Below are 57,671 nucleotides of genomic sequence, written 5' to 3' on the forward strand. Positions count from 1 at the left end.
TTTAAAAGCAGCTTGTACATCTTTGCTCTTAGATGTTGTTTCTAATTTCACATAAATGGTTCTGCCATAGGCTACATTTGACACCATAACAGGCGGAGCCGCATTACTTATCCCTTTACGAGTTAACTCACCGAAAGTAACACTATTATCAAAAAGATCAGATGGATTGTTAGGTAGTTCAGCACTTACGGTATAAAATATTTGCTTATATGCCGCAACCATCACTTTTTTCTCTCCATTTGCAACTGCATTAAAGTCAATGTTTAGACTGTTATCAAGATATTTAGCGTTGACATTAAGAGCACTTGCGATTTGTGATTTACTATACACCATGGACTCTGTATACTGCATTCTTGCAGGTAACGAATGTGTTGATGCATACTTCTCATTCCAAGTAGACACTAAATCATCTACTGCTCCAGACACATTACCATATGTCGGATTCTGGACAGATATCGTATTTTCTTTCCTCATTCCAGGTAAGTCTATACTAATATTTAAAGGTTTTCTCTTAGCCACTAATAAACTAGGTTGATTATCGGCAAAAGCTTTATTTGCAAGTTGTACTGCTCCTGGATACGTACGATTAGCTACAGAATCAATAATCGAAATATCGACCGGTGACGTTGTAAGTGATTTTTTTTCACGCTCAACTACTACAAATTTACCATTTGAATTGATACTTTCTTTCGGAACAAAACTCTCTACTTTATCACCATTTACTGCTAAAATATCTCTACTATCATACTTTAAATTTGCTATACCATTATTAATGTCACTAGCATTTTTTGTTGCATCAGTTGCATTACCTGTTTGCGTTTCCGCGAAAGAAATAGATGAATAATGAATAGTGCATAAACTAACTAATACACATGCTAGGAATTTTATTTTTTTGTTACTTTTCGTAATTTTCAGAAAAATCACCCCGTTCTTTTTTTATATTAAATATGATAATGATTGCTAATTAATAAACTTACATAAATGCTTTTAAAAGTTCTTGAACTAACGGAATTACCCCACCTAAAAATTTCAAAACTGCCATTGCGATTTCCATATTGCTTCCTCCTCTTTGTTGTATTAAAGATGTGTTGAATATTTATGTCTTCATTATAATAAGCTTTTACATTTGCATCAATTCATTTTTATATGCAATATTACATATTGGAGGAAGAACATTTTTTTGCTAGATTGATGATGGAATAGAACCATATGCCCATCACCCTGAAGTTTTGGTGTCCCCCACAACGATAAAAACAAATCACTTCATGTGACACCTAAATCCAACGTTAAGATTAGTGCACAATTTAATAGAACTTGGAGATAATAGTGTCTAGTATTCAGCAAATGATTTTGAAACAAACAGACGCACAATATTAGCCATTGTGGGATAAACAGCATAAGTGAATCACTTTATTTTGAAGTTCCTCTAGTTATGCTCCCTTTAATAAATGATCAGCACACAATCGCTGGACGAGTATACGAACTTGGTGCAGGGTTTATGTTACATATTCAGCAATTATCGGTCGAGGATTTAAAACATGCCGTCAATGGGGTGTTGCAGAGCCCTTTTTAACTAAGGTGCTAGTCTGACAAATTCATCTATAAATTCCATAATCAAAGCATAAATGATAAGACTTATAGGTAATACATTTACAACTAAAGCGAAAATTCTTTTACTTAATTTCTCTGTGCTGAACATTGAAAGAATGCTTACAGGTACATTAAATATAGAAAGATAGAATGTGAGTAATACTAACATTCTTATCATATAATTCCCACTATCGTCTACACTACTTAATAAATTGTAAATTGGTAAGATAATAATCGTAGCAATCGCTGTCAAAGAGGATATTTTAGTAAATACATTCAAATTTCTCCTTACCAATCCTTTCACCTCTCTTTTATATTCATTACAATGCTCCTATAAGTTCATTCATTTTTTTACAGGTAGAAATAAGCATTTGCTCCATTCGTTCCTCTTATATTAAAAGGCATGTAGTACTCCCCTCTTAAAAATATTTCAAATCAAAATGAAAAAACGTTTTGAAATATAAATTAAATCTATCAATCCATTACAACAAAAATCTATAAATATCAGAATTTTCTTTTTATTAAAGGTTATCCTCCAAACAACCTCGAACATTGTAAGAAACATACATAAGGAGGTTGATCTATTTTGTTTCGTTCCTTTACAAATGGTTGCGTCGCCTTAGTGCAACGTTTCTTGCCAGAACCGTTTATTTTATCATGTTTATTAACTGTTTTTGTTATCTTCTTCGGCATGTTTGCAACTCACCAAACACCGGTCGAAATGATTAATCATTGGGGTAATGGCATTTGGGGACTTCTCGCCTTTTCTATGCAAATGGCACTAGTACTTGTCACTGGATCTGCTTTAGCGAACGCTCCTCTTATTAAAAAGGGGTTAACGAAAGCTGCCAGGCTACCGAAAACGAATGGCCAAGGTATTATTGCCATTTCAATTGTAAGTTTACTTGGCGCATACATAAACTGGGGATTTGGTATTGTTGTATCTGTTTTATATGCAAAAGAAGTTGCAAGACAACTTGAAGGATTAGATTACAGATTAGCAATTGCTTCTTCTTACTCTGGATTTCTCATTTGGCATGCGGGTCTTTCCGCTTCTATCCCTCTTACGTTAGCTACGGGCGGTGAAACGTTAATTAAAACGACAGCTGGAAGTATTAAAGAAGCGATTCCAATAACAGAAACGTTATTCTCACCATACGCTCTCGTTCCAGTTATTATCTTTCTCATTACGATGCCACTCATTAACCGGGCAATGCATCCCGATGAAAAACATACGGTAACAGTAGATCCTAGCGTATTTCATGAAGAAGCTGCTGCTCAAGAACTAGAGCCAAAAACAGTCGCTGAGAAAATGGAAAATAGCATCATTATTACACTTTGCGTTGGGTTATTAGGTCTCATTTATATTTTCAATTACTTTTATACGAAAGGTTTTAACCTTACACTCGATATCGTTATTTTTATGTTATTAATTGCTGGTCTTATTTTTCACCGGACTCCAATTCAATATATTCGCGCTTTTTCAGACTCTACAAAAAGTGCTTCTGGCATTCTACTTCAGTTTCCGTTTTACGCAGGAATTATGGGTATGATGATTGGAGTAAATAGTGAAGGACTTTCTCTTGGAGGAGCTATTTCTAATTTCTTTATTAGTATTTCAAACGAAACGACTTTCCCGCTCTTTACTTTTTTAAGTGCTGGCATCGTTAATATTTTTGTTCCATCTGGTGGCGGTCAATGGGCTGTACAAGCACCCATTATGATTCCAGCTGGTGCTGAACTTGGTGTACCTGCTGCAAAAACAGCGATGGCAATTGCGTGGGGCGATGCTTGGACGAATTTAATTCAACCTTTCTGGGCATTACCAGCGTTAGCGATAGCTGGTTTAGGTGCTCGTGATATTATGGGATTTTGCGTTGTGAACTTACTATACGCAGGATTTATCATTAGTTTATGCTTCTTATTTATTTAAACGAAAAGCTAGTTTTATACTAGCTTTTTTACATAATAAATCATTTACCCCGCATTAACAGGCAGTAAACTCCCACCCATACCAGCTAGAGCAAAGCGGTTAGGTGGGAAATCAACTGCCTGTAAATGCCCGATTGGTGAAGGCTAATAATCAGTGGGAAGAACAAAACCCCCACAGATTAAAGTTTCACTTTATTTCCCACGCAATTTATAATCGTCTTCCACTCTATCTCCGTAAGGTTTAATGCCTCAAATGCAAAAAAATCTTTACATACTTTTTCAATGAGATGTGGATTTTCACTCAAGAAATTCCACTGTAACGCTTTAGGAAGAAAATGTACTTCATATTCTTTACTTCCCCGTACTACCTCATCCACTTCTCTTTCACAAATTCCTCTTATTAAATAATCGTTTCTTACTCGTATTTGAACTTGTTGAAACGTTTCGCTACATTTCTTCAATTGAAGTAAACACGTAATATACGTACGAAAAAGTTTATCATCCATATTACAACACTTTATAATACGATCAATTTCATTCATAATGTACGAGCCTTTTCTTCTATTTGTAATAACCACTTTTCCCGCTTCTCTCGTTTACTCGTTTTCACAGATTGAAAAACAGATCGTTTTATATCGCGAATGCCGCAAAAACGTAACAAACCTCTCTTCATCATAATCCAATCTGCTGATCGATATAATAGGGCGACGTACCATAACGGTGAATCTAACGTATTAATTACCCACGCCTTCTTTCCTTTCAATAAGCCCTTCGGCAAGGCACCTTCATATTTATAAGCAAATCCAGCTACGAAAATGCGATCAATAAACCCTTTTAAAATAGCAGGCATCCCCCACCACCATATCGGATATATGAATAAAAGAGTATCTGCTTCTGCCACTAACGTTCTGTACCAAGCTGTTTCTTCTTCATTTACTAAATCACGTCTTTTTTTCTCTTCATTAAATACAAGGACTGGATCAAATTGTTCCTTATATAAATCAAGTACCGTAACCGAATGATTTGTTTCTTGTAATCCTTTTTGCACATGCTTTAAAATCGCCGCGTTAAAACTGGAAGGACTAGGATGAGCGTATACAATTAGTACATTCACTACAAGACAACTCCCTCTATGGTTAAAGTTTCCCCTTCTTTAACATCTTCTCTACAATTTGTACGTTTTTCGAACTTTGTAACAAACGGTTTAATACGGTAAGTAACTCTTCCTTGTTTAAATCTTTCAGTTTCTCTTTCACCGTACGCTCACCAGCACCTTGAATATCATAAACAACTGCCGCCATATGCTTGCAAAGATTCTCATAAGGACACTCGCAGCTACTTTCTGTAAAATCTTCAAGATCAATAATCACTTCATAATTTCCTGCATTTCCAGTAACGAAAGCAATTACTTTCTTGTCTTGTATTTCAACATCTTCTACATGTCCATCTTCATAATATTCATATCCCTTATCTATAATGTACTTTGGGATCCATTTCGTTATATCTTTTAATAAGTAAGCGTACATATTTGCACCTCTTCCTTTAATTCCCTTTTGACTTCAAAAAACCTGCATGTTATTCTAATAACTGTCAAGTAGCGAGTCTACGTGACAAAACGACTGACACCTATTCGGCGGAGGTGTCTCTTTTCATTTGCAGCCGATATGAATTGCCTCTTTCAGGCACATTCAATTTTTGACACTACACACTCAACACCATTCCCTGTATCAGGCTGCATTAGCAGTCTTTTACTCTACATACTTCGCTATTTCAAGAAAAAAAGAGAGACTAGCTCCCTTTTCTCGCCTTATAAAATACCCCTTTTTCAGTATAGAGATATTCATCATCAGCTAATGTAATTTTCCCATCCAGTTTGAGTTCATCTAATAGTCTTGATAAATAAAATTGATGTAACATTTTTTTCGTGAATTTTCCTTCATGATGCGAAACGATATGTTCTTGAATATCTAATAATGATATTGGCTTATCTTGCTCTATCATATATTCATAAACTGTACTACGCAGTTTTACGTATTTTTCGAGTGTCACAGTAATCCGCAACCCCTTTCTTCTTAATATAAATTTTCGTAATCGGTTTTTTTGCAACAAAAAAACCTCTCCGATAAGAAGAAGTTACGTATATATCTTCGTCTTATCTCCCAGAACAAATATGTTCTGCTGGAATTAGCACCTGCATCGCGGTTGCTGGGTTTCATCGGGCCAGTCCCTCCACCTCTCTGGATAAGAAAATATTCACTTAAATCTTACTATACGTAATTTCATTTCAATTGTCAAACAAATACAACAAATTATATTTTCTTTCTTCCTGTTCATACTATACATATATGAATATGCAAGGAGGATTATGAAATGCACGAAAATGCTCGCGGATATGTACAAGATTCTTTTCAATCATTACAAGAAGCAAAACACTGTTTAGAAGAAGCATTACAGACTGTTGAAAAAGATTTTAATCGTGCTCGTATTGAGCAATCTCTTTATGCGATCGAACAAGCTATTCAACGCTGCGATTACACGGTTCACATTTTAGAACAAGATTGAAAAAACTTCCCATCATAAGGTGGGAAGTTTTTTCAAATGGCATACTTCATAATTATTGCCGTTATGATTAAAAAATATACAGAATTAACAATTTCTAAAATCCCTACTTTTATGATAGAAATTGTTTTGCCATACAACATAATTGCTCGAATGACACTTGGTATAAAAATAAGAGAGCACCATGGATTGATAGCAAATACGATGACCGTTAACACGATATGATACCCCCAAGATATAAAACGATACTTCGGATTATTTTTCTCACGAATCATCGTTTTCACATAAAACGTACTTCCTAAAAAATATAAAAATGAAATAAGCGCAATAAATAATGCTGTTTTATCTATAAGTTTCATTGAAAAATAATAACTAACTAAACCACCTATACAGAAAACGATGATTGCGCAAATGTCATTTAACAGTGCTCTTTCATTCTTTTGGCGAGCGTAATACATATTTACTATAAATAATGGAATCATTGCTGCTACGAATAAAAGAACTCGCCATTCATATAATAGAGAAATCATCCCAAATACGAACGCAATAATAAAATATAAAATTGCTGCATGTAAAAACTCTTTTTTTCGTTTTTGTTTTATGTATATGAGAAATGGATACGTAGCTAAATAGATAAAGAACCAAGCTAAAAACAATGGAATATGATAAAAAGTAGGTTTCCCAAGTATGACACTTAATAGAAATGGGATAATAAGCATGGCCCATGCACCATGTTGCTTCGGAATAACTAACTTCATTAACTATACACCTCCCTCTTGAAAGAAGTTCTCACCTACTATTATACAAATAATTTTATATACTAACGGATGTATATTGGATCTATTTTTTGACAATAAAAAATGCTCCTTACAATATGTAAGAAGCATGAAAGAGGCAAACGAATATGTAAGTCGCGACCCTACCTTATATAAGTATGCTTTTCTATGTCATGTTATGCTCATCTAATATACCGTATTTCTTTTTAAACCTTGTGAGAATCGTAATCCACGAAGTACTAAATAGTAGTAGGAAAATAACATTTGAAATCGCATGACTTAAGTCAAAGTAAAAACTCGCGACATAGTACGCAATGACGGTTTCCCACGTTGCTTCTCGTATAAAACCGAGAAGTCCCCAGAAGTTCATAATCCAACCAAATAAAAATCCAACAATTAATCCGTATAGGAGTCTTCCCCAGAGCTTTTTCATGAAAAATGTATTACGTAATAGTCCAGCTATAAAACCAATCATACCCCACGAAAACATTTGCCACGGCGTCCACGGACCTTGTCCTAAAAAAATGTTCGATACGATAGCGGCTGTTGCCCCGATCATAAAACCAGTTTCACTCCCAAACACGATTGCAGAAACGATAATGACAAAGGAAGTTGGTTGTACACTTGGTAAAATAGAAAATGGTACGCGGCTAACCGCAGCAATTGCTGCTAACACGGCAACGAGAACAATTTCACGTGAAACAAACGCCTTCCTTTCAAAACGGATATAAAAAGGTAACATAATAACAGCTAATAAAAACAAACTACTTACCATGTAATAGCCGTCCATGAGGAGTGTAGTAAAGAGTAATGTGCCTATTATAAACGCAAAAATACATATTATGAATGCAACATATCGTTTGGACACGCTTCGTACACATCCTCCCACGTTAATGCATATGGTAATTCTTTTCGAATGAATCGATTAATAGATGTTGTATAAAAGAAGTTACCGCTAAAAAATTCTTTCGGTGCATCATTCATAATGACTGTTCCATCAAATAACATCATGCACTGATCAACATATTTCGCTGCGAACTCAATATCATGAGTCGCCATTACAATGGTTGTACCTTCTTTTTGTAATTTCCTAAATAGCTCTCCTACTCTTTCTTTCTTCCATGGGTCTAACCCCTTTGTCGGTTCATCAAGTAGTAATAGCGTTGGTTTTGATAATAACGTTGTACATAATGCAAGTAGTTGTTGCTCTCCCCCGCTACAATCATGTGGATGGCGCTCTTTAAGCGAATGTAACCAAAACTGTTTCAACATATCTTCTGCTATTTCTTTTCCTTGTTCTCCATATAATTCACGAGCACGTTCATAAACTTCTTGCCACACTGTATCAAATGTAAAATGATAATACGGATGCTGTGATACATACCCGATCCTTTTAAATCGTTCTTTCGAATCAATTTTATGTATCACTTTACCATGCCACTTTACTTTCCCTCTTCTCGCTTTTTGCAATCCTGCTAAAATCGTTAACAGTGTAGACTTCCCAGTACCATTTTTCCCAACGAGCGCTACCCATTTTCCTTTTTCAATCGCAACTGTTAAATCTCGTAAAATAAGCGGACTATTTTTTTCATATTGAAAAGAAATATGTTCTGCACTTAACATTACTTCTTGTTTTTTACGTTGTACCATCTGCTCATTCACATATGATATCGCTGAAAAATCATTCATTTTCATTTGTGCTTCTCGCACTGTAAACGGAATATCTCTCGCATTCCATTCTAAAAACAACCTTGGAATTTGCGGAATAAATGGACGGAAGTTTTCCACTTCCCACATTTTCGCTATAACTGTTTTAGGACTACCATCATAAACAATTCGGCCGTTATCCATACAAACAACGCGTGTTGCAAGTGGTATCACTTCATCTAAACGATGTTCACTTAAAATAATCGTAATTCCAAGTTCTTCATTAATACGTTTTAACAACCCTAAAAACTCTTTCGCAGCAATCGGATCTAATTGCGCCGTTGGTTCATCTAATAATAATAGTTTCGGCTGCATAACTAATACCGCAGCTAAATTGACAAGTTGTTTTTGCCCACCAGATAACGTATGAACAGATTGATGCAATAAATCTTGAAATCCTAAGAAGCTAATGAGCTCGGCTATTCGTTTTTGAATAATGTGTGATGGTAATCCGATATTTTCTAAAGAAAATGCTAATTCTTGAATCACTGTATCCATTACGAGCTGATTTTCTGGGTTTTGAAATACCATGCCAATTTCTTGCGCAGATAATAAATCAGGTACTTCCTCTAATAATACATCTTCATAAAACATCTCTCCCGAACGCGTGCCAATTGGAAGTAACTCCTTTTTAAAATGTTTTAATAATGTCGTTTTCCCAGATCCGGATCCTCCAGCTAGCGCTATAAACTCTCCTTTTTGAATAGAAAGAGAAATATGCTGTAACGCTTTTTCATTTTCATCAGCATATACAAATGATAAATTGTTTATTTCTGCATGCGCCACCATATCCATTCCCTTCCTTCCATTATGATTGGTAAACTAATAAACAGCGTAAATGCTACAAACATCATTCCATCGTATTGCTGGAATAGAATAGATTCGACTTTCGGATAAATGATCAATTTTCCTCCGCCATACTTACTACATATGATAGCAGTTATAAATAAAATCATTAAATAACTGAGCGTATACCAATCACGTTTTTCCATTCTATACCGAATATACGTCGTACGTTTCGTTACACCAAATCCACGAGCTTGCATAGAATCTGCCGTTTGAAGTGCATCTTCTAACGAGCAAATTAATAATACTTGCAGTAACTGCATGCCATTTTTCACTCGTTCAACAATTGAACCTGAATCTACCTGCACACCTTTTGTCTTTTGGACGAGTGTTATTTTCTGTAATCGTCTAATAAACAAAGGAACAAACCTCACTGTAATCATCGTTAACAATGCAACTTTCGGTGAAATTCTCGAAAACAAATATAAAAATTTATGACTTGAAATAACATCATTATACGAAGCAAACGTAAACATAATCGCAACTAGTAATAACCCCATTACTACTCCAAACATAATTGCCTCCAGCTTAATACGGCTATCACCTAACCAAAATAACGTAGTTCGACCTCTATGTGTTAATAACGAATTAAATAAAATTACCATAAAAAAGAATACGATTGTGCTCGGTAACATCTTTCTTATCTTTTCGCTATTTCCTTGTATCACATTTAAAATAACGATTAATAAAATTGCTCCAATTAAAAAAAGAGGATGAAGACACATCATACATAGTATCATCACCCCAATATAATAGAAAAAATTCACAAAAGGATGTAAAGAAGAAAAACTTATTTTCATAGTCCTTTACCGAATGCCTTTCTTATTTTAATACATATACCCACTCAATTGTATCTCCTGGTTTTACTGTAACTACACCAGCACTACGGTTCGGAAATGCACCATTCACACGATATTTCCAGCCACTAGTATCGGCAATATCTTTTTCATATAAATCATTAATACCTTTTACATAAATGCTATCTTTTGATCCACTTGCATCAACATCTAATCCTGTACGCTGCAACACTTTATAAACAGTATCGCCTTCTTGTACATCAACCTTTTTCGCACCTAATAAGTACCCTTCATGTCCTTTTACGGAGATAGTAACTTGTTTTACCTGTGGTTTAGGTACCGGTACTGTATCTATTTTTGGTGGTACAGGAGTTGGTACGGGCGGAGTCGGTATCGTTTTATTCTCTTTATTCGGATCTACCTTTTGCTCCTGCTTTGGTGTTTCTTTCGGCTGATTGACAACCTTTGCTTCTTCTTTTACTTCCTGTGCTTTCGGTTGCTGTTGTTTCTCTTCGTTTGCTTTTTGTTGTTCTGGTTGTTTAGTAGCAGATTGCTCCTGAGGTTTCTCTTCTTTCTTTACTTCAGGTTGTTCCTGCGGCTTTTCCTCTTTCGGCTTCTCTGCTACTTTTTGTTCTTGTTTCTCTTCTTGTTGTTTCTGTTCCGGCTCAGCTTGTTTCTCTTCCGGTTTCACTTCTTCTTTCGGTTCTTCTTGTTTTGCTACTTCTTCTTGCTTTGGCTCTGCTTTCTTCTCCGGCTTTACAGCCGCCTCTTCACATCCGGCAAGTAGGCCGAGTGAAAGCATTAAAGAAATGAACCACTTCATCTTACTCATGTTCTCTCTCACCTTTCATATAAAAATTAGGAGCAAATCATTGCTCCTAATTTTTGTTAAGCTGCTTTACGTCTCCATAATACATATGCAGAAGCAATACATAATACACCCATACCTACTTCTGTAGCTGTACTATGAGAAGATGCTCCTGTTTTCGGTAGCATGTTTTCATTTTTAACTGGTTTATTATCTACAACAACTTTTACATCTTCATCTTTTGTTTCTTGTTGTATTTGTTTTTGTTCTTTCGGTTCTTCAGTAATTTCTTTTTCTATTACCTTATTTTCTGGCTCTTCAATCGGTTTCGGCTTAATTACTTCATCACCGCCTACATTAGACCAGTCATAAATAGACTTTCCGATTTCTTTAAATTGAACTAACGCTAAAAGAGCTTGCTCTGTAGCCATTCCGTTACCATTTTGATCACTTGGTAACCATTTAAATTCACCATTTGGAAGTTGATATGACAGCAGACTTTGCACTGCCTTATGAAGACGATTTTGATCTACATCTTTAACAAGTGATAATCCAATAATTGCTTGCGCAGTACTATTAGAATTCTCTTGTCCATCAGCAGAAAAACCACCATTTTTTAGCTGTTCGTTATATAAATACGCAACAGCTTTTTGTACAGCTGGTTTCACATCTGATCGATCTTGATAAGGTGCTAACGCGGATAAAACCATACCTGTTACATCGACGCTACTAGCACTATCTTTACTACCTGAACTAGTATAAGTCCAGCCACCATCTGTATGTTGCGTGTTTAAAATTGCATCTACTAAAGCAACTCGATTCCACTTTGCTTCGACTGGAATTTCATATTTATTCGTATCAAAGGCAAGTAACGCAAATGTATAACCTGTAACAGAATTTACTTTATCAGATTCATACAATTTTTGAACTAAGTTATGTCCGCCTACCTTTTTAGGGTCTGCACTCATTGCATTCATCATAATAATCGTTCTAGCTACATCTGTTGCTGAAAAACGATTTATACGCTTTTCCACTTTTTCTGTTACTGCCTTAACATAATTTAATTGCGCCTCAATTGGTACATTCTTTCCAGAACGTGAAAGCCCTAGAGCTACCCAATCACTCTCTATTCCATCTTGTAACATCTTTTCAGACGTTTTAGAAATTGCTTCGTTTACTTGCGCTGCTGGAACTTGAATGTTCTCTTGCTTTGGTTGTTCTGGTGTTTTTGTTCCATCTGGATTTTCCTGTTTTGGATCATCTGTTTTTGGCTCTTCTGGTTTCTCTTGTTTTGGATCATCCGTCTTTGGTTCTTCTGGTTTCTCTTGTTTTGGATCATCCGTCTTTGGTTCTTCTGGTTTTTCTTGTTTTGGATCATCTGTTTTTGGTTCTTCTACCGTTTTACAAGTACCAAATTTATCTAATGTTTGTTGTAATGTTTCTTGACTCATATTGCTCCAGTCTGAAACAAAACGGAAAACAACAACATCTCCAGATTTTAATTTATAACTATCCGCTCCAACTTCTGCAGATTTATCATTTACATCATACAGCCAGCCACTTGTAGCCCCGGCCATTAGCCCATCAATGCCTTTTACATACGTTCCAAACGACATCGTTTCAGCTTCTACTTTGTCCCCCATGACTTTTTGCAGCAAACTTAAAGCTGTTTCCCCATCTTTAATTTGCTCTTCTTTCGGACATAACATAATGCCATTTTGTGATTCACCAACAATTGCAAGTTTTGCTGTATTTCCTTCAGCAAACGTAATATGTACTGTATTCGCAAAAGAAACAAATACAAGTATAACTGCCATTAACGACGTAAGCAGCCATTTTTTCAACATTGCCATCCCAAAATTTCCTCCCTTACTACTATTCACACAAAAAAAGACCCTTCAAGGGCGTGCAATTGACACTCTTTTTTTGTAAGTGTCGAACAAACTGTGCAACACCTCCTACCCGCATCATTCGCGGCTATATTTGTATAGGAAAAATAATTTTGTTCATGAACGTATCATTGTGATAACATTCACTTTTTTAGGCACGACTTACTTCCATTTAAGTTATCGTAAAACGATAAACCTATACATTCTGTTAATTTTAAATTTCTGTATTATTTTACTATTGACAAAGAATTTTGTCCATGCTTTATCGGATTTATTTTCTAAGAATAGTAACTTACTAACCTTTAACGACGCAAACTTTTTTCACTAATAATGACGCCATCTTCATCCACATAAACATAATCATTTGGCTTCCATTCTACTTGTCCAAATTGCAATGAAATATTTCGTTCTCCTTTCCCTTCTTTTACACTTCTATTTGGCATCGTCCCTAACGCTAAAATACCAATATTAATATTCTTTAGTTCACTAGAATCACGAACATATCCATTTACAATAATTCCTGCCAGCTTTCTTTCCTCTGCAATAGCTGCCAAATTATCACCGAGTAACGCACAATTCGTAGACGCTCCACCATCAACAACTAATACCGTTCCTTCCGGTAATGTTTGTAATCCTTCCTTCACTAGTACATTATCATCCTTCACTTTCACCGTTGCAATTTTCCCGTGGAATTGTTCTTTCTTCCCAAAAGATCGAAAAGACTGGCGACATATTTGCAACTCCTTTTCAAACTCATCACATAGATCCGTAGTTTTCCACATCTTTTTCCCTCTTTTCCTTTTACTTTCTATTTAACATATTCTTGGATTATTTTCGTTTCCCTGTCTAATGTTGCAATAATTTGTATGTGTAGGAAAAGGATACAGAAACTATTGCCTTAAGAAGCAAGCTTTATTATAATCTATTTCACAGATAAATTTCAGAATATTAAAAATTAACCAAGTGAAAAAGGAGGGATTTTATGCAATTACAAACTGAGGTAAAAAAACAACCTAGTAAACGAAAGTTTAAAATGCCTGACGCGTACGTACTACTATTTTTTATTGCCTTACTTTGTGCAATAGCTACTTATTTCGTTCCTGCTGGAGAATTTAAAAGAGTAACAAACGGGACTGTTACAACGACAATACCAGGAAGTTATCATTCTGTTCCACAATCGCCAGTAGGGTTTGTTTCTTTTTTTACCGCTATTGAAAAAGGAATGACACTTGCTGCTCCTATCATCTTCTTAATTTTATTTACAGGTGGAGCCATTGCCATTCTTGAAAAAACAGGTGCTCTTGACGGTTTAATCTATCATGTGATTAACAAATTTCGGAATCAGCAATTACTTTTCATTTGTATTGTCGCCGCACTCTTTTCTCTTCTCGGAACGACTGGCATTATCGTTAACTCAGTTATCGGCTTTATCCCCATCGGCATCATCGTTGCACGCACATTGAAATGGGACGCTATCGTTGGCGTAGCAATTATTTATTTAGGCACTTATGCTGGTTTTAATGCTACTATATTATCTCCCTCACCTTTAGGCATTTCACAAAAAATCGCAGAACTTCCGATGTTTTCAGGGATTGGGTTACGTACAGCAATCTATATCTCTTTTTTAATTGCTACCATTTTGTATATTAATTGGTATATAAAACGTTTAAAAAAATCGAATAAAGGAAGCATACTCGGCGATAACTGGTTTCCAAGTAATGCTCTTTCAAGAGAGAGAGAAATAGAGAAAACTGAAGTTCCTTGGACAATACGTCACAAATTAATTTTACTCGTCTCAGCTTTATCATTAATTGTATTTTTAATAGGGGCTTTTCGACTACATTGGACAGATGCAGAAATGACCGCTACTTTTATTTTCATCGCAATTACAGCAGGAATAATAGGCGGTATGAAAGCGAACGATATCGCTTCTACTTTTCTAGCAGGCTGCCAAAATCTCATATACGGTGCTTTGATCGTCGGAATGGCTCGCTCTATTTCAGTCATTCTAGAACAAGGCAAATTACTTGATACAATTGTTAATCAACTCGCACAGTCTCTCGAAGGATATAGCCCTGTATTTGGCGTTATCGGTATGTATGTAAGTAGTGCCGCATTACATTTCCTCATTTCATCCGGGACAGGAGAATCTGTTATTTTCATTCCGATATTAGCTCCATTAGCTGATTTCATGCACATTACACGCCAAGTTACAGTACAAGCTGTTATGCTCGGCGAAGGTGTAGTGAACTGTTTAAATCCAACTTCCGGTGTTTTAATGGGGGTACTCGCAGCGAGCGGCATTTCTTACGGAAAATGGATTCGATTTATGGCTCCTCTTGCATTCATTTGGTTTATTATTGGACTTATTTTTCTTATTATTGGAGTGAATATTGAGTGGGGGCCGTACTAAAAGGTTTACAATATACTTAACTTGATAAATAAGAAATACCGTTTCCTACAGGTATTTCTTTTCATCAATGATGATACAAAAATATCTATTCTATTTTCCTCTCCAATCCTATGAAAATTATTGATTCTAGTATAGATGTAAGAAGGGATTGATCATTATGATCAATCCCTTCTTACAAAATATAATACCTTTACAAATCTTAGTTCCAAATTTTATTTACCCATTCCGGATGATCAATAAAAGGATTGCGATTATGTTGATATTTTGTAAAAATTATTTCATTACGCTTTCGCTCTAAATCATCGACCGGATCTTGTTCATTCCATTTTAGTAATACAGATAGTTTCCCAATGTACGGATCTTTATTGTTATTCACCTTTTCATTGAGTTCCAAATCTATTTCACCGCTATCCCCTTCGTAACGAACAGCCATGTAAAACAGCATTCTAGCGATGTCTCCTTTTACACTATCACGAGGTTCCCAAGAATCACTATCATATTTACATTCTGTCGCTTCCGAATGATTCACACCACCATTATCAAAATCCAGATTTCCACGTGAACTATTTACAGATACATCCGTCGCTCTTAAATGATGCAGATCTGTTCCAGGTCCTGCAGCCGTTCCAAAATCACCATGAGATTTTGCCCAAACATGCTCTCGGTTCCAGTTATTAACTCCTGAACCATTCGTAAGTTTCCCTTGCGAACGCCCAGTATATAAGAGTATTACATTGTTTTTATTATTTGGATCTTCATCCGTATCTCTTAGCGCTTCCCAAACCGCACTGTATGATAACTTTGTATGATCATCAATAATATTATGAAGTTCCTTCTTTAGTTCCAAACCCGTTTTTCCTATTGCATTATTATAATATGTATCGTCATAGCTTTTTACAGTCATCTCTTGTGGTGATACAGAAGCTACTTCACCATGTATAGTATCTGTAAATGATAGAGATGCAGAACCTAAAATAAAAAATGAAGATAATGTAACCATAGCAAGCTTTGTATTTCGAAACTTCATATACCCATTTCCCCTTTAAAATATAATTTGAAGTCATTTACTAAAAATGTTCTCCCTAAAACTACGAAAACGTTTAAAACTCCATTCCCCTTCTCTTTTTATTTAATACAAAACCCTAATCAGTCTGTATCATTTCCATACTTTTGGTTTATCTACTTTTCAAACAAATTCACTTTTCACAAGGAATATCCTTCCCTAGTAAAGATTATTAAGCTATTCTTTACAATTAAAAAGTAGTTTAATGTTAACTTATAAATTTCAATTTTTTTATGCAATTATGCATATTTAATAAATTTTTCAAAGAAAACCGTGCAATAAAACAGATAGAGTCTAGGACAGCAATCGTACAAATCGAGATGATAGCTCGGCTCTTCCTTTTTCCATAACTGTCTTTATTTTTTGTGTAAAACTCTTCTTTCTCTGAAAAATAAGTACAAAAATAGATTGGATACCATGTAGGCACCAATCTATTTTTATTAAAGAAACTGTGTTAATTCTGCATTGACAACACGTTGTGCAGTAATGATAACACTTTCAGCTGTTATTCCATAAACACTATATAGTCCACCAGGTTGATTCGGAACAATTTGAACTTCATATTCTAATGCTTGTCCAAAAGCAGGATGAACTAAACTTAGAGTTTCAATAGTAGAAGCATTAGAATTCACATTGAAATTCACCTGTTCAATTAATACTATTGAACCGTCAAGTCTAAAAACTCTAGCTACTCCAGTAAGCGGGCCAGCAGTACGGTTAAGAATTTTCACCCTAACTCTATTTGCATTAGCAGGTTGATTTCCCAAGTTTTCAATAGGACCTGTAGTAAAAGCCATTTTACATTCACCTCCATTATATTATTACGATATTCAATGTTATATATTAACGCTATAAACTAATTAATCAATTTTTTCTAAATAAAAAAGCTCATTTCTTATATTTTTCAATAAGAAACAAGCTTTTCTTTTTCAACTATCATTCCTAAAGTAAATCTATCTGTCTCGGAAACTTTTGGAGCTAATTGACATTTATGTTGAGCATACAACTACTTCTATTTATTTGGCATCGAAGCTATATACTTTTTAACTACTTCATATACATATTCTTGATTTGCCGCTGCTGTATTTGGATTGTATTTTCCGCCGTTTGTTTTATTGTTAGATAATACTCTAATTCCTAAAAATGGTACGTCATAAGCTTTTGCGATTTGCGCTGCAGCAGCGCCTTCCATTTCTTCTACAGATGTACCGTATTTTGTATGGAACCACTTAATTCTATCAACTTCATTATTCCAAACGTCTGCTGAACCTATCGTACCCTCAACCACTTTACCTTTTGTATATGTATCTTTCACTGCATTAGCTGCTGCAAGTAAATCCTTATCTCCCTCGTAGTATCGGATTTTCTCAGCATTTGGATCTTCTCCTGCACTTCCTTCAGAAGCCATTAAATCCATAGATATCCATTTTGTTGGCTCAATCCCTTGATTCTCATCCATATTTGTGGTTTTTAATGAACCTATATTTGCAACTTGTTTTCCTAACACAATATCAAATACGTTTAAATTAGGATCATGGCCACCCGATGTTCCTTGGTTAATAATCGCTATAGGCTTATATTTTTCAATAGCCACTGCTGTAGCGGCTGCTGTATTTTCCATTCCTTTACCTGTTTTCGCAACGATTACAGGATAATTGTCGACAGTTCCTTTATAAAATACAAATGTTCCAGACTTTTCTTCTTTCACATTTTTTAACCTTTTCGCAAATTTTTCTGCTTCTATCGGCATTGGACCTTGAATTAAGATAGGCTTTTCGTTGCTTTTTGCCTCAACAACTTGTTTTGGACTCGCATTACATCCCGCAAGTATTGAGGATGACAATGCAATAGTAGTTACTAGGGCAGCACATTTTTGTAACATATTGTTCTTCATAAATAATCTCTCCTCTTTCTCTTGTTGTTTCATATACTCGATGTTTTCGCCCAAAGAAAAAAGTTCTAGAAATTGTAGAAGAATCTCTACTTTCTAGAACTACGGTAGTCAAAGTTAATGAAGCAAAAGACGAGGTCAATGCTACATTATAGAACGGTAGCGGCTCCATACACAAACCGACCGAATACTTTAACCCGTAGTCCAGTTCTTTCATTGGGAACTAGGTAGAAACGCTCGGACCATATTACCGAGTATATACGAGTGATGTTATTCAAAATTATTATATGGATAATATAACAAACTATTAGTGTAGACGCAATATAAATATGAACATTATTTTATTTCATCCTAAAAAACGTTCGTCTTTAAAGTGTTTTATACTGAAAAAATCTTTTTTTTGATGTTTTATACCGTAAAAAACATAATCCGTATACTTAATTAGATCATCCTACAACAACCGTTAAGAAACATCTATCTAAAATAAAAAGAAGTTCCATAATATTTAGAACTTCTTCCCCTATGTATATTTACTTCGTTATCTCACCAAACTGCGCTCTCGTTACTTTCGCCAAATCTTCCACTTTCAGCTCAATTTGTATACCAATTTTTCCGCCGCTTACAATGATCGTTTCAAGCGATTGAGCACTTTCATCGATACATGTAGAAAATAACTTCTTCATTCCGACTGGTGAACAACCGCCGCGAATATACCCTGACACTTTCGTAATATCTTTAACAGGTATCATTTCAATCTTCTTTTCACTTACTGCTTTTGCGGCAGCCTTTAAATTCAGTTCCTCATCTACTGGAATAATAAACACATGATAATTTTTACTATTCCCTTGAGCGACTAAGGTTTTATATACTTCTCTTACTTCTCGTCCAATTTTCTCGGCTACTGACACGCCATCAATTTTCCCATCGTCTGGATCATATGACATCATCGAATATTCAATTTTTTCTTTATCTAATATTCGCATCGCATTCGTTTTATCTTTTTTCATGTGCTTCTCCTTAAAAGGTTATTTCATATTATTAAGTTTTCTTTTATTATACACCCTTTTCCATTTCTCCTACATAACTTCACGCATTTTTCAAAACTGAAAATATTGATATTTCAAAAATCATCTGATATAATTTGGAAAAACTTATGTTAAGGAGAGATTTGTAATGCGAAATTTTAATACTTCTTTCCAACTTCATCATCATACGTAACGCCGTGTATCCGAAAAAAATTTTTTCTTCGTGGGTACAGGGCTTTTCCTGTTTACCCACGAAGCGTTCATAAAGCTATGTGGGTATTTTTATACCCGCATAGCTTTTTTTAATTTAAAAAAGGAGTGATTACAGTGGAAATGAAAAATGTAAAAGGAACAAAGGACTATTTACCAGAGGAGCAAGTGCTGCGAAATAAAATTAAAAGAGCGTGTGAAGATACGTTTGAACGTTATGGCTGTAAACCGTTAGAGACACCTACGTTAAATATGTATGAACTTATGTCTTACAAGTATGGCGGTGGTGATGAAATTTTAAAGGAAATATATACACTTCAAGATCAAGGAAAACGTGAGCTTGCTTTACGTTACGATTTAACAATTCCATTCGCAAAAGTCGTGGCGATGAATCCAAATATTCGTCTACCTTTTAAACGGTATGAAATTGGGAAAGTATTTCGAGATGGTCCGATTAAACAAGGGAGATTTCGTGAGTTTATACAATGCGACGTTGATATAGTCGGTGTTGAGTCTGTCATGGCAGAAGCTGAACTTATGAGCATGGCGTTTGAACTGTTCCGAACGTTAAACTTAGAAGTAACGATCCAATATAATAACCGAAAATTATTAAACGGTATTCTTCAGGCGATTAACATCCCTACTGAATTAATGAGTGACGTAATATTATCATTAGACAAAATTGAAAAGATTGGGATTGATGGTGTACGGAAAGATATATTGGGGCGCGGAATTACTGAAGAAATGGCTGATACGATATGTAATACCGTATTATCTTGTCTAAAGCTTACAATTGCTGACTTTAAAGAAGCTTTCAATAATCAACTCGTTACCGATGGAATAAACGAATTACAACAATTACAGCAATATTTAATTGCTCTTGGAATAAACGAGAATGCTATATTCAATCCGTTTCTAGCACGAGGACTCACAATGTACACAGGTACCGTATATGAAATCTTTCTAAAAGATGGCTCGATTACATCTAGCATCGGTAGTGGTGGTCGTTACGATAATATTATCGGAGCATTCCGTGGTGATAATATGAACTATCCAACAGTCGGTATTTCATTCGGTTTAGACGTTATTTATACAGCACTCTCACAAAAAGAAACAAAATCCTCTACAGCGGACTTATTTATTATCCCACTCGGGACAGAATTACAATGCTTGCAAATTGCCCAGCAATTACGATCCACTACTTCATGGAAAATTGAACTTGAACTAGCAGGACGCAAACTAAAACGCGCCCTTAATTATGCCAATAAAGAGAACATCCCTTATGTACTTATTATTGGTGAAGAGGAACTTAGTGCAGAAACCGTTATGCTAAGAAATATGAAAGAAGGTAGTGAGGTGAAGGTTCCTCTTGCTTCTTTAAGTAATTATTTATAATAAAAACCACCCTCGTTTGGGTGGTTTTTCTATTTTATAGATAACCTATAATTAGTTTACATAAAATGATTATAATCTACTCAAAACTACAAATATATAATATCCAATTACCTATTATTTTTAGTAATATATAGATATAGATTGTTTTAGGAGGATTTACTTTGAAAACCTACATCCAAGCACTAAAGTGGACTACAGGAATCGCTCACCTTTTATTACTTCCTTGTTATTATTTATTTTCAAGTCTTGTTAACCAATATGAGATACCTTTACTACTTCACTACTTTTTTATTAGCTAAAAAAGAAGGCATGGATACGTACGTTCATTATATCGGTATTATCACTACTCTAGTTGCCTTTCATCCTTATATAGCAATCGTTCTACATATTATAGCAGCAATCTTCCTTTTATTAGACGCTACTTCCACTACTAAAAATGAAGTTTTTAACTCATAGTAGGATAAATCGAAATTTTTATTACGGATGGTGTTGTCTATATTAGCACACAACAAATTCTTTTTCACAAGTAGCACGCCTCCCGCTAACTCCTTTGCTTCAGTAAAGTTTTGAGGTGAATCGGCAAAGAGCAAAATCAGTAGCACACTCTAGCCTTATTGCTAATATCCAAAAAGGATTTACTTTTTAAGTAGATCCTTTTTTAATAGAAAAGCGAATTCCTTACTTTGGATTAATGAAAGAATATTCCGATTTATTTTTATAAAATTCTAAATATTTACAATAAACCTAAATTAACATACATTTTAGTTACACAAAAAAATCTAAGTTTAAAGGAGATGAATTCATGCTTAAAAAGTTGGTAGTAGGTGCAGTGTTAGCTGCTTCATCATTAACTGTAGGATTGGGATCAGTATTAGCTAGTACCGAAAAGGATTATACGATTGCCTCTTTCGAATATGTAACTGTAGATGAAAAGGCTGTAGATTCGTTTCACAAATTGGGTGCTCCATCAAAGGAAGACGTAAAAATAACTTTAGTTCTACCGAAACAAAATCAAAATGGAGACTGGTTATCTTATGGATTTTCGAACAAAGAAAGTTTAGAGTCTTTTATTGAAAAAGATAAACAAAGGTTGAATCATACAATCACTCCCCTTGGTGTTGGAGGGAGCGGACCTGGTAGTACAGACTTCTATAAACGTACAGGTAGCGAGTATTTTTCTCTAAGTAGCGGTTATAAAAACTTGTCTGCTAGTTGGCAAAATCAAATTGTTTCTGTACGTACAGCAGCTCCTACTGCTAGCTATTCAACAACGCTATGGGAACGTACTTCAACTGAAGGATATGGAAAAGGTGTTGTTTTTAGACACGCTGATTGGTATGGTAAAACTGCAAACTTGAGTGACTTTGCAACTTCAGCAGTTGAAGTTAAAAAGTAAAAAACATAGAAATAAAGTGAAACTTTAATCAGTGGGGGGTTTGTTGATCCCCCACTGATTATTAGCCTTCACCAATCGGGCTTTTACGGGCAGCCCGATCCCCACCTAACTTCTTTGCTTCCACTGAATTTTGAGGTGGGGGTCTTACTGGCCGTTAATGCGGGATAAAAGGTGTTTCCACGTATGGAAACACCTTTTATTTCTACAACTATTTCACATATCTCTCCTATATCCATTTCAACTCTTAACTTTTATTTTGTGTATTTCTACTCTCCAAAACTTTTTCCATATTATGAGTTGCCCATTCCATCATTAATAGAATCATTGGACGAAGTGATTCACCAAGCTCAGTTAATGAATATTCTACTTTTGGAGGTACTTCACGGTATACTTCACGATGTATGATGCCATCTGCTTCGAGTTCTCTCAGCTGTAGTGTTAACATTCTTTGTGTGATATTAGGTTTTAATCTTTTTAATTCATTAAACCTCTTTGTACCATCTAATAAATGATACAAAATAACCCCTTTCCATTTCCCTCCAATGACCTCAACCATCGCTTCCACTGGACAAGAATATTTATTTAAAAATGGGTAATTTATATTATTTTCGTTTGAACAATCCATAATAAATCCCTTCCCTTAACATTAGTATCTTTTTTGATACTATACCACATAAATGTGCGTACTTGTTTCTATGTTACTTTAAAAATATAATTTGGTTACAAAATAAATTAATGAAACGAGGAACTTTTATGACAAATATAAAAGAAATTACAAAAGAAAAAATTATGGAGGCTTTTCATTTCAGACATGCATGTAAAGCGTTCGATCCTATGCAACAAATTTCAGAAGAGGATTTTAATTTCATTTTAGAAACAGGCAGATTATCTCCTTCTTCTTTTGGATATGAACCTTGGAAATTTGTTATCGTACAAAATAAAGAAGTAAGAGAAAAACTACAACCATATTCATGGGGTGCTGGTGGGCAACTTGCAACAGCAAGTCACTTTGTCATTGTTCTTTCAAGAAACATTAAAGATATGCATTATGATGCAGATTATATTAAATATATGATGAACGATATTATTGGATTACCTGAAGACACTCAAAAAATTAGATATGAATTCTTCAAAAAGTTCCAGGAATCAGATTTTAACTTATTACAATCCGACCGTGCTGTATTTGATTGGGCATCAAAACAATCTTATATCGCTTTAGGTAATATGATGACGAGTGCAGCTCAAATTGGTATTGACTCTTGTCCAATAGAAGGATTTGATAAAGAGAAAGTAGATTCTTTACTTCGTCAAGAAGGCATTGTAAAAGACGATAATTTTGAAGTATCCGTTATGGCTGCCTTTGGTTACCGTAAAGAAGAGCCAAAGCGTGATAAAACAAGACAGACTATGGATACAATTGTTGAATGGATTTAGTAATATAGCACTCAAAAAATATTCCTCCTTATTGCTGGATACTCATACTAAAGAAGTAGAATTTGATTTTTCTTATGTATGAAATTGATTTTTCATGGAAAGATATGTTAGTATGTATGCAGTTTGAACGCTCTATTTTTTAGAGTCGAACAGGAGGAGAATGAATATGTCTGATATTGAAGTTGGCGAAGTGTTTACTCTTAGTGATGAGAATAACGAGGATCAGGAAGTAGAAGTACTTGGAGCGATGGATGTCGAAGGCGCAGAATATATTGCAGTTGCCTTCGTAGAAGACATTCAAACAGAAACTGAGGAAGACATTGATATCTTCTTTTTAAAAGTAGAAGAAGATAATGAGTTTTCATACATTGAAAATGATGAAGAGTTTGATAAAGTATCGGCTGCTTTTGATAAGATTTTGGATGAGCAAGAAGAGCAAGAGTAATATTCGTTAAAAACTCGAGGGGGATGCATATCCGCCCTCTTTTTTTTATTCATCACTTACCAAGCTACATGTATTAAAGAGACTTATGCAGCCATTCCAGTACATCTTTCATCGCAAAAGGACCATCTTTTTTTACATGCTCCGCAAATTCCGAAACGAGACGTAGTGTTCTCACACTTTCGATTGGATGCTCTCCTGATGCACTTTCAGCAGAAAGCATCACTGCATTCGTCCCGTCTAGTACAGCTTGAAAAACATCGGTGACCTCTGCCCTTGTAGGAATAGAATGATCTACCATAGATTGAAGCATTTGTGTTGCTGTAATAACATATGTATTCGTTCGATTACATTCACGAATCATCATTTTTTGTAAAAGCGGAATAAATTGATACGGCAATTCCACACCTAAATCCCCCCTTGCAATCATAATTCCATCTGCTTCTTTACATATATCTTGAAAATTCTCGATCGCTTCCATCGTTTCAATTTTTGCAATTAAACTTGGGGACGTTTCTTTATGCTCTTGTATAAAATTTCGTATTTCCTTTATATGACTAGGTTTTCGTACGAAAGAACACGCGATAAAATTAACATCCTCTTCTAAAAGAAATTGAATGTCTTTTTTATCTTTCTCTGTAATAGCCGGTAAACTAACTGTCGCACCTGGTAAATTCACCCCCTTATGAGATGAGATATTACCACCTGTTTTGATCTTTGTTTCTATTTTTTCCTTACTTACCTTTTCAACAATTAATTCAACCTCTCCATCATTAATCAAAATTCTACTGTCTACTTTCACATCATTCGCAATACCTACATAATCCACACTTGCTTCTGTATTACTCCCTATGACTGGTTGCGTATGTAAAAGAAAAGAATCCCCGGCCTTAAGTGTAATTTGATCTTCCTTCATTTCACCTAATCTTATTTTAGGACCTTGCACATCACCTAAAATTTTAATAGAATCATCTAAAGATTTCACTAAACGAATGATGTCTTTATGACTTTCATGCGTGCCATGTGATAAATTTAGCCGAACAATTTTCATACCATTCTTTATTAACTGCACTAACGTTTCTTTATTATTACTTGCTGGTCCTATTGTACACACTCGATCAATTGTCATTCTTGCCACCATCCTTTTTCAGATAGGTTTCCCACAAAAATTTAAAAATAACATAGGGAATACAATAACAGCTTTAAACTTTACAAACGAAGTAATCCTACATACAAACGTAGAATTGCTTCGTACATGATTGATTTATACCGTGTTTCATTTTTACCGTTAATGTTCTCCTTTACTATCTTTTCTTTTTCCGCCGCTACAATTAATGAATACATAATCCGATTGTTTTGTATTACATTCTTCTAACTCTCTTTCATTACCACCCTACTTTTCATTCATGTGCTCTTCTATAAGTGTAAATCTACATTTACATGAATTTCATATTGGTAACCCTATTTCCATGTTCGCTAAGCAGTTAAAGCTATATTCAAATTATTAAAATGAAGATATGTTAAATCAAAAGTAAAAGAAAAGTTAAGTATCGGATAGGTTGTTGAGAGTTTCGAATTTTTCGTATATTGTATGAGTTGAGTTCGAACTCAAAAATTAAAAAAGGTGGGAAAATTAGTGAATATGAAAAAATCTTTAGCGGTGACAACTTTAGGGTTAGCGGTTTTAGGTTTTGGTTTTACTAATAACGCAAGTGCCTCAGAGGTGGGTACTGCAGACAAGCAGCCTGTTTTAGTTGACTTTGATACAATTCAATCAGCAAAAACATCCAATGTTTCTAGTTTGACTGTTGCAGCTGCACCTAAGAATGATTCTAACATTAGCGTCTATACTCCCTTTTTTGGTAACCCATATGCAGTTGCTAAATCGAAATCAACTACGACCGAAGACTATATTTATGCAAAAGCAAGGACTTTCAATGGCGATGGCTCATTAGTGAATACGAAAAGTAATAATGCAAAAAAATCATCTTATGTAAGTGCTACAGCGACCAACACAAGCGTTTATTATGGAGATGATTACGCTATTGGTAATCATACCTATAAATTAAATGGTTATAATGATGTGAATCACGAAACAAAAGCTTCCTGGTAAGAAAGAGAAAAAAGATATGCATCTTGCATATCTTTTTTCTCTTATATTTTAAATATATTGAGGTGTTATTTATGAAAAAAATATATATCATTATCGGTTTTTTACTTATTTCTTTCTTTACAATGTATGTTTTGTTCCATGCTTCAATTATACAACCTTATACACCTTCCAAAGAAAATAAGAGAGAGAAACAAACCAATACTATTTCATACAGCTTGAAGGATAATCAAGGCCAACATATTAACAACGGTAGTGAAATTACTAGTGAGAATAATACAATTAACGTATCGTTATCCTTTATACATAATATTGACGAAGACCGAAAGTATGGATTAATTGTTCTAGAAGATTACGTACAAAAACCTTTCAAAATAGAAACTACTGTAAATGAACTATCACACTACTCTTTCGATATGAAACCAAATAGTTCGATTACTACGAAAATCTCTTTACACACTTCTCCTAACGCAAGCGAATTAGCCTTTTTAATTATTAAAAAACCTGAATATAAGTTAAAAGATAATGACTTACATAAAGCGTCTATACTAGAAGAGATTTTAAGTATGCGATATTCAATACATCATCCTCATAAAGAAAGTGAAACATTAAAGTCTACCCCTATACAGCCAAATACTATTTTAAAAGATGGTCTTTATGAGCCATTATTTGTTACGAGCAATGAAGAGAAATTACAAACGGTATTTTCTGAAAAGGAAGGTGAAACATTAACTCTATCGAACGGAAATGAAACAAAAGATGAAATACCTTATGCAATCGTGGCCTTTAAAGATTGGGAACAAGTTGAATTATTCCATAATAAAAACGTCGCTTATACTACAGTGGCACCAGAAACGAGACAAACTTTTACTTTCACACTACCTACAGTGGAACAGGAAAGTAATTTTCAACTAGTCGCATTCCCATTTCCTTATAAAGTTAGTGAAGATCATTATGTCAGTCAACAAGCATACGGTTCATTTCGTATCGTAATTGAAAATAAAAAATAAATATGTTCCCACTTTATACAATTACAACAACGTAAAAAGCCTACTCACACAAGTAGGCTTTTTCATACTACGATAACTTCGTCAATAACTGATTTAAATCTTTTTTCGTTTTCGACGTTAACGACTTCATTTTCGTAATATCGATCTTTTCTTTTTCCGCGCCTACAATTAACGGATACATACTTTGACCGATTGTTTTAGAATCCGTCGGATGTGATGCTTCTAACTCTTTTTCAATGACATCCCACTTCTCATTAATTTGTTTTCCAAGTTTATTCACTGTTTCTAATTTAGGGTTAGCAGCTAATTGCTTGTCTAAGCTTTCAATTAATGTAACGACTTCTTTTACGTTCGTTTTCACAGCAACACTTTTCTTCGGATCTTTAGTAGTCTTTCCACTTGTCGTTTGATCTGTCGTTTTCCCGCTAGTAGTTTGATCGGTTGCTTTGCCACTTGTAGTTTGCTCATTCGTTTTTCCTGTCGTTTCTTTTTCTTTTGTCGTTTTGCCGTTATTTTCTGTTCCAGATGATTCTTTTGTATTTTTTGCATCCTTATCTGTTTTTTCATTTGAAGAAGTATTTGTTTCTTTTTCAGTATCTTTCGTTGTTTTTGACGCTTCATCTGTACTTGTCGTTTTTGTTTCTCCTTCATTTTGTGCTGTTACTTGCTCTTTCTTTTCTGCCTCTTTATCTGCTGATGGACTACAAGCTGCCATAGTAAGCATTGTACCAATTGTTATCGATGCGATAGCGACCTTTTTCATTTTCATATAAATCCCCCTATGTTTACTTAATTTATCCTCCCCTTTACGATTCTATTTCCCCTTAAAAAATCCCTTTTCATACGAATCACCATCTTTCCGACAGTAATCTTCATAATAATACGTACAAAAACTGATAAACCGATTTGAATATTCGAGTTTCTTCTACTTCATTTTTCCTCTCTGCTGTAAAAGAAAAAGAGTATATTGTCACATCAAGAATTACTATCCTCATATGACAATATACTCTCCTATCAAATTTTTCTCTTTCTTGACATTTTATTTATACAAAAAAATATAAATATCTTAATTTTTTTGTTTCTCAACAATTATTAACATAATATTTTTATGAGAAACCACCATTCGAATGAATGACTTGCCCAGTAATCCACTTCGCTTCTTCACTTACTAAAAAAGATATTAGGCGCGCAGCATCCAATGATTCTCCAACTCTACCTTGCGGGAATTTCCATACTAAATAATGTTCTAATTCCTCTGTAATCCACCCCGTATTCGTCGGTCCTGGATCAACGGCATTAACGGTAATCCCCTTCTCCATCGCAACTGGTGCTACTGATTTTGTAAATGCTTCAATTGCTCCTTTCGTTGCCACATATGCTAGTTCATCTGGCATTGGATCTAATGACTGCCCTGAAGTAAGATTAATAATACTTCCACTCTTCTTGTATGCATAATGTTTTATAAATAATGAACTTAATAACATAGTTGCCCGAACATTCACTGTATAATGTTTATCTAACTGTTCTACATTTAATTCCTCAATTCTCGTATGAGTAGCATACGCTGCATTATTAATTAAAATAGATGGATCACCTAATCGTTCTGATACCATATAAAACAAACGATTTGGTGAATAAGACTGTGATAAATTGATTTCTGCCATTTCACATCGAACACCGTAACTTTCAATCTCCTTCTTCAATAAAAAGGGCTCTTGATCATTCATTCCCCATGGCATCGCTTTATCATACTGAGACCAGTATGTGAAAAAAATGTCTATCCCTTTTTGAGCAAGCACCTTGCATACAGCTGCACCAATTCCATTCAGACGAGTTGCCCCTGTTACAATTGCTATTTTCTTCACCTTTTCTCCTCCATCTATGGATAAATCCCCTGCACGAATACAGAGGATCTACCTTCTTAATTAATATTTGACAATATACGTTCTGCACCTAATTTTAAAATTTTAATAAAGATATAATTTACAATCGTAAACATTGCAAATAAAACGATAAACATAACCCAAAGTCCGACTTGAAGGAAGAAGTATAATACACTTACTCCGGCTACAATAATTAAAGCTATTAAAATATTAGCTAAAAAATTCCACAAAGTTGTATATCGACTTTTAAATAATTTCTGCTCTGTATCCCAATGAATATCTGCAGTTTGTGCGTCCCAGCGTGTTCCAATTAAATTAATTAATAACAACCCGTTCGCACTTAGTAAAAACCACAGTATCATGAAGACTGGAGAAATTCCAGCTACAACTGCCATCGTAATACCAAATACTGCTAAAATAATCACATTAATTAACCAAGCAGTGATCGCTTTCGCAAAAAAGATATCCGAAGCTTTTACTGGTAAATATCGATTCACAAACCATGAGCTTCCATCACGTGAAAATGACGTCGTTGCAATGACGTTACTACCCATCAAAAATAACGATGCACAAAGACCAACACCGATTGCAAACCCCGTTGTCTCTGGATTGTTAATATACTCTGTAATAAACTTTAAATTCCCATCTTGTACAAATAAAATAAAGAACAACATAATCGGCATAACGAAAGTTTGTACGATACAATTTAAGAAAAATTGTGGTGTACGGAATAACGTTTTAAATTCTTTTTTCACATACGCTTTCAAATGTGAACTTTGTACGGTTGATTTCTGTAAACCTTCTGCTGAAATGACCTCTTTTTTTGCTGTACTCGTTGAAAGTCCAATAACCCCTTTTAAATATGTACGCTCTGCAATGTAATAAAACAACACAAAGAAGACAAATGAAATAAGGGCAAAGATCATTACATATAAAGGTCCCTTCCAATTTGCACTTTCTACTAATGCCACTGCTCCAAAATATGTAGTTGGAAAATAATTTGTCATTTGTACTATAAGAGAAGATTGATTATTTACAAGATATTCCGCAGCCCCGTCTCCAGAAAACGCACTTTTATTTCTCCACTGCATAAATACGTTAATTCCTACAATAAATAGTATACTTACGATTCCAATAAATATATTTCCTCGATCTTTATTTTTTGCTATATTTGTATACCTCATGATTACTGTCATCAGTAACGAAGCTAATACTAACGGCACGATCGGGAAAAGTAAGTAAATAAAAATCATATATATGTAATATGTAATAAATGCGCCACTTTTTAAACCGTACGTAATGAAGATGGGTAATAAAATGAATGAACTCATTACGTATTGTGTAATTAATACCGTTAAAAATTTTGCCGAAATAATTTGCGCTGGTTTTAATGGTAACGGCAATAACATTTCAATATCATTGCTGTAGTAAAATACAGTTAAAATGTTCGTAATACTCATTAAAAATACCCATATACTCGCAATCGCAAGTCCCATTGCGATAATCATTCCTGGGTCTTGCCCTAATTGTTTCATACCTTCATACATTCCGTGCGTCATCGAACCAAATATTAAAAAACCAACAAATAAAATAGCTGCAAATGAAAATACATATGCCCATCGCTTCTTCTTATCTGTTATGAAATCTGCATAATTTAATTTCAATAATACTTTCGTTAACGTCCAAATTTTACTCATTGCCCGTCATCTCCAAGAACATTTTTTCAAGTGATTCATTGGATTTAAAATGATCTCTCATTTCATTTAAATTTCCTTTAAACTGCAAATTCCCCTTATTAATAATAGCAACCCGGTCACATATTTTTTCCGCTACTTCTAATACGTGTGTAGAGAAAAATACAATCTTTCCTTTATCCGCATGCTCTCTCATCATTTCTTTTAAAATATAGGCAGATTTCGGATCAAGCCCTGTTAACGGTTCATCTAAAATCCATACATCTGGCTCATGCACGAGCACACCAATAATAACAATCTTTTGTCTCATACCGTGTGAATAACTTTGAATTTGATCAGATAAAGCATTATAAAGGTCAAATTTCTTCGCTAAAGACTCTATTCGTTCTTGGCGTACTTCTTTCGGCACTTCATACATATCTGCCATAAAGTTTAAATATTCAATTCCCTTTAATCGTAAAAACATATCTGGGCTATCAGGAACATAACCAAACGTCTTCTTCGCTTCCATCGGCTCTTCCATAATATTTTTGCCGTTAATCGTAATAGTCCCTTTGTCCACCCCATGAATACCAGTAATCATCTTAATTGTCGTTGATTTACCAGCACCATTCGGTCCTAAAAACCCAAAGATTTCTCCGCTAGGCACAGATAAACTTAAATCTTTTACTGCATAGGTAGACCCATTATAACTTTTTGACACATTCGTAATTTCAATCATTACATCCAATCCTTTCCTTAATTACCAAATAACTATATTGATATTATAGCATACTTCTATTTTGAGATTTTTACATTTTTCAGTTTATTTAACCTTTAAAATAAATGTACACCCCTAATCCAACAATTAAAACGACGGCTAATATAATATAAATCATCGTAAGACGTTTAATATTTCCTTTTGTCGCTTTACTATAATTCGCATCACCATTTCTCCCAATTAACACCGTCGCAATTACAGTAATCACTACAAGTAATACAACAATCATGATCCAAGTTAGCATTCCTTCCTCCCCTTCCTTACAATCATTTTACAATATTATCCTCTTTATTTCGCAGTATATTTCCTCTTTTTACTATTATTATGAAAAGAATTGGAAAACTATTATTACCATACATTTCTATACGTGATATATTTATAACATAATGTGATTTATTTCTAACATGATAAGGAGGATATATTTATGAAAACAACTTGGATTAAATATTTAGGATTTCTCGGTTTCTTCGGTTTTCTCGGATTTTTTTATGAAAAAGGATTTTTTACTATGTTCTGTTTCTTCTCCTTCTTCACATCGTATAGAATGGTTCAACACGATGAACTGTTTGAACAAATTGTCAATAAATCGTGCCGCAATGCATTTATCGTTACATTACTAACTACCGCTATCATTCTGTTTATTGAAATGTTATTTCCAAACCCTACTTTACAAGAGATTGATATTGCTGTTATTTTCGCTACACTTATTCTTACGTTCGGTTTCTCTATGTTCTTTTACGATAAACCAGTTGATGAAATGGAAGATGTACCATGGCGTTCGTAACGAAAATAAAAGAATACCGCGCCAAGCTACATATGACACAAGAAGATTTAGCAAAGAGCGTTGGTGTACGCCGTGAAACAATTAGCCATCTTGAAAAAGGAAAGTACAATCCTTCCTTACAACTTGCTCACGATATAGCGAGAGCACTTCATAGTAAGATTGATGAGATTTTTATTTTTGAGGATTGATTAAAGGCATCCTGTCACCAGAATCACATAAAAAAATACCATCATTCTTTCCAAAAAGAATGACGGTATTTCTCATTGATTATCCATATAAAACTGCATGAAATACGCCTAACAGTAAGTATTGATCCTCTATATAATCATCATCATACACATTCATCTCGATGTAATACATATCTTCCTCAAGACGAATATTCCAATCTGCGATTACATAGCCCTTTCGTAATAACTTTCCAAGCCCAATTGAAGTTTTGTGAACAACATATTCTTCTCTCTTATATGTAAAGGTAAATAAGAAATTTGCGTCTAATAACTTTCCGTCACATACAAGTATTTCATGCTCTGCATCATTATTATCTTTGTACGTTACTAAAATCTTTCTTTGGCGCTGCCTACTTACATCCTTTGCAATGACGCGAATATTATCCTTACTATCCTTTATTTCATAAATGATATTACTACCGATTTTTGGAATGAAGTCTAGTACTCTCATCAACGTATTTTTATAGTAGCCCCGTACTACGCCTACTTGTTTGCTTTCATTATAAACTTCTATTGATATCGTATCCGCTTTACTATCACACGGTCGTTTGTAAGAAAGCTGCATCATTCGCTCTCCTCTTAAGTACTGATCAAACGTCACAGGATATTCTATCGCACGCAGTTCCTTATTTAGCTCATATAAATAACGCCCAACGCTCTCTATTAATGCTGTAGTAGATATACGTTCCTGAAGTTCAAATTGTTGCCAACTGGAATAAATTCTCCACTGATTTTCCTCTTCATAGGAAAAACCAAGAATTATCTCATCACGGTCAGCCGTTTCATAATTCATATGTACGTTCTGCCCGTATTGAACTTGTTCCATCCACTGTCCTAAATAAATGCCGAGCTCTGCAACCTTCATGCATGACTTTTGAAAAAGTACTCTTTCACTCGCGCAAATCGTTACATCTCCTTCGATAAAGCCCTTTGAATAAGCATCATACCGTGACTCATCCTTCTGCGGGAGACTTTTGTCTAACTCAAATAAAAACGTTAACATCCTTTATTCACCTCTAGTTGTTACACTAATCATACATGACATCGCATTACTCTGAGAAACTATTTATATACGTATATTTAATTCACGCATTATAACACGTGAATGACCTTGTATAGTAGCGCTATTTTTTATTCTATATCTTAGTATATGAACTTATATGAGCGATTTTTCTAATATATCTATCACAACTTACAATATATCAACGATTTTTTCAATATATCGATTTTTCGACAAATATCAGCACAATTAAAATGAAGCTACCTTTTCTTCCGCCACTTCCCCAATTTCTAAAATTTGTAGCAGACTCTCCACTTCATAAGTCGGCTTAACACCCGTCATATTTTCTTTCAAACTCGGATTATACCAACACGTATCAATGCCGTAATCTTCTCCGCCTTTCATATCAGAAGTTAGCGAATCTCCAACCATTAGTACACTTGATTTATCCGTAATCCCAAACTTTTCAAACGCATAATCAAAAATCTCACGTGCTGGTTTTTGATGCCCCACTTCTTCAGAAATAATAATATGTTCAAAGAAGTTACGTAAAGGCGAATTTCCAATTCTCGATTGTTGCACCTTCGTATATCCATTCGTAATAATACCTAGCTTGCAATCTTGTAGATTTTCACATAATTGCACTGCACCTTCAATAAGATGTACTTCTTTCCCTAAGTTTTCAAGGTATACATCACTAAATTGCTGCGCATCTACTTCTATATGATGAAGTGCAAATAATTGTCTAAATCGATCTACCGCTAATTCACTTAGCGTAATCATTTTATTCTCTAAATCTCTCCATAACCCATTACTAATCTCTTTATAACTTGCAAGATAATCATTATACCCTGTAGGCATGCCGAACTGTACAAACGCGTTATGTAATGCGTTTCTTTCCGTTTCAGGGAAATCTAATAATGTATCGTCTACGTCGAATAATATAACTTTGTATTTCATGATGTTCTCCTCAATTCCTATTTTCAAAACTTCATTTTCATAGCTTCATTATAAACTTTTATATATTTCATTATAAAGTGCTTTGACTCGCTCTTTATAGAATACACCTTTATCCTTTATTTTCAAATGTGCTATAAATAAGTTTGCTAGCATGACCGCTGTATCTAGTCTATAAAATAAATTAACAATATGAGGGGTAGCATTAAAGATACTATCATTCTTATATCCATCTTTAAATTCATCCCAACTAACCTCATTTGTTTCAGCTATTCTCATAAGCTCCAATAACGGATGACCAATTAAAGCGTTATCCCAATCAACTATTGCTTTAACTTCTCCATTATACCCAATTAAATTGGCTGGTCGAATGTCCATATGTAATAAACACTTTACATGATTAGCTGTACTAAGAATATGTTCAACTGTTTGTGCATCTGGAAGTTTAATACCACAATTCGTAATTGTATTAAAACCTTCTACTCGTTTCACAATGCGTTCCGCTATATACTTACTAATTGGCTCTTTAATATTCTGCTCGTAATGTAAACCTTCAATTGGCATACTATGAAGCTTGCTGACTAACTTCCCTATTTCGTATGCCGAAATTGGCATATGATCCGTAGCCACATAATCCGATATTAAAAAATCAAGTTCGGTAGAAAGATGCAATCTGTGTATACTTGGTACTGGAATACTTTTTGAATGACAATACTTAGAAAGCTCTGCTTCCTTTTGCAACGAAATCCGACTATTAAATAAATCTTCATTTATATTTTCTACTTCTCTTTCCCACGGCACTCGAAATGCTAAAGGTCCCTTTCCTGAATCTCCGCGAAAAACAATATTTTGCACTCCCGTTCCAATCACCTTTAAATCCTGCACAGCTAATTCCTTATATTCTTGACTTAATATTGTTGTTAAACTTTCCCTTAACTCCTCTGCTTTTAAACGTGTATGGATCATTTTATCCCCCGATTCGTAAGTTCTTTTCATCCATTTTCTCCTCGGTGCACAACATCCTCATAAACAAAATTATAGCAACAATAATAAAAGGAGGCTAATCCAAATCAGCCTCCCTTCTTCTTATTTTTCTTCTAACAATAATACTTTCATTTCCTCTAACGACTCTTTCGTAAAGCCAAGAGCTTTTTCAGCGTATACTTCAACTGATCCGTATTGCTTATGGATTCCATCAATCGCAGCTTGTAAATATTCGGCGCGTGCTTCAAACATTGCACCTAATATCGCTCTACTCTCATCGTTTTGTAGTTTTGCACCTAAAAAGGCCATCATTTTTTCATTTAATTTTTCACGGAAACCGTTACTTAGTAAATAATCTTCCATTACTGTTTTTTCTGGCACACCTAATAGAAGTAGTAATAATGCTGATCCAAATCCAGTACGGTCTTTTCCAGCTGTACAGTGGTTTACTAATGGTAAGTTTTCCGGATTTTGTGCAAGTTGTAAGAAGCTCACGAACGCCTCGTTACCACTTACAAAATCTTGGTTCATTTTCACAAGATATTCACCTGGTTTCCCCAACAGAGAAAGGTCACCAACTTGGAAAAACTCATTTATATTTAAGTCTTTCGCCAAGTCTTGCATAACTGGTAAGCATACTTGACGAGCACCTGTAATCTCTGGATTTGGCTTATGCTTCACTTCAAAGTCTGTACGATAATCACAGATTAGCTTTAATCCAGATTTCTGTAAATACGCAATATCCCACTCTGTTAGTCCCGCTAATTCTTCAGAACGGTACAATTTGCCCCATTTTACTTTACGGCCTTCAGTCGTTTCATATCCTCCCATATCACGGAAGTTAAACGCTCCTTGTAGTGGCAATCTACGCTCAGCTACTGTCACTGCTTGTCCATTATTTCCTACTAGTCTAAAATATGGGCGTTCATTTTCACTCGGGTTTTCAATAGTGCATGATGATTCCCCGTTTACAGTTACAAGTAATTCTCCATTTTCTTCAATATAATCTGGTGAAGTACTCCAATAAATGCGTACTTCTTCTATATTATTTTCCCACTTTATATGTAACATATTATCTTCATTTCGTTCTACAGTTGCTTGTAGCCAATTTTCTTGCTGCTCCATTCTTTCACCAACGCTTTCTTCGTATAGTCTAATCCTTCTCTATTGTATTATAGGAAAACATACTTTGTCGTTTCGATTTTTCTTTTTATCTTACAAACACGCAAAAAGTTCTTTTATTTATTCATAATTTATACACGGATTCCCTCGAAATACGTATGCGATTTGTTCATTACCTAAACCTTCATATATATAACTGTTCCGCGATCTGGATGCGAATAAAACTCTAACCCATTTATTATCTGTTTAAGGTAATAATTCATTTTCCATGAAGAAACAGGATAGTACACTTTGTTTTTATGTCTACAAACCCAAAGTGCATATAGTTGATTATCTTCGTCCCAGTATACATACTGCGTTTCGTAATTTCCGAAACCAACCGATTCAAGCGTCCAACTTAGCTTTTTATGAATTGGCAAATTTACATAGGATACGTCTTCTGGAGCATTCCACTCCCGACATCTTCCTATATCGCCCATTTCACCTTTTCGCTTAAAAACTTAATAAGTAAAATGGTGTATGTAATATCGTTTTCGCCAAATCCATATTTATCGGCTGTAACCTAAATATCGGATGTTGTACAAAACATTATTTGTTTTATATTAAGTTTCTCTTCCTCTTTCGTCGGTAGTTTCATCACTTAATTGAAATTTTATTACATACATCTGACTGATGAATAATAAAATTTTCAACCTCACATAAGCATTTTATTTGTTTATTCGATTAATTTTAATCGAACTATATTCGGTTGGAATATAAAACTTATTTTGAACTACCACATTTCCCATTAAGTCATACATACTTTCAACTAATAACACGAATAAATTATTATTTGAATGAAGTTCATAGTCCGAAGAAGAAGGAACCAATTTTGTGAATTTTATTTCTATTGTTGATGAATGTACTAACTTATAAATATCTTCTTCAAGTATTTTTAGTAGGCTTTGTTGATCGTTAAGATTCATTTGGTAATTAGAAGCTGTTTCACTTGGAAATATGGTAAAAGCAAGTGCCACTATTCTATTTTTACATTTGTACCATCTGTTAAATCCAATAATCACTGCTACATCGCGATTGAAAATTTTTTTAATATAATCAAAATCATCTGCAAAATCAACTTGAAAATAAGCATCAATATCATCAATAGCTTCTGTACAGCATTGAAAAACAATATTATCTATTTTTTCTAATCCAATACTTTTTATATCTACATTTTGTTTTATAAAATTTCCTTGTCCATGTATCGTTTCGATATAACCGTCCTCTTGTAATAAGCTCAGTGCCTGTCTTAAGGTCATTCTACTCACATTCATCATCTTAGATAGTTGTGCTTCAGTAGGCAGCTTACTTCCAATCGGATAGACTCCCTCATTAATTAGTTTTAGTAATTTATCATAAATCTCTACATAAAGAGGTAATTTTTTTTTATTTTCACCTGTCATTAACAACACTCCCTATAAATATTATATCGTGTTATAAATTAATCGCAATTCTTGTCTGAACTTGGAATAGTGAAATATGGTTACTATTGTTTTAAATCGAGTATTTAAAGCGTAACAAGCTGAAAAATGTTGTGAATGTTTTAAAATTGTTGTTGATTAATTTTTTGTATTAAAATATAATTCAAGTGAAATAAATTATACCACAACATATACCACTATACTTGATGGTATAAAAACTCTTACAAAAGAAGGTGATTAAGAGAATTAGAAAAACTAGTAGTTCTATCTCTTTTTTGAAAACGGATACATTTTAAGACAGGAATTTAAAACGTACAAACTTTTTGATTTGTGAAAGGGGTAAGAATAATGCAACATAGTGGAAACGTAAAAAAAGTAATGCCAATGATTATGGTGATTTTTTTATCTTCAGCAACATTAATTCAAGCATTTATGATTATCTCGCCTCAACTAGCAATAGATTTTAATTTACCAGAATCTACAATTAGCATCCAAGTATCAATTGCTATGCTAGTGATGGGGATTGCATCAATGATATACGCAACCTTGTCAGACCCTATTAGTATTAGGAAGTTAATTATTTTTGGTGTACTTATCTTGTGTATTGGTAGTGTACTAGGGTTTGCTTTTAGTCATTCATTTATTATGGTTGTAATTTCAAGAGCTTTACAAACTTTTGGTGGAACTAGTGCTTCAGCATTATTGATCATAATAGCTACAAAATACTTGGATGAGAAAACTCAGGTGAAATATTATGGTTATAATACAGCGTGTGTACAAGCATCAATGGCCCTAGGAGTTTTATGTGGTGGTTTTCTCTCGACATATGTTAGTTGGAGGTTTTTGTTTCTATTACCGCTCATAACTTTGATTTTAGTTCCGTCTTTGCTTAAAAATTTACCAGAGGACTCAAAGAAAACTGAACGAAAATTAGATATAGCTGGTATAAGTTTAATAAGTTTAATTACAATTTTATTAACCTTGTACTTTAATAACTTAAATATAATACTACTTTTATTGTCGCTGTTTAGTATAGTATTGTTTGTTTTTTATATCATGAAAAACAAGAATGCATTTATTACAATTGATTTCTTTCAAAATAAAAAATATTTGTTGGCAATTTTACTTGTATTCTTAACTTTCGGTTCCCAAGCAGCTTTTTCTTTTGTATTTGGTTTTTTAGCTCAAAGTATTTATCAAGTGAATCTTGGTACAGTTTCATTAATTATGCTTCCTTCATTTGTAGTCGGGACCATAATTGGGGGTATAAGTGGAAAAATAACGATTCAATTAGGAGTACCTAAAACGCTAATGATTGCAATCGGTCTAATGGGAGCCTCTTTATTAATTGGAGCAGTTTTGATCGATACTAATATAACGGTACTAGCCCTTGTGATTTGTTTATTTTCGGGAGCGATGGGCCTATTATATACACCATTTATGAAAATTGTTGTTAGTGCCCTTCCAATAAAAAAAGTGGGAACTGGGTTAGGTTTCTTTAATCTAAGCATATCGATCGCTTCTACTATCTGGATTGCTATTACTGGAAAATTATTATCGGTAGGTTTTTTACACAAAACAAATTTATTTGGATTTGAAACATCGAGTGCACCGTTGTATAGCAATATTCTTTTAATCTATGTTGTGCTAATCACGATAGGATTAGGTTTATATTATATAAATAAAAATACTCTTTCTTTTAAAGAAAATGACTAAGGAGAAGAATAAAAAATGACAAATAGACAGTGGAGAAAAAATGGTCCTATTCTAAGTACTGAAAATAGAAGCGGTTATTTTGATATTTCTTATGGGGCTGAATCAGAAGCACAAAAATTAGATATTTGGTTACCTGAAAAAGGAGATGGTCCATTTCCTGTAATTCTTTCTATACATGGCGGAGGATTTGTAGCTTGTGATAAAAGACAACAAGATATGATTGATCCGATGTTAGAAGGTTTAAATAGAGGATATGCAGTTGTTTCTATTAATTATAGATTAATAGGCGAAGCGATTTTTCCAGAACCAGTAAAAGATGTGAAAATGGCTATTCGTTTTATTAAAAAGAACGCTGCGAAATTTAATTTAGATTCGAATAGAATAATAACTTGGGGTGGTTCAGCAGGTGGATATATGGCCCTTATGACAGCGGTTTTTGAGAATGAAAATTTATTTGATAATGAAAAAGACCCTAATATTGATATTCAAACTGATGTTTCAGCAGTAGTTGCTTGGTATCCAGTTTCTGATTTTTCTCGTTTGGAGTATGATCTACAAGTAAATAGTATACTCAGAGATAACGGGTTATATGAAGTGGTAGATCGTAGCGATGAATATGAAGACGCTTTTCCAATTAGTAAGCGCAATGAATTTCCATATCATACAGAAGGTAGTACAGGAGCACAATTTGTTGGTGGACCAATCAATCAATTAACAAAACAAGTTGAACAAGCAAATCCTATTAGTTACATTCATAAAAATATGCCAAAAATACTGTTACAACATGGGAGTGGAGATGATATTATACCGATGCAACAATCAATTGATTTTGCTTTGAAAGTCAATAACTTATTAGGAAAAGATTATGCAAAGGTTGAAATCTTCCCTAATGCTATTCATGGTTCGGTGATGTTTGAAACGAAAGAAAATATTGAACGTATTTTTACTTTCATTGATAGTGAACTAGCATCTGTTCAAAAATATACAAGTAAATAATGGAACGGCTAATGAATTATGAACTGTACTTTATAAGATAGACAGTTTAATAAAAAAATCATAAAAAATTAAGTACTTAAGAGATGGTTTTGGTATTCTACCAGAGCCCATCTTTTTTAGTTTCTACTGATAAGGATTATAACCTTCCATATATCCCTTTATGACAAATTGAAGGAATTCACATGCTTCACAAACTTTATAATTTAATTCATCTTTCATATGTCAAAAAACACCCATTATCAGATTACGATGTAATAAAAACGAACATTTATGTTTCCACTATCCTCAAAGATTATTAGTTGGTAAACAATGTATGACTACGATTTAGTTTTTCACGTATATCAGTTGTCCCCTGTATACAAAGGGGAACAACCTTGCAACTTTTTTATAAATAATATGACTTTATTCCAAAACTACACTAGGGGGATTTTTTAAATTCCCTACTTAAAGTTATTTATCCCAATCGGTCCCCCTTTTTCACTTTTTGTTGAGGCTCTATAAGTACAACACCTTGTTCTGCATAACCCCCTATCACTACATCTTTCATCATCCTAAAACTTCCTCACATATCGCTCAGTAGAACTAAGCAGCTGACATCCATTCTTCCCAAAAACATCCTTCATCCACTCATTTTGTACATTTGTCTCGCCAATATAATAAGATGCACCTATTTCCTTTAAGACAAACATTGCACCTGTAAAGAATGCTGCTTCGTACCCTTTATTTCGCATATTTGGAGCCATTACGAAATACATAAGTTTCCCTTCTTCTAACGTACCTTTCTCAATATGCGGGATTACAATTCCTATTGGCTCTTCGCTTGCAACTGCTGTTAAACAATGTTCTTTCCATTGCTCACCAATTTCTTGTTCCATCATATGTACAAATTGATTATAGTCGACTTGTTCTTCCGTCATTTCGTTCCAAAAAGAATAAAAAGTATCCTCTCCTACTTCTTCAATCAGCTTAAAATCAATTTCACTTTCTACATCTTCTACTTCATATATATCCTTAAATACAATCATGTTTTCAGTAACATATTCAAATGAATACGTTTCAAAACATTTCTTATACACATCATAATTTGGACTTTTTGAAGAGATCTCAAAATGTAATTTTTCTATCCCCTCTTTTTCAGCCTCAGCAACGCAATATTGCATGATCTCTTTTAATTGCTCTTCTGTAAAAGCCTCTGCATTATTTTCTTTTATCATGATAGAAGAAGCACTTCTTCTTATTTTAAAATGTTTTTCTAACTGTTCTATTGTCGTCATATTCTTCCCTCATCTATGTCATACTCGAATTTCTAATGGTTCTCCTTGCATGAGCAGGATTGTCCTTGAATATATAGAATACTAGAAAAGATCGCATCTTTAAAGTGCGGAGGAGGTTCTCCATTGGATATTACAGCATTGCAACAACAGTTAGAGCTTATACAACAAAATGACTATACGCAACTGCATCATATAAATGTAAATGAGTTAACTTTGAACATGCTTCAGTACATCGGAACGACTGATAGTTACGTTCGTTACCAACTTATATATAAATGTTTTGCGCATTTCATTCATCATGAATTCCTTATGGACGATCAGCTGAAATTACTGTTGCAAACATGTTTAAGTGATGAGTATTTATATTGTGACATTTACTCCCCACATACAGATGGGGTTTTCACACGTTCTTACACTGTTTCTTTAATTGCGTTAATACTTCAATTCGCTAACTCTCACTACTTTTTTACAGAAGAGGATATTGAAGAGATAAAAAATAAACTCATTACATATACAAACTTAGAAATGGATTTTCGAGGATATATCGAAAATAAAGGATGGGCTCATTGTATCGCCCACGTATCTGATGCTTTCACTGAAATTGTTCATAATTCACATACGACTTTTGAGTGGTATGAAGAGCTCATTCATTGTTTATTAAATAAAATCTTCATTCCATCTGATATTTTTCATAATAACGAAGATGAGCGTATTGTTACGCCATTAATATCCATGCTGTATCATGACTTCCAGCAAGATGAGTTAATTTCAATTATTTATAAAAAAATAAAAAGGCTTCCTCAAATTAGAAAACGCCTTTCGCTTAATGAGTATTGTATTTTATGTGCCAACATTAAAACCTTTTTACGTACATTATTTTTTAGAACAAAAGATGATCATAACTTAGCCTATACAGCACGTAAAACAGAAAAAATGTTAAAAGAACTCCCAAACTATTATTAAATACAAGGAGAAAAATTATGGGTTATATTGAAGACGTAAGAAATCTAGTAGGAAATCATCCACTTATATTAATAGGCTCACACGCCATTATATTAAATGAGAAAAATGAAGTATTACTACAGCTCCGAACAGACTTTAACCGCTGGGGTATTATTGGTGGTGCCTTAGAATATAATGAGACGTTAGAAGATGCTTTAAAACGAGAAGTATTTGAAGAAACTGGGCTTATCATTAAAAATCCAGAACTGTTCCGTACATACTCAGGACCAGATTTTTTTCAAATCTATCCAAACGGCGATCAAGTACACGGTGTACTCGTTGTTTATATTTGCCGAGAATTCCACGGTGAACTTGTATGTGATCAAGCTGAGTCAAAAGAATTACGCTTTTTTCCGCTTGATAGGTTGCCTATTACTCTTCATCCAGTCATTGAGCGGATTATTAAAGAGTTTCAGCACTCTAATTAAAAAACATTACAAAATAAGTACCTTATATTTTATATAAAAATATAACAACCTCATTTCTCGTCATTACAACGTGAAATGAGGTTGTTATCGTTCACCGTAAATCCCTATTTCCCCAAAAAATAATTAGATGATTTAACGTTCTTTTTCTACAGCTTTATATCCCTTTACAAATAAAATAGTTATATAAGAAATAATGAATGAAAAAACAGTATACATGCCCACCCAAAAGAAAAATGATGGATCGTACAATGTAACATTGAACATAAGAAAAATAAAAAATGTTACCATTGGCATCACGTAAAATGTACCTATTTTATATGTCACAGCTATTGAAAACATACAAATAAGCAATGGATATATACAGAAAATAAAAATTGACTCACTCAATGTTATGTCCCCCTTTCTGAAGAAATAATAGCTTTCTCTTAAACATTTTGGGGAACAACAAAGTTTTATATTTTTTATTCGTTATTAGTAAATAAAATGTTAGATTGTTATCTCGATCTGATTTCCTTCAGGATCACTTACTACACTTTCATAATAACCATCTCCTGTAGTGCGTGGGCCATTTAACAGAGTATATCCTGCTTCTCTTAACCTATCCGTTAATTGGTCCACTTTTTCTTTGCTACCTACAGAAAATGCCATATGCGCATATCCTACTGTTTGTTTTTTTATTACATCGTCTATCCCTACCTGTCTCATAAGTTCTAGACGCGCACCACCTTCAAAAGTTATAAAGTGAGATTCAAACTTTTTTTTCGGATTGTGATACAATACATTCGCTTCACCATTGAAGTACTGTTTATAGAAATCACGCATGCCTTCTAAATCATTCACCCAAATTGCTACATGTTCAATTCTCATAATCGACACCTTTTCTTTTTATGGTATTCAACCAACAATTTGATATTTAATTTTCTTTGCTTGTTCTTGTAATCATAAGATCAAGTCCAAGGCTTTTTAATCCATATAAATAATCTTCTTTCCAATCGCTTACTGTTATTTTCGGAATATGTTCCGCTGGAATGTACTGTGGACAACTTTTTACAATTTGATCTATTACAAATTGATTCACTTCATCATCACAGAAAATAAACGCATGTGGATTAATAATAGCTATACATGTAGAAATTAATCGAGTAATAGCATCTATATTATATTCCTCTGGATTATTCGAATCTCTCACTTCATCTCCACTTCTCAAAGCTTGTAAGAAATTTTTATTATCATACTGCGGAACGAAAGATATCTCTCCCGAGAAAAATGTACTTCCTCGGACTACATCCCCATTTATCATAATACCCGCACCTGGACCATTTTGACCTGAATACAAATATACAAGAGAGGAATTGTCATGGTTTCCAGTGTTTTTATAATAACCAAGCACTGCGGCATTCATATCGTTCTCTATTACTACAGGTATAGAGAACAGATTCTCCAAATGACTTTTTAAATTAAAATTTTGGAACTTTTCATAACCAGGTATATAAAAAATACGACCATTATCTACCGAACCGGGCACACCAATTGATATAGAGCTTATTTTCGGGAATGTAGCGATAAGACTTTCAATATGTTTAGATAATAGGTTTACGCCAGTATCAATTAATACACTTGAAGTACTTCCTTTTTCTTTTACTTCCCCTAAACAGTTAAAAATCGTATAGTTTGTCTCATTTTTTTCTAAAAATATCGCTAAACCTAACATATATTCCGGATTATAAGCATATCGTTTCGCTCTTCTTCCACCACTTGAATCATCTAAACCGACTAAAGTGACTTCACCGTCTTGTTTCATATTTTCTATAAATTTACTTATCGTTGGAAAACTGATTTCTAATGTATTACTAAGTTCAACTTTCGTTGCACTACCTCGCTCTAGAAGAGCTGTACGAATGCCGCGAAGGATCGTCTCTTTAATCGATTTTTGAGTAACAAATTGTTCACTCAAATCGCTCACCACCTTAATCAACATACTTATTAAACACTTTTAATAAGTTGCGTTGACAATATATCACACATCATTTTCTAAAGCAATAGAGATGATATATTTCCACTGCATGCACTCCTTGTTTAGCTCGATTTATTCTCTCTCGTAACAGACGATACAATTCCAGATAAGAGAACAAATAATAAAACAGCTAGCAAGGCATTACGTATTCCGAATGATTCCCCTAGTATACCTAAAAATGGCGGTCCGACTAAAAAAGCTGTATAACCGATGATAGAAACTGCAGCAACATTAGAAGTCGCATTTTCACGATCATCTCCAGCAGCAGAAAGACCAATTGGGAAACCTAACGCCGCACCAATCCCCCACAGCACTACACCAACTGCTAGAAAATACGAGTTACTCCCAAATATTACGATTAAAATTCCTATAATCGCCACCATAATAGTAGCACGTACGACAGCGACACGACCGAATCGATCAAGGAAATAACTACTACACATACGAGCTAACGTCATTGCCAATACAAAAATTGTGTACATAATAGAACCTGTCACTACACTTTGCTGATGTCCATCTACCATCACGATAGGCAGCCAATCATTTGCACTTCCTTCTGCAAATGCCATTCCAAACACAAAAAGACCAATTAAAAGCACCTTCTTTTCCATACGTAAGGAAGTACGCTTCGCTCGCTTTTTGTTCTGCGATTTCTCTTTCTTTCCTGTTCCGTGCGGAAGATAACGATACACCATACATACAAGTAATAAAAACACGGCCGAAATCGTAAGAAACTGATACAGGATTGGGATGTGAAGCGAGGCGGCGACAGTGCCACTGAGCGCGCCTACTAAAGTTCCTACGCTAAAAAAACCGTGGAATTTCGGTAGAAGTGTCATTCCTAATTTCTGCTCTATTGAAGAGCCTTCTACATTCAATGAGACTTCTGCCAACCCATATCCTACTCCAAATACTAGCAAGCTACCAAAAGTCCCTATGCTAGAAACAAAATAAATATTAATACCTAAACAAAGTAATCCAACAATTATTAAAAACATACTGCCTATAATAACGTCTCTAGCTCCCTTACAGTCAATAAAATGACTTGCACTCAGTAAACCAATTATTGAACCGACAGATAAACCGAACAAAATCCAGCCCATTTCTGCATTTGAAACTGCTAAAATATCTCGCGCCGCCGCTGTTCTAGAAATCCATGTAGCAAACGCGACACCTGGCAAAGCAAATAAGAGAAAAAGAGCGTTTCGATAGGCAAGTAATGTCTTTGTATGATTGCCCGCACTATTTTTCTTCATATGAAACACCTTTCACATTGTCTATACGATACGACACCAGTTTATTCAAGCATCCGTGAAAAACGATTTCTATAAGTCTATCATTTTCATAACTTTGGCTGGGTTACCACCAACAACTACATTACTAGGTACATCTTTTGTCACAACTGCTCCTGAAGCAATTACAGCATTGTCTCCAATTGAAATACCAGGGTTAATTATAGCTCCCCCGCCAACCCAAACATTGTTACCAATCTTTACAGGTTTCCCATATTCTTTGCCAGAATTCCGTTCTACTGGATGCAACGGATGCGTAGCAGTGTAAATGTGAACACCAGGTGCAAACATACAATTATCACCGATTCGAACTTCACAAACATCTAAAATCACACAATTAAAATTTGCGAAAAAGCTCTTTCCAACATGGATATTGTAACCGTAATCACAACGAAAATCAGGATTAATGTGGGTTTTCCCATCAGCTGAAGAACCTAAAAGCTGATTTAATAACGTAAAACGTTGTTCATCTCCTGTCTCCATTGCCTCGTTATAAAGGCGTGTTAAACGTTTTGCCTCCACCCTATCAGCCACTAATTCTTCGTCATCCGCAATATACATTTCTCCCGCCAACATCTTTTCTTTTTCCGTTTTCATAGAATCATCTCCTTTGTAATCAAATGAGTCCTACTTATTAAACCTCTTTAATAAGTGACTTTAATCACACTTATTAAACACCTTTAATAAGTACCCCTATATTAACATACTTTTTAAAATGTGCAATTAATAAATTTAGAAAGACGATGCGAATTCCTAATTTTGCATGTAGATATAACGAATAAATAATTAAAATTCATATAGAAAAAACAAGGGAACGCTCAGCGTTCCCTCTCAAATCCAATCCGTTTTTTAATTTCCACCAAATTCACCTTCGCAATAGCCCCTGCCCTCTCAGCACCTTTTTCTAACGCTTCATATAGTAAATGCGGTTCATTCATATACGTTGCGTATTTTTCCCGAGGTCCTGCTAACTCACGATCTACAACGCGAAATAACTCTTTTTTTACATCACCCCATCCGATTCCAGTTTCATATTTTTCACGCATTGACTGAATTTCATCTTTTGTCGCAAATTCTTTATAGATTGTAAATAACGTTTCTAGTTCTTTCGGTTCATTTGGAAGTGAAGAATCTGTTTTTATTTTTAAAATAAGCTTTCGTAGTTTTTCTCGCTCTGCAAATAACGGGATAACATTCCCATAACTTTTACTCATTTTTCTTCCATCAAGACCAGGTAAAATTGCCCCTTCTTCTTGCACTACATACTCTGGAAGCGTAAATGTCATGCCAAATGTATGATTAAAATACGTCGCAATATCACGAGCAATTTCAATATGCTGAATTTGATCTTTACCAACAGGTACATGAGTAGCTTGAAATAATAATATATCAGCCGCCATTAAAATCGGGTACGTATATAACCCCATATTCACACCTGCATCAATTTCTAATCCCGCTTCTTTATTTTGCTCTACCTTCGCTTTATATGCATGGGCACGATTCATAAGCCCTTTCGGAGTTAGACAAGCTAATATCCAAGCTAATTCCAAAATCTCTGGCACTTCTGTTTGTCGATAGAAAATAACATCTTCTCCAAGTCCGAGTGATAACCATGTAGCTGCTACCTCTTTTGTATAACTACTGAACTTCTCTGGATCATGCACTGCATTTAACGCATGATAATCAGCTATAAAGTACAATGCTTTTCCTTCATTATTTTTTGACATTTGCAATGCAGGTTTAATTGCACCAATATAATTTCCTAAATGCGGATAACCTGTTGGTTTAATTCCTGTTAACATTATTTTTTCGCTCATACTAACTCCTCCTTTCTCAAAATAAAAAACAAAAAGAGTCTCTCATCCTTAAAAAGGACGAGAGACTCCCGCGGTACCACCTTTATTAGCTATCATTAGCTCACTTCATACTTCGATAACGTGAAGTAACCGTCTTTACCTACTCATTTCAGTTAGAAGCTCCAGAGCCCATTCCATATTCATCCCTTACTGATTCCCACCACATATCAGCTCTCTGAAAAGTTTTGAACATGTACTCTTCTCTTTCATTGCTTTTTCGTTTTTTACATTTTATCACATTCCCTTTCCAATTAAACCCTAATTTTCTGTTTTATATAGCAGGAATTTCCACCTTAATTGTCTAATAATATATAGGTTTGCAGAAGTAATCGAAACAACTTTGGAGGTTTTTTCATGGTAAAATATATATCCATTTTAGGTTCAACAGGATCCATTGGCACATCTGCATTAGATGTCGTTTCCGCTCATCCTGAACATTTTAAAATCGTCGGTTTAACCGCAAATTATAATATCGATCTTCTCGAAAAACAAATTGAATCGTTTCAGCCTCGTATTGTAAGCGTAGCGACAAAAGAATTAGCGGACACATTACGTTCTCGTATTTCAACAAATACAAAAATTACATATGGAACTGATGGTTTAAATGAAGTATCTACCCATCCTGATACAAATCTTGTATTAAGTTCAGTTGTCGGTGTTTCAGGTTTACTCCCAACAATTGAAGCATTAAAGGCGAAGAAAGATATCGCCATCGCTAACAAAGAAACTTTAGTTGCCGCTGGTCATATCGTAACTGGACTAGCGAAACAAAACGGATGCCGCCTAATTCCAGTCGATAGTGAGCATTCAGCTATTTTCCAATGTTTAAACGGAGAAAATAATAAAGAGATTGAGAAGTTAATTGTCACAGCTTCTGGCGGCGCTTTTCGTGATAAAACACGTGAAGAAATGAAAACATTACAAGCGAAGGATGCTTTAAAACACCCAAACTGGTTAATGGGAGCAAAACTAACGATAGATTCTGCCACGTTAATGAATAAAGGGTTTGAAGTGATGGAAGCTAAATGGCTGTTCGATATTCCTTATGAAAAAATTGATGTTATGATTCATAAAGAAAGTATCATTCACTCTTTAGTGGAATTTATTGATGGATCAGTCATGGCACAACTCGGTGCTCCTGATATGAGAATGCCGATTCAATATGCGTTTCACTACCCTACTCGACTACCTTCATCCTATGAAAAATTAAATTTATTAGAAATTGGTAGTTTGCATTTTGAAAAACCAAATTTAGAGAAGTTCCCCTGTCTACAATACGCATTTGAATGTGGCAAAATTGGCGGTACAACTCCAGCCGTATTAAATGCAGCGAACGAAATTGCAAATGCACTATTTCTTAAAAATGAAATTGCATTTTTCGATATCGAAAAAACAATTTACAATACAGTTGAAGCTCATCATAACGTAAAAGATCCTTCACTCGATGCTATATTAGAAGCTGATCAATGGGCACGCCAATACGCAAATCAATTATTAATAAAAAAGAGCTAAAACAGTTTTCTCTGTTTTAGCTCTTTTTTTACGTATTCAATTTTACAAATCTATAACCATGTGTAACTAACACTTTTAATATCGCATATCCTGGAATTGCTAAAACTATCCCCATAATACCGAATAAGTTACCGGCAGTTAAAATGATAAAGATTATTGTAATTGGATGGATATCTAGCTTTTTCCCCATTACTTGCGGAGAGATAAACTTACCTTCTGCTAATTGCACAACCATCATAACGATAATTACCTTTAAAACCATTCCTGGCGAGTCAATAAATGCGATAATTAACGCTGGAGTTATTGCAATAACTGGACCTACGTACGGAACGATATTTACAATCATCGCTAAAATAGCAAGTAATACCGCATATTTAATACCAATAATAAGATAGCCAATTAATAGCATGATACCGATAAACAAGCTAACGATAATTTGCCCTCTTATATACGAACTAATCGCATAATGCATATCATCTAGTATTCTCATTGCTGCCGGTTGTCTTTGCTCTGAAATAAACTTCAAAAAGTGATTCGGTAATTGTTCACCATCTTTTAATAGATAGAACAATATAAACGGAACCATGACAAAGGTTAAAACAACTTCTGTAAGTGTACTTAAAAATCCAGTTACATTTCCAGTCACTGATGATAATGACTTTGTAAAATCAACTGTATAGTCTTTTACTATATTCGCTACATCAATATTTAAATTCTCCTGAATTTTACCAAGTAAATTACTTTCCCCAAATCTACGTGCTGCTCGTTCGATTTCATGACCAAAATACGGTAAGTTATCTATTAATGCATCAATTTGATCTTTAATAATAGGGATAACCGTTACAACTAAAAACACAAATAATCCTAGTACTATTAAATATATCGAGGCTATCGATACGATTCTTGAAACACCTTTCTTTTCTAAAAGTGAAACGAATGGGTGCAAGATATAAAATAGCACTCCGGCTAATAATACCGGGAAGAATATTGTTTTTAAAAAGACAATAAACGGAGTAAAAACGAAAGAAATTTTTGTTAGCAATAATATGTTAATGAACAATAATGCAAATCCAAGTAACACTGCTAAATAATTTTGTTCCCTAAAAAACTTTTTTAACTTGTCTCTTTTTCTTATATTTACTTTTTCCAATTAAACCACCTCTTTGAATGATGAAAAGCCCTTACTCAGGGCTTTTCATCATTATCTATATCTTTATTTCCTTGCAGCTTTCACTACAAATGATACAATAAGAATTAATACGATTGCTCCTAATAATGCTGGCACGACATGAATTCCACCAAATGATGGCCCAAAAGATCCAAATAATCTACCACCTAACGAAGCACCTAATAAACCTGCGATAATATTTCCGAACATACCGCCTGGGAAATTTTTACCTGTTATAGAACTAGCAATTGCACCTATAATAGCACCAACTATTAATGTGATAATCCATCCCATCTTTAGTCCTCCATTTCTATTATAGTCTGTATGCTCAAATACAAGAGTAGCAAAACTCTTATATAAGATTACAAATTCATTTACACTAACCATATTCTACTATAGAAACAAACGAAAGAGTAATATATGTAAGGAGATACATATATTATATGCAAAAAAGAAAATCATTGTCAAACTTACCCAAAAATCAATTATATTAATATACCATATTCAAAGGAGGCTTCACTATCTATGATTCTTAAGTTAAATGCCACTTCTTTTGAAGTTGCATCATCCATTTTACAAGTTCAAATTCCATCTTATAAAGTTGAAGCAGATTATTTAAACAGTACTGCAATCCCCCGTTTATATGATACTGTAAACGATATTCAAAATTGCGGTGAAACATTCTATGGATATTTTTCTGAAAATAAACTTATCGGCTTTATTTCTTTTATGCAAGAAGAACAGCTAATTGATATTCACCGACTAGTTGTATCGCCTGATTTTTTTCAAAAAGGAATTGCAACGAAACTCTTAAGTTATATATTTAACATGTTCCCTTCTTCCATGGCATATATTGTACAAACAGGTAAAGCGAATACCCCTGCTATTGCATTATATAAAAAACACGGCTTCACTGAAGTAACCGATATAACAATTACCGATCGTATGATTCTTACACAACTAAAGAGACAGAAAACATAAAATAGTTTGACTCGTTAGTTTATTTATGTTATCTTTTACTTTATAATACCTTTTGCTGAGTCCAAATTTTGGAGCGGGGGAACCATTTTTGTAGCAATGCTACTTGGGGCGAATCTTTTTTAAGTAGGGATACTCTCACTTCCCGAGTCCGACAGCTAACCTCGTAAGCGTAATGGGAGAGGAAGGTGCTTTTTGCCTATGTTACACAGTATACCTCCTTAACTATAAAATCTGGAATCGATATCATTTTAGAGACCTATATTTATAGAAAAGGAGAGATGTATTATGTTACGTTTATCTGATCACGCAATAAAAATGATGGAGCAAAGACTTCGACTCGAACAACACCGCACATATCAAGCAAATAAAGTTGTAGATAACTTACATCACAAATACTTTTTCCAACATATTTTTCAACCAAAAAGATAAGTACTGACCTTTAACAAAATACAGCGCACACTAAAAAAAGTGTGCGCTGTATTTTACATTTTCTTGCCTTCACAATAAAGTAGTTGGCACCATTCTAGCTTTATATAAAGAATAATATTTCGTAGACGGTTCAGCTAGTTCTCCATCAAACGAGCTCGATGGTTCAGGCTCTTCTACTCTCTCAATTTTAAATCCCACTCTATTTAACTCATTTATGTATGTACTTATTTTTCTCTTATATAATGTCGCTTGTACATTTTCTCCTTTAAATGTTTCAAACGTAATAGGCGTTTCCTCATGATAAGAAGACTTTATAGCAACTTCTTCTGTACCATACTGTAAGTTTGAATATACTGGGTGCTCCCAACTAAAAATAAAACTTCCTCCTGGCTTTACATATGAATAAATCAGTTCCAACGTTTTTCTTAAATCCGAAGTCCAACCTAATGCATAAATGGAATATACAATATCAAAATATCCTTTCGGAATATTTCCTTCCTCTTCCATTGCTCCGCATATTAACTTTGGATTCCAATCCTTTAACGCCTTATTCGCTATTTCAATTTGTGCACTCGAAAGATCAAGCCCCCATAATTCCTCTGCCCCTTGTTCCGCCATATATTACAACGAATGCCCACTTCCACATCCAATATTAAGTACCTTTTTATCTTTAAATGAATCGAACACATGAATCTCATCTTCAGACGCCGTATACGGTCCGTATTTCGGTAAACAATCCACTTGAAAAAAATAAGGTGCAACTGTATCCCAACACTTTTTATTAATAGCTAGCATTTGTGTGCCTTTCATATTCTACATTCCCCCATCCATTTTGCTTTCTCTAATATTAATTACATATCATAACCAGATCGCCCTTTTCTCTTCGCCCGGTAGTTTTTCACTTTTGCAATCGTACCGCATGCTCTTCCTCCTTCTTCTCCAGCATACATACCACACCATCTTTTACTTCCATTTCGCGAATGATCATAAAATACCCAACGACAATCTGGACAGGCCTTTAACTTTCCCCACAACTTTTCTTGAATCGCCGTTAACACAATACTCAATACTTTTGTATACACATTTTCTTCTTGCACCGGTTCATATGTAACACTTTTCATATCTTCCTTTACATGTACATGAAATGGGTATTTCTCTAACCACTTTTGCAATGATTCTCCGCCTTCAATTGCCACCCGAATATCTTCTCGAAAACTTTTTAATTCCTCTATCGTATGAAATGGAACCTCTTCATGAAAATGTTCTTTCATAAAGAGCATTATATCCTCTTCTGTTTGTAGCAAATCAATTGCTTCTCTCGTATCGTTTGGTATTCTCCATGTATTTAAAAATTCTCGAATATATTCTAATTCATGTGGTGCGTTCTGATTCAATTCCATTCACCTTCTTCTTAAAATTTACTTTTTTCTGACTTTATGTATAATTATAATATAAAATAGTTAACCATTAAATAATTTTAATGGTTACAATATTAGGAGGAGTTCTATGAAAAGTTTCTCAATACCGATACGTTTCATGCTTATTTCTTCATTCTTTATGTCTTTTGGGTATTTTGCAGTATACGCATTTTTAGCTATTTATCTATTAACCTTTCTTCATTTTTCTGCTGTCCAAGTAGGAACAGTATTGACGGTTATGACAATCACATCACGAGTTATCCCATTATTCTCAGGGTTAATTGCTGACAAAATAGGCTATATCATCATGATGATAGCCGGATTATTTTTAAGAGGAATCGGATTTATCGCTTTAGGAATATGTTCTGATTTCTATACAATTTCTATTTCCTCTGCACTTATTGGCTTCGGAACCGCATTTTACGAACCTGCTGCTCGCGCCATATTCGGCTCACAACCAGCTCATATGAGAAAAAATTTATTTACATATTTAAACCTGAGTTTTAATTGCGGTGCAATAATTGGACCAATTGCAGGAGGATTCTTACTCTTACTCGATCCCATCTATGCTTTCTTTCTAACAGGATCACTTATGCTGTTATTCGCTTTTATCTTTTACTTACTTAAAAATCACTTCCAAGTCACTACTGAAAACACATCTATTACATTAGGAATACAGGCTATCTTACAAAACAAGCCTTTTCTTCTGTTTTCATTTATCATGATTTTCTTCTATATTATGTTTACTCAGCTTACTGTCGCACTTCCACTTCATATGAAAAACATTAGTAATAGCAACCAGCTTGCTACACTCGTTATTACGATAAATGCAATAACAGGCGTTATATTTATGGTGTTATTTCGAAAACTATTTCACAAATACAACACGCTGTCGATTATTAAATACGGTATTTTATTAATGGGCATTTCCTTTTTACTCATCCCTTTATTCCAGCACCCATATTGGTTATTTATTTGTGTAATTTTATTTACAATTGGTGAAACACTCGTATTACCTAACGCTGATATTGCTATTGCAAATTACAGTAACGAATCATATACAGCTACTTACTTCGGATTCTATCAACTATCACTCGCATTTGGTTTTATCATCGGTAATTATACCGGTACATCTTTTACATCCAACTTAAACGGAATGTATACACCATGGCTTATTTTCGGCGGAATAGGACTTATTGGTTTTATTTCACTACATATTTTAAATATAAAAAAAGGATTACCTAAGGAGGATATATACCTATGTAATGATACGAAACATCTTTAACAAATTTCAGTCGAGATGGTACCTTTAGACAAGCGACCTATAATAAAAAAATTCGACCGTCATGTTTGACAGTCGAATCTTTTTATTCTTCATATTCAAGATGATTATGTCTTTTACAACCAAATAAATAGCAACCCCCTATATGATAAGTTTCAAATTCTAACCCTGGAACATATCCAGATTTGATACGTTCTATCATTTTTTTATAACAATTATTCTCTTCTGTATATTCCTCAATTAACTCTTTCTTATCTTTTTCTGTCCAGTTTTCTTCTACTTCTTCAGTCTGAACATCTTCTATTTCTGCTGTTTTCGCTTCGATAGATTCCCGTATCACTTCATTTATACGCGTGAAATTATTAGCTTTATATAGAGCATAAACAAATCTACCAATCCAATTGGGGCTTTTCCAAACTTCCTTGTATCCCCTTTCGAACCATTCAATTGCTTCTTTATAGCAATTCAACTCGACATATAAATCTGCTACATGAATTTCTCCTATAAGATCATCAGATTCCCTGTTAAAAGTATCTAACTTCTCTTTCGCTTCTGTCGTTCTCCCTAAATCAATTAAACATTTTACATAGCTATACATGATATAGTCCGAATCCCCTGCAACTCGCAAGAAAAATTCCGAAGCTTTTTCCAGCTCTCCAAGGTTATAATGAGCTACAGCTACATTGTGATATGCTTCATTGGATGGTTGAATGGAAATAGACTTTTGTAATACTTCTTTCGCTTCTTCCCACTTTTTTTGTTTTATGTAAATTTCCCCTAAGATGTTATAAGGAAAGTATGAGGAAGGATTCAACTTAACAACTTCTTTTATTAATTCAAGAGCTCTAGCATCATCCTCTTCCTCATAAAAGTACATCCAAGCAAGATTATTGAGAGATTGCACACCTCTAGATTCATGTACCGCTCGTTGAAATAGTTCCATTGCTTTCTCATATTCATTTTGTTCAAACATTTCAATTGCCTTCTCGTTAATGTTCAAGTAACTACCTCCGAAGTGAATCAATTCATCTATTCCATATTATTATTTTAAAATGTAACAATTTTAATTTCCATAAAAAATAAGTTCACTTCGTATTAAGTTCTTTCTCCTGTCTACATTTCATCATATATTTGGATATCCAATTCGTAATGATTTTAACAACACCGCTTTCGAAAGAAAATATATATCTACTGTAAAAATACTGATTTACAACAATAAGTAAACTTTTCAATCTCTCTTAAACTGGATATACACCCTGTTACATTTTACATATTATGGTACAATTAAAATGAGTACTAGCTAAACATTTACGCTCCACACTAGCAGTCTAGCAATGCCAAAATCAAAAATCACTTGAAATTGGGGGATGTTATGAAAAAGAAATTAATTGTTCTTCTATTCATCGGAATCATATTATCAGGATGTTCAACTATAGCAGAAAATTCTTTAGAAACCGGAAACGGAAGTATGGAATTATTAACACCAACGATTACAACAAAAGATAATGAATTAGAAATTAAGACGGAAGGTATTGATGAAAATAAAGTAACTTTTATTTATGTCGCTAATAAAAAAGTATTGGAACAAAAAATAAAGAATAGTGAATCCTACAAACTTGATATTACAGGTATCAATGATGCTCATAGGACAGACTACAAGCCAAAAGTTCAACTTTTGCAGACTAAGGATGATAATAAAGATGGAGAGATGATAACTTTTAAGCAAGTTAGATATACAGTTAAAAACAATTAATTTTAGAGTTATTTCATTATAAATGTAACGTACGAAAATATACTTTTAACAGAGGGTAAATGTAAGGGGTGCTAACATGAAAAAACGATGGATTTCTTGGTGGATTGGTAACATATTTTGGATTATCCTTTTTGGAGTGTGGGCAGCTATTATTTGGCTACGAGATGTCGATGGTGCTGGTGTTACTCAAACATCCGAAATTAAATCAATATCACTTATTGTTTTATTAATCGCGTTTATCATACCGATATTTATTCAAGTTATATGGCTAATCATTAATTTGAGGGTTAGTAGAAAAAACAATTATACGATTTAGTTTTTTAAATTAACAGATACATACTTTTTATAAAAAAGAGAGGAATCTAATTCGATTCCTCTCTTTTACA

The 57,671-nt window shown here is 34.1% G+C and carries 60 protein-coding genes, 3 pseudogenes, 3 riboswitches and 1 other annotated feature (1 of these 67 only partly in view); of the genes and pseudogenes, 22 read left to right on the forward strand and 41 right to left on the reverse strand.

Translation table 11 applies throughout. The features are described 5' to 3' along the window. Positions 1-924: the 5' portion of a thiol-activated cytolysin family protein gene (locus tag JDS92_RS06550; RefSeq protein ID WP_199631695.1), read on the reverse strand. Its footprint begins 615 nt before the window's first position; the window shows 924 of its 1,539 coding nt (coding positions 1-924); it begins with the start codon at positions 922-924; its stop codon lies beyond the left edge, outside the window. Between the two features lie 448 nt (positions 925-1,372). Here JDS92_RS06550 and JDS92_RS30810 point away from each other — a divergent pair, with 448 nt between their 5' ends. Together JDS92_RS30810 and JDS92_RS06560 are read left to right on the forward strand one after the other, a co-directional pair. Beyond that, positions 1,373-1,573: a glycosyltransferase gene (locus JDS92_RS30810; RefSeq protein WP_106080652.1), complete on the forward strand. Its 201-nt coding sequence runs from the start codon at positions 1,373-1,375 to the stop codon at positions 1,571-1,573. Between the two features lie 603 nt (positions 1,574-2,176). Further along, the gene (locus JDS92_RS06560) at positions 2,177-3,523 is read left to right on the forward strand and encodes a short-chain fatty acid transporter (protein WP_199631696.1); all 1,347 of its coding nucleotides are present in this window, start codon (positions 2,177-2,179) and stop codon (positions 3,521-3,523) included. A 178-nt stretch (positions 3,524-3,701) separates the two neighbouring features. Here the strand turns inward: JDS92_RS06560 and JDS92_RS06565 are convergent, their stop codons facing one another. From JDS92_RS06565 to JDS92_RS06580, 4 genes are all read right to left on the reverse strand, one after another. Next, a complete protein-coding gene (locus JDS92_RS06565; RefSeq protein ID WP_199631697.1) occupies positions 3,702-4,064 on the reverse strand; it encodes a group-specific protein in 363 nt (120 codons plus the stop codon). Then, positions 4,061-4,636, reverse strand: coding sequence for an NAD(P)H-dependent oxidoreductase (locus tag JDS92_RS06570; protein WP_199631698.1), 576 nt, complete (start codon positions 4,634-4,636; stop codon positions 4,061-4,063). The genes JDS92_RS06565 and JDS92_RS06570 overlap by 4 nt, the downstream gene beginning before the upstream one ends. A 22-nt stretch (positions 4,637-4,658) precedes the next feature. Then, complete coding sequence (locus JDS92_RS06575; RefSeq protein WP_199631699.1) at positions 4,659-5,048, reverse strand: SWIM zinc finger family protein; 390 nt, start codon at positions 5,046-5,048, stop codon at positions 4,659-4,661. Positions 5,049-5,310: 262 nt separating this feature from the next. Then, positions 5,311-5,631 (reverse strand): hypothetical protein, encoded by a 321-nt coding sequence (locus JDS92_RS06580; protein ID WP_073990648.1) that lies wholly within the window; start codon positions 5,629-5,631, stop codon positions 5,311-5,313. A gap of 40 nt (positions 5,632-5,671) precedes the next feature. Then, a riboswitch (SAM riboswitch) is annotated at positions 5,672-5,770 on the reverse strand. Between the two features lie 122 nt (positions 5,771-5,892). On the opposite strand from JDS92_RS06580, the gene JDS92_RS06585 reads away from it, so the two are divergent. Continuing rightward, the gene (locus tag JDS92_RS06585; RefSeq protein WP_000545000.1) at positions 5,893-6,084 is read left to right on the forward strand and encodes a hypothetical protein; all 192 of its coding nucleotides are present in this window, start codon (positions 5,893-5,895) and stop codon (positions 6,082-6,084) included. A gap of 32 nt (positions 6,085-6,116) precedes the next feature. Here the strand turns inward: JDS92_RS06585 and JDS92_RS06590 are convergent, their stop codons facing one another. The 7 genes from JDS92_RS06590 to rraA all read right to left on the reverse strand — a co-directional run bounded on the left by JDS92_RS06590 (position 6,117) and on the right by rraA (position 13,686). After that, complete coding sequence (locus tag JDS92_RS06590) at positions 6,117-6,839, reverse strand: YwiC-like family protein (RefSeq protein WP_199631700.1); 723 nt, start codon at positions 6,837-6,839, stop codon at positions 6,117-6,119. A gap of 184 nt (positions 6,840-7,023) precedes the next feature. Continuing rightward, the gene (locus JDS92_RS06595) at positions 7,024-7,725 is read right to left on the reverse strand and encodes an ECF transporter S component (protein ID WP_199631701.1); all 702 of its coding nucleotides are present in this window, start codon (positions 7,723-7,725) and stop codon (positions 7,024-7,026) included. After that, a complete protein-coding gene (locus JDS92_RS06600; protein WP_199631702.1) occupies positions 7,698-9,359 on the reverse strand; it encodes an ABC transporter ATP-binding protein in 1,662 nt (553 codons plus the stop codon). Before JDS92_RS06600 ends, JDS92_RS06595 begins: the two co-directional genes overlap by 28 nt. After that, on the reverse strand, positions 9,332-10,210 hold the full coding sequence (locus tag JDS92_RS06605) for an energy-coupling factor transporter transmembrane component T (protein WP_199631703.1): 879 nt from the start codon (positions 10,208-10,210) through the stop codon (positions 9,332-9,334). The genes JDS92_RS06600 and JDS92_RS06605 overlap by 28 nt, the downstream gene beginning before the upstream one ends. A 22-nt stretch (positions 10,211-10,232) precedes the next feature. Continuing rightward, entirely contained in the window at positions 10,233-11,039 is an 807-nt protein-coding gene (locus tag JDS92_RS06610; RefSeq protein WP_144467294.1) for a DUF4430 domain-containing protein, read from the reverse strand. A 56-nt stretch (positions 11,040-11,095) separates the two neighbouring features. Continuing rightward, positions 11,096-12,868: a DUF4430 domain-containing protein gene (locus tag JDS92_RS06615; protein ID WP_199631704.1), complete on the reverse strand. Its 1,773-nt coding sequence runs from the start codon at positions 12,866-12,868 to the stop codon at positions 11,096-11,098. A gap of 338 nt (positions 12,869-13,206) precedes the next feature. Continuing rightward, positions 13,207-13,686 carry a ribonuclease E activity regulator RraA gene (gene rraA / locus JDS92_RS06620; RefSeq protein ID WP_000266041.1) on the reverse strand — a complete coding sequence of 160 codons (480 nt, stop codon included), beginning with the start codon at positions 13,684-13,686 and terminating at the stop codon, positions 13,207-13,209. 200 nt (positions 13,687-13,886) lie between these two features. Between rraA and JDS92_RS06625 the strand changes: the two genes are divergently transcribed. Then, the gene (locus JDS92_RS06625) at positions 13,887-15,317 is read left to right on the forward strand and encodes a YfcC family protein (protein ID WP_097881538.1); all 1,431 of its coding nucleotides are present in this window, start codon (positions 13,887-13,889) and stop codon (positions 15,315-15,317) included. 199 nt (positions 15,318-15,516) lie between these two features. Here JDS92_RS06625 and JDS92_RS06630 read toward each other — a convergent pair whose 3' ends face one another. The 4 genes from JDS92_RS06630 to ybaK all read right to left on the reverse strand — a co-directional run bounded on the left by JDS92_RS06630 (position 15,517) and on the right by ybaK (position 19,278). Next, the gene (locus JDS92_RS06630) at positions 15,517-16,344 is read right to left on the reverse strand and encodes an endonuclease I family protein (RefSeq protein ID WP_199631705.1); all 828 of its coding nucleotides are present in this window, start codon (positions 16,342-16,344) and stop codon (positions 15,517-15,519) included. 476 nt (positions 16,345-16,820) lie between these two features. Then, positions 16,821-17,177, reverse strand: a complete 357-nt coding sequence (locus JDS92_RS06635) for a hypothetical protein (protein ID WP_000896124.1) — start codon at positions 17,175-17,177, stop codon at positions 16,821-16,823. A 215-nt stretch (positions 17,178-17,392) separates the two neighbouring features. After that, complete coding sequence (locus JDS92_RS06640) at positions 17,393-18,274, reverse strand: 5'-methylthioadenosine/S-adenosylhomocysteine nucleosidase (RefSeq protein WP_199631706.1); 882 nt, start codon at positions 18,272-18,274, stop codon at positions 17,393-17,395. Between the two features lie 177 nt (positions 18,275-18,451). Beyond that, positions 18,452-18,555, reverse strand: a riboswitch (purine riboswitch). A 246-nt stretch (positions 18,556-18,801) separates the two neighbouring features. Beyond that, the gene (gene ybaK / locus JDS92_RS06645; protein ID WP_199631707.1) at positions 18,802-19,278 is read right to left on the reverse strand and encodes a Cys-tRNA(Pro) deacylase; all 477 of its coding nucleotides are present in this window, start codon (positions 19,276-19,278) and stop codon (positions 18,802-18,804) included. A gap of 345 nt (positions 19,279-19,623) precedes the next feature. On the opposite strand from ybaK, the gene JDS92_RS06650 reads away from it, so the two are divergent. The 3 genes and pseudogenes from JDS92_RS06650 to JDS92_RS06665 all read left to right on the forward strand — a co-directional run bounded on the left by JDS92_RS06650 (position 19,624) and on the right by JDS92_RS06665 (position 22,297). Next, complete coding sequence (locus JDS92_RS06650) at positions 19,624-20,901, forward strand: histidine--tRNA ligase (protein ID WP_097959885.1); 1,278 nt, start codon at positions 19,624-19,626, stop codon at positions 20,899-20,901. Between the two features lie 161 nt (positions 20,902-21,062). Continuing rightward, positions 21,063-21,357 (forward strand): annotated as a pseudogene (locus tag JDS92_RS06660) (hypothetical protein). 346 nt (positions 21,358-21,703) lie between these two features. Next, the gene (locus tag JDS92_RS06665; RefSeq protein WP_168387644.1) at positions 21,704-22,297 is read left to right on the forward strand and encodes a hypothetical protein; all 594 of its coding nucleotides are present in this window, start codon (positions 21,704-21,706) and stop codon (positions 22,295-22,297) included. Positions 22,298-22,541: 244 nt separating this feature from the next. Here JDS92_RS06665 and JDS92_RS06670 read toward each other — a convergent pair whose 3' ends face one another. Next, complete coding sequence (locus tag JDS92_RS06670) at positions 22,542-22,922, reverse strand: winged helix-turn-helix transcriptional regulator (RefSeq protein WP_000340657.1); 381 nt, start codon at positions 22,920-22,922, stop codon at positions 22,542-22,544. Positions 22,923-23,050: 128 nt separating this feature from the next. Here JDS92_RS06670 and JDS92_RS06675 point away from each other — a divergent pair, with 128 nt between their 5' ends. Beyond that, positions 23,051-23,731: an NAD(P)H-dependent oxidoreductase gene (locus tag JDS92_RS06675; protein ID WP_274606196.1), complete on the forward strand. Its 681-nt coding sequence runs from the start codon at positions 23,051-23,053 to the stop codon at positions 23,729-23,731. Between the two features lie 160 nt (positions 23,732-23,891). Beyond that, on the forward strand, positions 23,892-24,176 hold the full coding sequence (locus tag JDS92_RS06680; protein ID WP_002039126.1) for a DUF1292 domain-containing protein: 285 nt from the start codon (positions 23,892-23,894) through the stop codon (positions 24,174-24,176). A gap of 73 nt (positions 24,177-24,249) precedes the next feature. Here the strand turns inward: JDS92_RS06680 and JDS92_RS06685 are convergent, their stop codons facing one another. Continuing rightward, positions 24,250-25,302, reverse strand: a complete 1,053-nt coding sequence (locus JDS92_RS06685) for a pyruvate kinase (RefSeq protein WP_199631709.1) — start codon at positions 25,300-25,302, stop codon at positions 24,250-24,252. 507 nt (positions 25,303-25,809) lie between these two features. Between JDS92_RS06685 and JDS92_RS06690 the strand changes: the two genes are divergently transcribed. After that, positions 25,810-26,286, forward strand: coding sequence for a XoxI protein (locus JDS92_RS06690; RefSeq protein WP_199631710.1), 477 nt, complete (start codon positions 25,810-25,812; stop codon positions 26,284-26,286). Between the two features lie 71 nt (positions 26,287-26,357). Further along, complete coding sequence (locus JDS92_RS06695) at positions 26,358-27,293, forward strand: hypothetical protein (RefSeq protein ID WP_199631711.1); 936 nt, start codon at positions 26,358-26,360, stop codon at positions 27,291-27,293. Positions 27,294-27,360: 67 nt separating this feature from the next. Here JDS92_RS06695 and JDS92_RS06700 read toward each other — a convergent pair whose 3' ends face one another. The 5 genes from JDS92_RS06700 to JDS92_RS06720 all read right to left on the reverse strand — a co-directional run bounded on the left by JDS92_RS06700 (position 27,361) and on the right by JDS92_RS06720 (position 31,874). Then, positions 27,361-28,062, reverse strand: coding sequence for a hypothetical protein (locus tag JDS92_RS06700; protein ID WP_000782530.1), 702 nt, complete (start codon positions 28,060-28,062; stop codon positions 27,361-27,363). 337 nt (positions 28,063-28,399) lie between these two features. Further along, positions 28,400-29,158 carry an SDR family oxidoreductase gene (locus JDS92_RS06705; RefSeq protein ID WP_000716978.1) on the reverse strand — a complete coding sequence of 253 codons (759 nt, stop codon included), beginning with the start codon at positions 29,156-29,158 and terminating at the stop codon, positions 28,400-28,402. Between the two features lie 56 nt (positions 29,159-29,214). Beyond that, the gene (locus JDS92_RS06710) at positions 29,215-30,873 is read right to left on the reverse strand and encodes a putative ABC transporter permease subunit (protein ID WP_000036866.1); all 1,659 of its coding nucleotides are present in this window, start codon (positions 30,871-30,873) and stop codon (positions 29,215-29,217) included. Further along, positions 30,866-31,591 carry an ABC transporter ATP-binding protein gene (locus JDS92_RS06715; protein ID WP_000570205.1) on the reverse strand — a complete coding sequence of 242 codons (726 nt, stop codon included), beginning with the start codon at positions 31,589-31,591 and terminating at the stop codon, positions 30,866-30,868. The genes JDS92_RS06710 and JDS92_RS06715 overlap by 8 nt, the downstream gene beginning before the upstream one ends. Positions 31,592-31,679: 88 nt before the next feature. Next, the gene (locus tag JDS92_RS06720) at positions 31,680-31,874 is read right to left on the reverse strand and encodes a hypothetical protein (RefSeq protein WP_000958861.1); all 195 of its coding nucleotides are present in this window, start codon (positions 31,872-31,874) and stop codon (positions 31,680-31,682) included. A gap of 180 nt (positions 31,875-32,054) precedes the next feature. On the opposite strand from JDS92_RS06720, the gene JDS92_RS06725 reads away from it, so the two are divergent. Both JDS92_RS06725 and JDS92_RS06730 read left to right on the forward strand, forming a co-directional pair. Further along, positions 32,055-32,414, forward strand: coding sequence for a DUF3796 domain-containing protein (locus JDS92_RS06725; RefSeq protein ID WP_199631712.1), 360 nt, complete (start codon positions 32,055-32,057; stop codon positions 32,412-32,414). Continuing rightward, positions 32,402-32,602, forward strand: a complete 201-nt coding sequence (locus JDS92_RS06730; protein WP_000896289.1) for a helix-turn-helix transcriptional regulator — start codon at positions 32,402-32,404, stop codon at positions 32,600-32,602. Before JDS92_RS06725 ends, JDS92_RS06730 begins: the two co-directional genes overlap by 13 nt. Positions 32,603-32,681: 79 nt before the next feature. Here JDS92_RS06730 and JDS92_RS06735 read toward each other — a convergent pair whose 3' ends face one another. From JDS92_RS06735 to JDS92_RS06760, 6 genes and pseudogenes are all read right to left on the reverse strand, one after another. After that, positions 32,682-33,644 carry a tubby C-terminal domain-like protein gene (locus tag JDS92_RS06735; protein ID WP_097860863.1) on the reverse strand — a complete coding sequence of 321 codons (963 nt, stop codon included), beginning with the start codon at positions 33,642-33,644 and terminating at the stop codon, positions 32,682-32,684. A 246-nt stretch (positions 33,645-33,890) separates the two neighbouring features. Further along, positions 33,891-34,601: a YjjG family noncanonical pyrimidine nucleotidase gene (locus JDS92_RS06740; RefSeq protein ID WP_000875936.1), complete on the reverse strand. Its 711-nt coding sequence runs from the start codon at positions 34,599-34,601 to the stop codon at positions 33,891-33,893. Between the two features lie 48 nt (positions 34,602-34,649). Continuing rightward, positions 34,650-35,594, reverse strand: coding sequence for a phosphotransferase family protein (locus JDS92_RS06745; protein ID WP_199631713.1), 945 nt, complete (start codon positions 35,592-35,594; stop codon positions 34,650-34,652). A 90-nt stretch (positions 35,595-35,684) separates the two neighbouring features. Then, positions 35,685-36,707 carry a tyrosine-protein phosphatase gene (locus JDS92_RS06750; protein ID WP_098109513.1) on the reverse strand — a complete coding sequence of 341 codons (1,023 nt, stop codon included), beginning with the start codon at positions 36,705-36,707 and terminating at the stop codon, positions 35,685-35,687. A gap of 117 nt (positions 36,708-36,824) precedes the next feature. Continuing rightward, positions 36,825-37,274, reverse strand: a pseudogene (locus JDS92_RS06755) (hypothetical protein); the annotation flags it as partial. Positions 37,275-37,411: 137 nt separating this feature from the next. Then, on the reverse strand, positions 37,412-38,146 hold the full coding sequence (locus JDS92_RS06760) for a GntR family transcriptional regulator (protein ID WP_098912585.1): 735 nt from the start codon (positions 38,144-38,146) through the stop codon (positions 37,412-37,414). Between the two features lie 366 nt (positions 38,147-38,512). On the opposite strand from JDS92_RS06760, the gene JDS92_RS06765 reads away from it, so the two are divergent. Together JDS92_RS06765 and JDS92_RS06770 are read left to right on the forward strand one after the other, a co-directional pair. Continuing rightward, complete coding sequence (locus JDS92_RS06765; protein WP_199631714.1) at positions 38,513-39,880, forward strand: MFS transporter; 1,368 nt, start codon at positions 38,513-38,515, stop codon at positions 39,878-39,880. A 15-nt stretch (positions 39,881-39,895) separates the two neighbouring features. After that, the gene (locus tag JDS92_RS06770; RefSeq protein WP_097959665.1) at positions 39,896-40,876 is read left to right on the forward strand and encodes an alpha/beta hydrolase; all 981 of its coding nucleotides are present in this window, start codon (positions 39,896-39,898) and stop codon (positions 40,874-40,876) included. 551 nt (positions 40,877-41,427) lie between these two features. Here the strand turns inward: JDS92_RS06770 and JDS92_RS06780 are convergent. Beyond that, complete coding sequence (locus JDS92_RS06780; protein WP_098912581.1) at positions 41,428-42,150, reverse strand: N-acetyltransferase; 723 nt, start codon at positions 42,148-42,150, stop codon at positions 41,428-41,430. Between the two features lie 123 nt (positions 42,151-42,273). On the opposite strand from JDS92_RS06780, the gene JDS92_RS06785 reads away from it, so the two are divergent. Then, entirely contained in the window at positions 42,274-43,113 is an 840-nt protein-coding gene (locus tag JDS92_RS06785; RefSeq protein WP_000355436.1) for a DUF2785 domain-containing protein, read from the forward strand. 17 nt (positions 43,114-43,130) lie between these two features. Continuing rightward, on the forward strand, positions 43,131-43,580 hold the full coding sequence (locus JDS92_RS06790; RefSeq protein WP_000540495.1) for an NUDIX hydrolase: 450 nt from the start codon (positions 43,131-43,133) through the stop codon (positions 43,578-43,580). A gap of 132 nt (positions 43,581-43,712) precedes the next feature. On the opposite strand, the gene JDS92_RS06795 is transcribed toward JDS92_RS06790, so the two are convergent. The 6 genes from JDS92_RS06795 to JDS92_RS06820 form a co-directional block, all read right to left on the reverse strand. Next, entirely contained in the window at positions 43,713-43,967 is a 255-nt protein-coding gene (locus tag JDS92_RS06795; protein ID WP_098912577.1) for a YbeF family protein, read from the reverse strand. Between the two features lie 99 nt (positions 43,968-44,066). Then, the gene (locus JDS92_RS06800) at positions 44,067-44,447 is read right to left on the reverse strand and encodes a VOC family protein (protein WP_097959663.1); all 381 of its coding nucleotides are present in this window, start codon (positions 44,445-44,447) and stop codon (positions 44,067-44,069) included. A gap of 46 nt (positions 44,448-44,493) precedes the next feature. Further along, positions 44,494-45,534 (reverse strand): ROK family transcriptional regulator, encoded by a 1,041-nt coding sequence (locus JDS92_RS06805; protein ID WP_016108816.1) that lies wholly within the window; start codon positions 45,532-45,534, stop codon positions 44,494-44,496. A 122-nt stretch (positions 45,535-45,656) separates the two neighbouring features. Then, positions 45,657-46,850 carry an MFS transporter gene (locus tag JDS92_RS06810; RefSeq protein ID WP_199631715.1) on the reverse strand — a complete coding sequence of 398 codons (1,194 nt, stop codon included), beginning with the start codon at positions 46,848-46,850 and terminating at the stop codon, positions 45,657-45,659. 69 nt (positions 46,851-46,919) lie between these two features. Further along, the gene (locus JDS92_RS06815; protein WP_000845607.1) at positions 46,920-47,483 is read right to left on the reverse strand and encodes a maltose O-acetyltransferase; all 564 of its coding nucleotides are present in this window, start codon (positions 47,481-47,483) and stop codon (positions 46,920-46,922) included. Between the two features lie 221 nt (positions 47,484-47,704). Further along, positions 47,705-48,703: a tryptophan--tRNA ligase gene (locus tag JDS92_RS06820; protein ID WP_098225520.1), complete on the reverse strand. Its 999-nt coding sequence runs from the start codon at positions 48,701-48,703 to the stop codon at positions 47,705-47,707. A 50-nt stretch (positions 48,704-48,753) separates the two neighbouring features. Continuing rightward, positions 48,754-48,961 (reverse strand) — a binding site (T-box leader). A 135-nt stretch (positions 48,962-49,096) separates the two neighbouring features. On the opposite strand from JDS92_RS06820, the gene JDS92_RS06825 reads away from it, so the two are divergent. Beyond that, a complete protein-coding gene (locus JDS92_RS06825) occupies positions 49,097-50,254 on the forward strand; it encodes a 1-deoxy-D-xylulose-5-phosphate reductoisomerase (protein ID WP_000241780.1) in 1,158 nt (385 codons plus the stop codon). Positions 50,255-50,282: 28 nt separating this feature from the next. On the opposite strand, the gene JDS92_RS06830 is transcribed toward JDS92_RS06825, so the two are convergent. Both JDS92_RS06830 and JDS92_RS06835 read right to left on the reverse strand, forming a co-directional pair. Further along, positions 50,283-51,404, reverse strand: a complete 1,122-nt coding sequence (locus tag JDS92_RS06830) for an AI-2E family transporter (RefSeq protein ID WP_000416922.1) — start codon at positions 51,402-51,404, stop codon at positions 50,283-50,285. A gap of 63 nt (positions 51,405-51,467) precedes the next feature. Further along, on the reverse strand, positions 51,468-51,716 hold the full coding sequence (locus JDS92_RS06835) for a GlsB/YeaQ/YmgE family stress response membrane protein (RefSeq protein ID WP_000539733.1): 249 nt from the start codon (positions 51,714-51,716) through the stop codon (positions 51,468-51,470). Positions 51,717-51,947: 231 nt separating this feature from the next. Between JDS92_RS06835 and JDS92_RS06840 the strand changes: the two genes are divergently transcribed. Beyond that, positions 51,948-52,403, forward strand: coding sequence for a GNAT family N-acetyltransferase (locus JDS92_RS06840; RefSeq protein ID WP_199631716.1), 456 nt, complete (start codon positions 51,948-51,950; stop codon positions 52,401-52,403). Between the two features lie 43 nt (positions 52,404-52,446). After that, positions 52,447-52,589, forward strand: a riboswitch (cyclic di-AMP (ydaO/yuaA leader). Between the two features lie 253 nt (positions 52,590-52,842). Here JDS92_RS06840 and JDS92_RS06845 read toward each other — a convergent pair. Together JDS92_RS06845 and JDS92_RS06850 are read right to left on the reverse strand one after the other, a co-directional pair. Beyond that, a pseudogene (locus JDS92_RS06845) lies at positions 52,843-53,642 on the reverse strand (class I SAM-dependent methyltransferase). 41 nt (positions 53,643-53,683) lie between these two features. Then, positions 53,684-54,226: a CGNR zinc finger domain-containing protein gene (locus JDS92_RS06850; protein WP_141554762.1), complete on the reverse strand. Its 543-nt coding sequence runs from the start codon at positions 54,224-54,226 to the stop codon at positions 53,684-53,686. Between the two features lie 112 nt (positions 54,227-54,338). Between JDS92_RS06850 and JDS92_RS06855 the strand changes: the two genes are divergently transcribed. Continuing rightward, positions 54,339-55,535, forward strand: a complete 1,197-nt coding sequence (locus JDS92_RS06855; RefSeq protein ID WP_000834835.1) for an MDR family MFS transporter — start codon at positions 54,339-54,341, stop codon at positions 55,533-55,535. Between the two features lie 82 nt (positions 55,536-55,617). Here JDS92_RS06855 and JDS92_RS06860 read toward each other — a convergent pair whose 3' ends face one another. Continuing rightward, entirely contained in the window at positions 55,618-56,532 is a 915-nt protein-coding gene (locus tag JDS92_RS06860) for a tetratricopeptide repeat protein (protein WP_098912567.1), read from the reverse strand. 372 nt (positions 56,533-56,904) lie between these two features. On the opposite strand from JDS92_RS06860, the gene JDS92_RS06865 reads away from it, so the two are divergent. Together JDS92_RS06865 and JDS92_RS06870 are read left to right on the forward strand one after the other, a co-directional pair. Further along, positions 56,905-57,285: a hypothetical protein gene (locus JDS92_RS06865; RefSeq protein ID WP_142345945.1), complete on the forward strand. Its 381-nt coding sequence runs from the start codon at positions 56,905-56,907 to the stop codon at positions 57,283-57,285. A gap of 76 nt (positions 57,286-57,361) precedes the next feature. Continuing rightward, positions 57,362-57,601, forward strand: coding sequence for a DUF3923 family protein (locus JDS92_RS06870; protein ID WP_000747675.1), 240 nt, complete (start codon positions 57,362-57,364; stop codon positions 57,599-57,601). Positions 57,602-57,671: the final 70 nt, after the last annotated feature.

This window comes from Bacillus cereus group sp. N12, assembly GCF_016483575.1.
Taxonomy (GTDB): Bacteria; Bacillota; Bacilli; order Bacillales; family Bacillaceae_G; genus Bacillus_A; species Bacillus_A toyonensis.

Excerpts from the sequence above, each read along its gene's own strand:
- JDS92_RS06565 (WP_199631697.1), bottom strand. The coding sequence starts at position 4,064 with ATGAATGAAATTGATCGTATTATAAAGTGTTGTAATATGGATGATAAA.
- JDS92_RS06575 (WP_199631699.1), bottom strand. The coding sequence starts at position 5,048 with ATGTACGCTTACTTATTAAAAGATATAACGAAATGGATCCCAAAGTAC.
- JDS92_RS06585 (WP_000545000.1), top strand. The coding sequence starts at position 5,893 with ATGCACGAAAATGCTCGCGGATATGTACAAGATTCTTTTCAATCATTA.
- JDS92_RS06590 (WP_199631700.1), bottom strand. The coding sequence starts at position 6,839 with ATGAAGTTAGTTATTCCGAAGCAACATGGTGCATGGGCCATGCTTATT.
- JDS92_RS06600 (WP_199631702.1), bottom strand. The coding sequence starts at position 9,359 with ATGGATATGGTGGCGCATGCAGAAATAAACAATTTATCATTTGTATAT.
- JDS92_RS06605 (WP_199631703.1), bottom strand. The coding sequence starts at position 10,210 with ATGAAAATAAGTTTTTCTTCTTTACATCCTTTTGTGAATTTTTTCTAT.
- JDS92_RS06610 (WP_144467294.1), bottom strand. The coding sequence starts at position 11,039 with ATGAGTAAGATGAAGTGGTTCATTTCTTTAATGCTTTCACTCGGCCTA.
- JDS92_RS06615 (WP_199631704.1), bottom strand. The coding sequence starts at position 12,868 with ATGGCAATGTTGAAAAAATGGCTGCTTACGTCGTTAATGGCAGTTATA.
- rraA (WP_000266041.1), bottom strand. The coding sequence starts at position 13,686 with ATGTGGAAAACTACGGATCTATGTGATGAGTTTGAAAAGGAGTTGCAA.
- JDS92_RS06625 (WP_097881538.1), top strand. The coding sequence starts at position 13,887 with ATGCAATTACAAACTGAGGTAAAAAAACAACCTAGTAAACGAAAGTTT.
- JDS92_RS06630 (WP_199631705.1), bottom strand. The coding sequence starts at position 16,344 with ATGAAGTTTCGAAATACAAAGCTTGCTATGGTTACATTATCTTCATTT.
- JDS92_RS06635 (WP_000896124.1), bottom strand. The coding sequence starts at position 17,177 with ATGGCTTTTACTACAGGTCCTATTGAAAACTTGGGAAATCAACCTGCT.
- JDS92_RS06640 (WP_199631706.1), bottom strand. The coding sequence starts at position 18,274 with ATGAAGAACAATATGTTACAAAAATGTGCTGCCCTAGTAACTACTATT.
- ybaK (WP_199631707.1), bottom strand. The coding sequence starts at position 19,278 with ATGAAAAAAGATAAAACGAATGCGATGCGAATATTAGATAAAGAAAAA.
- JDS92_RS06665 (WP_168387644.1), top strand. The coding sequence starts at position 21,704 with ATGCTTAAAAAGTTGGTAGTAGGTGCAGTGTTAGCTGCTTCATCATTA.
- JDS92_RS06670 (WP_000340657.1), bottom strand. The coding sequence starts at position 22,922 with ATGGATTGTTCAAACGAAAATAATATAAATTACCCATTTTTAAATAAA.
- JDS92_RS06675 (WP_274606196.1), top strand. The coding sequence starts at position 23,051 with ATGACAAATATAAAAGAAATTACAAAAGAAAAAATTATGGAGGCTTTT.
- JDS92_RS06680 (WP_002039126.1), top strand. The coding sequence starts at position 23,892 with ATGAATATGTCTGATATTGAAGTTGGCGAAGTGTTTACTCTTAGTGAT.
- JDS92_RS06685 (WP_199631709.1), bottom strand. The coding sequence starts at position 25,302 with ATGACAATTGATCGAGTGTGTACAATAGGACCAGCAAGTAATAATAAA.
- JDS92_RS06695 (WP_199631711.1), top strand. The coding sequence starts at position 26,358 with ATGAAAAAAATATATATCATTATCGGTTTTTTACTTATTTCTTTCTTT.
- JDS92_RS06700 (WP_000782530.1), bottom strand. The coding sequence starts at position 28,062 with ATGAAAATGAAAAAGGTCGCTATCGCATCGATAACAATTGGTACAATG.
- JDS92_RS06710 (WP_000036866.1), bottom strand. The coding sequence starts at position 30,873 with ATGAGTAAAATTTGGACGTTAACGAAAGTATTATTGAAATTAAATTAT.
- JDS92_RS06715 (WP_000570205.1), bottom strand. The coding sequence starts at position 31,591 with ATGATTGAAATTACGAATGTGTCAAAAAGTTATAATGGGTCTACCTAT.
- JDS92_RS06720 (WP_000958861.1), bottom strand. The coding sequence starts at position 31,874 with ATGCTAACTTGGATCATGATTGTTGTATTACTTGTAGTGATTACTGTA.
- JDS92_RS06725 (WP_199631712.1), top strand. The coding sequence starts at position 32,055 with ATGAAAACAACTTGGATTAAATATTTAGGATTTCTCGGTTTCTTCGGT.
- JDS92_RS06730 (WP_000896289.1), top strand. The coding sequence starts at position 32,402 with ATGGCGTTCGTAACGAAAATAAAAGAATACCGCGCCAAGCTACATATG.
- JDS92_RS06735 (WP_097860863.1), bottom strand. The coding sequence starts at position 33,644 with ATGTTAACGTTTTTATTTGAGTTAGACAAAAGTCTCCCGCAGAAGGAT.
- JDS92_RS06740 (WP_000875936.1), bottom strand. The coding sequence starts at position 34,601 with ATGAAATACAAAGTTATATTATTCGACGTAGACGATACATTATTAGAT.
- JDS92_RS06745 (WP_199631713.1), bottom strand. The coding sequence starts at position 35,594 with ATGAAAAGAACTTACGAATCGGGGGATAAAATGATCCATACACGTTTA.
- JDS92_RS06750 (WP_098109513.1), bottom strand. The coding sequence starts at position 36,707 with ATGGAGCAGCAAGAAAATTGGCTACAAGCAACTGTAGAACGAAATGAA.
- JDS92_RS06760 (WP_098912585.1), bottom strand. The coding sequence starts at position 38,146 with ATGACAGGTGAAAATAAAAAAAAATTACCTCTTTATGTAGAGATTTAT.
- JDS92_RS06765 (WP_199631714.1), top strand. The coding sequence starts at position 38,513 with ATGCAACATAGTGGAAACGTAAAAAAAGTAATGCCAATGATTATGGTG.
- JDS92_RS06770 (WP_097959665.1), top strand. The coding sequence starts at position 39,896 with ATGACAAATAGACAGTGGAGAAAAAATGGTCCTATTCTAAGTACTGAA.
- JDS92_RS06780 (WP_098912581.1), bottom strand. The coding sequence starts at position 42,150 with ATGACGACAATAGAACAGTTAGAAAAACATTTTAAAATAAGAAGAAGT.
- JDS92_RS06790 (WP_000540495.1), top strand. The coding sequence starts at position 43,131 with ATGGGTTATATTGAAGACGTAAGAAATCTAGTAGGAAATCATCCACTT.
- JDS92_RS06800 (WP_097959663.1), bottom strand. The coding sequence starts at position 44,447 with ATGAGAATTGAACATGTAGCAATTTGGGTGAATGATTTAGAAGGCATG.
- JDS92_RS06810 (WP_199631715.1), bottom strand. The coding sequence starts at position 46,850 with ATGAAGAAAAATAGTGCGGGCAATCATACAAAGACATTACTTGCCTAT.
- JDS92_RS06815 (WP_000845607.1), bottom strand. The coding sequence starts at position 47,483 with ATGAAAACGGAAAAAGAAAAGATGTTGGCGGGAGAAATGTATATTGCG.
- JDS92_RS06820 (WP_098225520.1), bottom strand. The coding sequence starts at position 48,703 with ATGAGCGAAAAAATAATGTTAACAGGAATTAAACCAACAGGTTATCCG.
- JDS92_RS06825 (WP_000241780.1), top strand. The coding sequence starts at position 49,097 with ATGGTAAAATATATATCCATTTTAGGTTCAACAGGATCCATTGGCACA.
- JDS92_RS06835 (WP_000539733.1), bottom strand. The coding sequence starts at position 51,716 with ATGGGATGGATTATCACATTAATAGTTGGTGCTATTATAGGTGCAATT.
- JDS92_RS06840 (WP_199631716.1), top strand. The coding sequence starts at position 51,948 with ATGATTCTTAAGTTAAATGCCACTTCTTTTGAAGTTGCATCATCCATT.
- JDS92_RS06855 (WP_000834835.1), top strand. The coding sequence starts at position 54,339 with ATGAAAAGTTTCTCAATACCGATACGTTTCATGCTTATTTCTTCATTC.
- JDS92_RS06865 (WP_142345945.1), top strand. The coding sequence starts at position 56,905 with ATGAAAAAGAAATTAATTGTTCTTCTATTCATCGGAATCATATTATCA.
- JDS92_RS06870 (WP_000747675.1), top strand. The coding sequence starts at position 57,362 with ATGAAAAAACGATGGATTTCTTGGTGGATTGGTAACATATTTTGGATT.